Source organism: Rhodopila sp., from assembly GCF_035548095.1.
Classification (GTDB): domain Bacteria; phylum Pseudomonadota; class Alphaproteobacteria; order Acetobacterales; family Acetobacteraceae; genus Rhodopila.
This window is the reverse complement of sequence record NZ_DASZUV010000009.1, coordinates 1-42463: the sequence shown is the minus strand read 5'-3', so window position 1 is coordinate 42463 and position 42463 is coordinate 1. Positions and strand designations below refer to the sequence as shown.

Genomic DNA, 42463 nt, shown 5'->3' with positions numbered 1-42463 from the left:
CTCGTAATCGGCGATCATGGCCAGCGCCTCGTCGCGCGCGGCGGTGGCATCGCCGCCGGCGGCGTCGAGCAGCAGGACGATCAGCGGGGTGACGACGGCGTTGAGGATGACGAGGGAGAAGGCGGCCAGACAGGGGGGCATGGTGATGGGCCTTTGCGTGTGTCCGCTGCCATTAGGATGGAATTCTTCCCGAGTGTCAAGGAATTTTGTCCCACATACCGGCTTTATCCCGCCAAAACAGGCAAATGGTCCTTGACAAAGGGCCTTTGACAGCAGATCGCTCCCGCCACGCGTGATGTTGCGCGAGCGCAAGGCGTCGGCGAACAACTCCATCATGCTCGCGCTTGGCACGGCCTTGGGTCCGGCACGGCGGCACACCGCCGGCCACGGCGCGCATGGGTCGTTCGTCCGGTGTATGAATTGTCCACGAACAAGAACGGGGCAGCCGCATCACCTCGTTACGGCGAGCGCCCCCGAAACGGGAGGAGTTCGAGATGGAGAGCGACGCACAGCCACAGCCCGTCCAATCGGCGCTGCCTTTTGCGGAGCGGGTGCGGGTGGTGACCACGGACCAGCCGTTTCGCTGGCTGGCCGCGGGGTGGCGGGATTTCAGGGCGGCGATGGCCGCCAGCATCGCTTATGGCATGATCGTCGTGGTCGCCGGCTTCGCGCTGAGTTTCCTGCTGGCCGGCGCGGGCCTGCTGTACCTGGTCCTGCCGTTGATCGTCGGCTTTCTGCTGGTCGGCCCGGCGCTGACGGTCGGCTATTACGGAATGAGCCAGGACCTGGAAGCCGGCCGGCGGCCGAGCTTCGGCACGGCGATCATGGCGTGGCGGGCCAATCCGGGGCCTTTGCTGGCGTTCGGGCTGGTACTGGTCTGCTTCCTGGTACTGTGGATGCGGTTCGCCGCCCTGGTGTTTGCCATCTGCTTCCCGAATACGATGCTGAGCGTGCAGGCACTGCTGAATGCCGCGCTGTTCACCGAGGATGGGCTGATTTTCCTGGCGGTGGGAACGGTCGTGGGCGGTGTCATGGCCTCGATCGCCTTCGCCGCGGGGGCGTTCTCGCTGCCTTTGTTACTGGACAGGAAGGTCGGCGTGATGGAGGCGCTGGTAACCAGCGTGACGGCGGTGGTGTTGAATGCGCCGGCGATGGTGGTGTGGGCGGCGCTGGTGGTGCTGTTCGCGATGGCGGGGCTGGCGCTGGGCTATGTCGGGCTGGCGGTGACGCTGCCGCTGCTCGGGCATGCGACGTGGCATGCGTATCGGGCGGTGATCCGGTTCTAGGCCCTCCAGGTCACCTAAACTGATCACCTGGACAAGTCCCGGACTGGTCACCTGGAGCGGATCACATCTGGACCGGATCACATCTGGAGCGGATCACATCGCGGCAGCGTTGCCCCGGCGGCCCTGCCCTACCGCGCGTACTCCGGTTCCTCCCGATCCAGAACCCGCCGCCAGGCATCCAGGTGCAGGCGGGCATCGATCTTCTCGCCCCAGGGGCCGGTCCAATGGCGACGGCCGGCCTCCGGCAATGACCGCAATGGCCGGCCGGTCGACATCGCCGTGACCTGGTACATCGCCGTCCGCTCGGCGATGAAGCATTCGTCAAAAGCGTCATGCACGGTCGGACCGACCACGGTGACGCCGTGCCCGCCCATCAGCAGGATCGACCTGTCACCCAGCGCGGCGGCCAGCCGGTCGCCCTCCTGATGGCTGTCGGCCGGCGCGTCGCCATGCTGGTCCACCGCCAGGCGGTCGTTCAGCAGCAGGTTGTTGTGGTGCGACAGTGCCAGTTCCGGCTCCGCCAGCAACGACAGCGCGGTCAGGTATCGCGGGTGGACATGGATGATGCAGGTCGCCGCCGGCTTCCGCAGGTGGATGCGGCAATGGATGTGGAAGGCGACCTTCCGCAGTTCGCCCTGCCCGCGCAGCACCCTCCCGTCCAGGTCGCAGACGATCAGGCTGCTGGCGGTCAGTTCCTGGAACAGATAGCCGCGCGGGTTGATCAGGAAGGTCGGCGTCTCATCCGGCGTCCGCCGCGGCAGCATCAGGGAATTGTGGTTGCCGATCTGCTCGTTCCAACCCAGCCGCGCGCCGACCCGGAAGACGGCGGCCATGTCGCAGCGCAGCCGCCATTCCTGTTCCTCGGCGTCGGTGGAAGAGAGCGACTGGACGATGGCGGCCATGGACGGAACTCCCGCTGCGGACGGCCGGGATCGTGCGCTGTCACGCCGATGCTGCCAAGCCGGGACATGCGCGGCCGGATGGCATCGGCGCCGCCGGTGATCCGCGCGGCATGGAAACACCGGCAGCCGGACGAACGCCGGTCCAGCTAGGGAGCCCGTCAGGGAAGCCCCGCCTCTGTCCCGCCCAGGCCCCTGTCCCGCCCAGCCCCTATCCCGTCCAGGCCTCTGTCCCACCCAGGCCTCTATCCCACCCAGGCAGGCGGGCCAGCGCCCAAAGGACCGGATGGAACCGCCCAGGCCAGACGCGTGCCCTCGATTTCCACCGGCGGCTTGATCCGACGCGCCGGCCCCCAGCCAGTCGCCTCGACCGCCTCCGACAGATCGTCCGGCGTTTCCGGCGCCAGCGGGGTTTCCTCGGCCGCGTCCAGCCCGGTCAGCAGCGCCGCGATGCGGGCCAATGACAGGCGCGACGCCGATCCCTGCCCCGTCCGCAGCCGGCCGGTGATGCCGCGCAGCGCCGCGGTGGCCATGGCGTAGCCGCAGGCGTGGTCCAGCGCCTGCACCGGCAGCGGGAACGGCTTGTCCTTGCCCAGACGCCGCATGCCGGCGTCGGCGATGCCGCTGCTCATCTGCACCAGGCTGTCGAAGCCGCGCCGCGCCCGCCAGGGTCCGGTCCACCCGTAGGCGTCGAGGCACACATCCACCAGCCCTGGCCGGACCGCCCGGCGGCGATCGGCCCCCAGCCCCATCCGCTCCAGCGCGTCCGGCCGATAGCCGTGCACCATCACGTCCGCCCCGGCCAGCAGGGTCTCCAGAGTGGCGCGCGCCGCCGGGTCGCGCAGGTCGAGCCGCGCGGTGCGCTTGCCCAGCACGACCTCCGGCACCACACCGGGTTCTTCCCAGCCCGGCGGGTCGATCCGCAGCACCTCGGCACCCAGGCCGGCGAGAAACCGGGTGGCGACCGGGCCGGCCAGCACGCGGGTCAGGTCGAGGACGCGCAGTCCGGCCAGCGGCCGGTCGCGCGGGATCGTCCAAGCCGGTTCGGCGGCGGTATCGGTGACATCATGATGCACCAGCGGTTCGGCCGCGACCGCGCGGCCTTGCGGATGCCCGGCCCATTCATCCAGTGTGAGCATCGCCGCCGCGCAGCCGCTCCTGGCGACGACGGCGGCCTCCAGGCCGGACTTGCTCCAGCGCGCGACGGCCTGGGCCACCGCCGCCCGCTCTTCCGGCACGCCCAGCACCGCCAGGGCGGCGGCTCGGTGGTGCGGGGCGTTGGTGTGCAGGCGGATCCAGCCATCCGAGGCGGCGTAGTCCCCGGCGATCGGGTCCCAGGCGGGCGGCAGGCGCCAACCCTCGGGCCGCAGGGTCATGCCGAACCAGACGGAGGCGAGGCGCCGGTCCACTGTCACCGCCGGCCAGGCATCCCGGCGCGCCGCCACCAGCTCCGCCGCCGCCAGCCCCGCCGCGGCCACCGATCCCGCGGCCAGGTCGCTGACCGCGAACACCGACGGCAGGCCGCCGCTGCCGCGCTGCGCCGCATGTGCCAGCGCCTCGGGCGCGCCGCCGGCAGCGGTCCAGATCGCGCGCAGCACAGTCGAAAACCCGGCATCGCTCATCCGCTCACCTCCCCTTCGGCGGCGGAATCATGGCACCGGCACCGGATGATTGACATCACCACCGGCGATCATCCCAGAATACCAGCCATGAACGCGCCGATTCCGCGCTGTCGCGCTTGACCCAGGCGACCGGCCTGCCCATTCCTCCCGCTTCCCGCACCGGAACGGTCCGGCCGGGCAGAGCGGAGCGTGCCTCTTGACCCCCTCTCCTGATCGCAAGCGGCTCCACGTCATCACCTGGGGTTGCCAGATGAACGTGTACGACAGCGGCCGGATGGCGGACGTGCTGGCGCCGCTGGGCTATGCGCCCGCCGAAACGGCGGACGGGGCGGACATGGTGATCCTGAACACCTGCCATATCCGCGACAAGGCGGCCGAGAAGGTGTTCTCAGAGCTCGGCCGCCTGCGCCGGCTGAAGGAGGCGACGGGCAACCGCATGATCCTGGCCGTCGCCGGCTGCGTGGCGCAGGCCGAGGGGGCGGAGATCCTGGCCCGCGCGCCCTATGTCGATATCGTGCTGGGTCCGCAGACTTATCACCGCCTGCCCGAGATGGTCGCCAGGGCAAGCCGCGCGGGGGCAAGCCGCGCGGGGGCAAGCCGCGCGGGCGGCGTGGTGATCGAGACGGACTTCCCGGTCGAGGACAAGTTCGACCACCTGCCCGACAGCGCGCGGCCGCAGGGCGTGACGGCGTTTCTGACCATCCAGGAAGGCTGCGACAAATTCTGCAGCTTCTGCGTCGTGCCCTATACGCGGGGTGCCGAGCAGTCGCGCCCGGCTGCCGCCATTCTGCGCGAGGCCCGCCACCTGGTGGCCCAGGGCGCGCGGGAGATCACGCTGCTGGGCCAGAACGTCAATGCCTGGCACGGCGAGGCGCCGGATGGCTCGAGCTGGGGGCTGGGCCGGCTGCTGCGCGAACTGGCCGACATTCCGGACCTGCCGCGGCTGCGCTACGCGACCTCCCACCCGCGCGACATGGATGACGACCTGATCGCCGCGCACCGTGACGTTCCGGCCCTGATGCCGTTCCTGCACCTGCCGGTGCAGTCCGGGTCGGACCGCATCCTGGAGGCGATGAACCGCAAGCACAGTGCCGCCGACTATCGCCGCATCGTCGACCGGCTGCGCGACGCGCGGCCGGACCTGGCGCTGTCATCGGACTTCATCGTCGGCCACCCCGGTGAGACCGAAGCCGATTTCGAGGCAACCATGACGCTGGTGCGGCAGGTGGATTTCGCCCTTGCGTACAGCTTCAAGTATTCGCCGCGCCCGGGCACGCCGGCGGCCGGCGCGCCGCTGCAGGTGCGGGAAGCCGACAAGGACCGGCGGCTGCAGGCGCTGCAGGCGCTGTTGCGGGAGCAGCAGGCGCGCTTCGCCCAGGCCTGCGTCGGCCTGACCTTGCCGGTCCTGTTCACCGGTCCTGGCCGGCACTCTGGTCAGATCGTCGGTCGGTCACCATTTCTTCATCCTGTCCACCTGTCCGGTCATGCTGACCTGATCGGTAACGAATCAATGGTCCGAATCGTCACGGCTCATCCAAACTCACTCGCGGGAACCCTGGTCCAGGAGAGACTGATCGCTTGACGCACCTCGCTCCCCCCTTGGCAACGGGCTCCACCGCCGTTTCAGGCGGCAGGGCCATCACCTTGCAGTTCAACGACAACACCCTGCTGCCGCTGCTTCTGGGGGATCACGACCGGCACCTGGTGCGGATCGAGCAGGCGCTGGGGGTCCGGTTGTCGTGCCGGGGCAACCGCATCGCGATCGCCGGTCCGGCCGATCGGGTGAACCTGGCGCAGGACCTGCTGCAAGGGCTGTGGCGCAAGCTGGAGCGCGGTGAAAGCGTCGGCAAGCCGGAGATCGAGGCGGCGATCCGCATGGCCGATGCGGAGAACGATCCGCGGCTGCCGCTGTCGGACATCCCGGCCATCCGCACCCGCCGCGGCGCCGTCGGTCCGCGCAGCAACGGACAGATCGCCTATATGGACGCGTTGGCGTCGCATGAGATGGTGTTCGGTGTCGGTCCGGCCGGCACCGGCAAGACCTATCTGGCCGTCGCCCAGGCGGTGGCCATGCTGCAGGCCGGCAAGGTCGACCGCATCGTGCTGTCCCGCCCGGCCGTGGAGGCGGGCGAGCGCCTGGGCTTCCTGCCCGGCGACCTGAAGGAGAAGATCGACCCCTATCTGCGCCCCTTGTATGACGCGCTGCATGACATGATGCCGGCCGACCAGGTGATCCGCCGCATGACCAATGGCGAGATCGAGGTGGCGCCGCTGGCCTTCATGCGCGGCCGCACCCTGGCGCACTGCTATGCCATCCTGGATGAGGCGCAGAACACCACGCCGATGCAGATGAAGATGTTCCTCACACGCATGGGTGAAGGCACGCGGATGGTGGTCACCGGCGATCTCAGCCAGGTGGATCTACCGCCCGGCATCCGCTCCGGCCTGCGCGACGCGCTGGATACGCTGGAGGGCATCCAGGGCATCGGCGTCATCCGCTTCGATCAGCGCGATGTCGTGCGACATCCCCTGGTCGCGCGGATCGTTGGCGCGTATGATGCGCGGGAGGCCGCCCAGCGCGAGGCTGCCCAATGGGACGCCACCCGGCGGGACATGCCCCGAGGGGAGCCGGCGCGCAAGGCGTCTCGCACCGAGCGGGAGCGTCCGGCGGTGGATGAGCGCCCGGTGGTGGATGAACGCCCGGTGGTGGATGAACGCCCGGCGGCGGATGAACGAATGACCGGTGATGGAACCTCCCAGTAGTCGGCCCGATCCTGACGACTTCGACCTGATCATCGCCGAACCGGCCTGGCGCCGGCTGGTCCCACGGGTCGAGACGATCGTCAGGCGGGCCGCCCATGCCGCGGGAATGCAGGGAACCGTCGTGCTGGCCGGCGACCGGATGGTGCGCCGGCTGAACGCGCTGCATCGCGGCAAGAACAAGCCCACCAATGTCCTCACCTATGAGGAGCCGGCGCCGGAGGCGATCCTGGCGCTGGGCGTGGTGCGGTCCGAGGCAGCCGCGCAGCGGCGGCGCGTCGCCCACCACCTGGCCCATCTTGTCGTGCACGCCGCCCTGCACCTGCGGGGCGAGGACCATGCGCACCCCGGCGACGCCCGCCGGATGGAGATGATGGAATCCCGTATCCTGCGCGGCATCGGCGTGCCCAATCCCTGGAAGCGCGCATGAGCGCGCGACGCCCATGAGCGGCAGCCGCGGCGGCCTGCTGGCGCGTTTCCGCCAGTTGCTGGGCCACAAGCTGCCGGAACCCTCGGTCCGTGATTCGATCGCGGAACTGGTGCAGGAAGCCGCCGATGCGCGTCCCGAACCCGGCGAGCCGCCGGAGCTGGACCGCCATGAGCGGCTGCTGATCGCCAACGTCCTGCGGCTGCGTGAAACCACCGCCGACGACGTGATGGTGCCGCGCGCCGACATCGTCGCCATCCGCTCCGACGTGACGCTGCAGCAGGCGATCGAGCTGATCCGCGTCGATGGTCATTCCCGGCTGCCGGTTTACCGCGACCAGCTCGATGACGTGATCGGCATGGTCCATGTGAAGGACGTGTTCGCCTATGTCGGCCGGCCGGACGCGTTCTCGATCGAGGCGATCATGCGCAAGCCGCTTCTGGTAGCGCCGCAGATCCCGGTGCTGGACCTGTTGCTGCAGATGCGCCAGCAGCGCATGCACATGGCCCTGGTGATCGACGAATACGGCGGCATCGACGGGCTGGTGACAATCGAGGACCTGGTGGAGACGATCACCGGCGACATCTCGGACGAGCACGACGATCCGGAATCGCCGATGATGACAGAGCGCCAGGATGGGACGCTGGACGTCAACGCCCGGACCTCGATCGAGGATTTCGAACGGGTGGTCGGGCCGATCCTGACCGAGGATGAGCGCGACGCCGATATCGACACGGTGGGCGGGCTGGTGTTCACCCTGGCCGGCCGGGTGCCATCGCGGGGCGAGGTGATCAGCCACCCCTCCGGCATGGAGTTCCGCATCCTCGACGCCGACCCCCGCCGCATCCGCCGCCTGCGCGCCCGGCGGGTGGAGGCCCAGGCGGCGTAAGCCCAGCACGGTGGCAGGAGCCCCGCCGCCGAGCGGGAGGCGCGGCGGACGCATCTCCGCCCCCTCGACAGGGCGTGATCCGCGAGGGCGTGATCCGCGAGGGCGGCGATCTCCTCAGCGTTGACGGCCAGGTGGGACGATGCACAGGCCAGCGAGTCCCGAGATTTCACACGGCTGGGGGAGGACAAGCGCCGCCTGCCATGGCAGGATGGTCGCCTGATGCGACAGCTTCTGCTCCTGCGGCACGCCAAATCGTCCTGGGACGACAAAAGTTGTCCCGACCGCGACCGCCCGCTGAACAACCGCGGCCGACGCAACGTCGCGCGCATGGCGCGGGAAATGCACGCTCTCGGGCTCGAGCCGGACGTGATCCTGGTCTCCCCGGCCCGGCGCACCATGGAGACGATGGAGGCGTTGGAGCCCTGGGCCGATTCCCCGCTGATCGAACCGACCGAGAGCCTTTACCTCGCCGACGTGCCGGACCTGTTGGGCGCGCTGCACGGTGTCGCGGAAACCGTGCGCAGCGTGCTGCTGATCGGCCATAATCCGGGCCTGCACGACCTGGCGATCAGCCTGGCCGGCCTGACCGACCGGCCGCTGCCGGCCTCGGTGTCAAAGGCGGGACGCGCCCTGGTCGAAGCCTTTCCCACCTGCAGCCTGGCCGAGTTCACCATCGCCGGCTCCTGGTGGGAACTGCGGGAGGGCGGCGGCAAGCTGGTGCGCTACCTGACGCCGAGGTTGCTGGAGCAGGTGGACTAGGCCCGATGCGACTTGAACTTCAGGCCGAGCCTGAAGACATTGCCCGGCTGGGCAGCTTCAAGCCGTTGGCGGCGGTGCGGGAGGGACGTGCCCGGACGCAGCCGGTCAAGCGCGTCTGGCATGACAGCGCCACGCGGAGCCTGCTGGAAACCGGCCTCACCCTGACCGAGAGCCGCGGCACCTGGTCGCTGGAGCGCGTGCTGCCCGGCGGCGAGACCTGGCTGCCCGGGCAACCGCCGCCGGTGGAGGCGAGCGGCGACAGCCCCCGCGCGCTGCGGGACGCCTTGCCGGAATCCGACGACGCGCCGGGCGCGTCCCCCTGGATTCCGCTGGCGGCGTTCGAGGGCCGCCGCAGCATCAGCCTGCACCGCGTCGACGGCATGCTGCTGACGATGTCGGTCGAACGGGGCGTGCTGCGTTCGGTCGCGGCGGAGCGGCAAGCCGCGCGCCTGCTGCTGGAGGGGGAGGACACCGCCGTCCATGCGACCGCGCTGCAGATTGCCGGCGCCTTCGCGGTGCGGATACCGACCGCGAGCCTCGCCGCCGAGGGGATCGCCCTGGCGACCGGCCGGAAACCGCCGCCCCGCCACCTGGGCGCGCCGCGGCTGCCCGATCCGGACATGCCGATCACCGACGGGCTGGCGCATATCCTGGGCCACCTGACCGATGTCATCCTGTTCCACGCCCCCGCCGCCTGCCAGCCGGACGGACCCGAGGATGCCGAGACGCGGCGGATCGAGGCGGTGCACCAGATGCGGGTCGCCACCCGCCGCGCCCTGTCCGCGGTATCGATCTTTCGCCACGTGCTGCCGCCAGGGGCGCTGGACCCGGTTCACGCGGCGCTGCGGGTGCTGGGCAAGGCGCTGTCGCATTCCCGCGACTGGGACGTGTTCGTGACCCAGACGGCGCCGATGGTCCGCGCGCAGCTGCCCGACGACGCGCGTCTGGGCAAGCTGATCGCGGCGGCGGAGCGGCAGCGGCGGGACTACCGCTCGGCGCTGGCCGACTACCTGCTGGGCGCCGATTTCCGCCGCCTTGGCATCGAGCTCGCCTGGTTCGCCGCCGCCCGGTCCTGGCAGGCCGCGGCGGTCGCCGGCGCGGGGGCCGCTGGATCGGCGCCGCCGGCGGATGACACCGGACCGGGCGGCATGGGGTCGGGTGCCGGACCGCATGATGCCAGACCGCATGATGCGGGGCCGCGTGACGCGGGGCCGCATGACGCGGGAGCGGGCGACACGCGGTCGGACGGGGCGGCGGCGGACACCGTAGAAGCGGACGACCAGCCGCCGATGTCGGTCGGTCATTTCGGTCCCGGCGTCGTGCGGCATCGCTGGAAGAAGATGGTCCGCGCCGGCAAGGGGATCGAGGACCTCGACATCCCGGCCCTGCACGCGCTGCGGCTGCGCGCCAAGCGGGCCCGCTACGCGGCGGAAATGTTCTCCTCGCTGGACGAGGGCAAGGCCACGCAGCGGACGATCCGCCGCATCGCCGAGCTGCAGGACGCACTGGGCGTGCTGAATGACGGCGCCGTGGCGGCGCACCTGATGGAGGAGCTGGGCGGCCCCGGCGGCCGGCATGGCTACGCCGTCGGGCTGGTGATCGGCTTCACCGCCGCCCGCTCGGCACGCATCCGGCCTGATATCGAGCGGGCGTTCCACAAGATGCGCAAGCGGGACGGATAGGAGCATGACAGGGCCGGGCCGGCCCTGTCATGCTTTATCCCGGCCGGACCCGCGCCCGGCTATGATTTCGTGACGTTCCAGAACACGGGCGCCGGGCCTTTCAGCAGGCCGGCCACGTTGTCCCGCCAGGCCGACGGCAGGACGAACCGGCCCAGTGGCAGATGCGTGACGATCTCGAAGCAGCGTTGTTGCCATTCCCGCTCGATCCGGGTCAGGGTGGCCGGATCGTCGCTGTCGATCCAATCCACATAGAGCTGCTCGATCCGCGGATCGGAGGGCCAGCCATAAAATCCCTTCCGTCCGTCGCCCCGGATAAAGGCGGCCACCAGGGGATCGCGATACTCCGCGGCCGGCGACGCGGTGACAAAGAGCGACCACCCGCCTTTCTCCAACGGTTCCATGGTGGTCCGGCGCCGCATCACCGTCCCCCAGTCCATGACCTGGTCGTCGATGACGAACCCGGCCGCGCGCAGCTGGTCCGCGACGACCAGGCTTCCCGGATTGTAGACATTGTGATCGCCGGCATGCAGCATCACCAGCTTCTCGCCCCGATATCCTGCGCGATCCAGCATCGCCTTGACCGCGTCCCGGCCCGGCCGGTGTCGCGTGGCGTCCATGCCGGCCTCATCGACCTCGGGCTTGCCGGTGAACAGGAACCCCACCGGCGCGACCCAGTTCGGCGCGACCCAATTCGAGGAATCACCGAAGATCGCCGTCATGACCTCGCGCTGATCGATCGCCGCCAGCATGGCGCGGCGGATGTCCACATTCGCGGTCGGCGCGACCAGGTGATTGATCCGGACTTCCGGCAATTGCCCGAACTCGTCCAGCACGCCGGTCCTCACATGCGGGGTCCGGGTCAGCATGGGCGTCAGGTCCGCCTGCGGGATCTCCACCCAGTCGACCTCACCGGTGACCAGGGCGTTGGCCGCCGTCGAGGCATCGGGGATCATCTGCCATTCCACCCGATCCAGCAGGACACGGCGTCCTCCGGCGGCGAAGCTGGGCGGCTCGTCCCTCGGCACATATGCCTCGAACCGGGCGAACACCGCCCGGCTGCCGGGTACATATTCGTCGGCCAGGAAGCGAAACGGTCCGCAGCCGATGGCCTCGGGGATGGATTTATAGGGGTCGGTGCCGGCGATCCGTTCCGGCATCATCACAGCCGGGCTGTTGAAGCGGCCAAGCAACGAACGCAGATGCGGAAAGCGGCGGTTGAGGCGAAACACGATGGTGCGGTCATCCGCCGCCTCCACCGCGTCGAGGCGCGTCGCCAGCACTTGCCCGCCCTGATCGCGTACCATCCAGCGTTTCAGCGACGCAACGCAGTCCCGGGCGAGCACGGGCGTGCCATCATGCCAGGTGAGCGGCCGACGCAGGCGCATCGTCCAGCGCCGCCCGTCCTGCTCCACCTGATCGGCCTCGACCATCTGCGGATGCGCGGCCATCGACGCGTCGCGCGTATAGAGTGATTCGTAGACCATCAGCCCGAGATTGCGGGTGACCATGCTGGCGTTCGATACGGGATCGATACTGGTGAGCGTGGCCTGCGGAACGAAGATCAGGGACCGGGTCCCGGCACCGATGCCGGGCGCGGCCAGGACCTGGGAGAGACCGAGCGAGGAGGTGGCCAGAAACGAACGACGGCGCATGACGGAGTCGGTCCTGGTTTCGGTAGCGGATCAGGCGGCGGGCTTCGCGTTCGCCGTTGCCGCCGCCAGATGCCGCATCGCTACGGAAACGTCACGGCCGAGCGCGAGGCCTTGCTCGAACGACAATTCGGTCATGCGGTAGAACATGTTCTTGGTCGCCGCCATCTGTACCGGATCAAGCTCCGCCCAGGCATTGGCGATCGTCAGGGCGGCTTCCAATACGGCGTCGGCGGCCACCACGCGGTTGACCAGGCCGATGCGCAGCGCTTCCTCGGCGCCGAGGGTGGCGCCGAGGCTGATCAGCTCGAAGGCGGTCTTGGGGCCGACCTGCTTGATCAGGCTGGTCATCACACCGGTGGGCGTCAGGTGGTGCATCAATTCCGGATAGCCGAGCTTCACGTTGTCGGCCGCAACCACCATGTCACAGCATGCGGCGAATGCCGCGCCGCCACCGATGGCGGCGCCGTGCACGGCCGCCACGACGGGCTTCGACATGGTGCGCAGCATGACCTGGATGGAACCCATCAGTTCCGAGCGCAACATGTTGCGCTTGACCGATTCCGGCGTCCGCTCGCCGCGGAACTCGGCCAGGTCGGCGCCCGCGGAGAACCCCCGCCCCTCGCCGGTCAGCACCAGGGCCCGGACCGCGTCGTCCCGCTCCGCCTCCTGCAGCGCGGCCTGGAGCGCCACCAGCATATCGGTATTGAGCGCGTTCAGCTTCTCGGGGCGGTGCATGCGCAGGATGCGCACCGCGCCCCGGGTTTCGACGCGCACCATCCCGGTCGAAGTCGTCGCCAGATCCGTCATCGCTTCATCTCCCGGTTTCGCGCTGCGCGCCTGTCGTGCCCACCGATAGCCCAAAGCGCCGGCGGCCACCATCCGCGGGCGGCTTCAGTGGCCGTGCCCCGTCGCCTCCGCCGAGGCCACCGCATCGGCGAGGCTGAGCCGGTCGGTCACGCCTTCGATCCTCGGCTCCAGCCCCTGGGCCCGCAGCAGGGCCCGGACCGGCGACAGCGCGTCCGCGACCAGCAGCCGGACGCCACGGGCCTGGAGGCGCTGCTGCAGCTCGGTCAGCATGCGCGCGCCCGCCAGGTCCATGCGCGGCGAGGCCGACAGGTCGCAGACCACCGCCTTCACCGTCCCCGCCTGCTGCCGGTCCAGCCGGCCCAGAACGCTCGCCAGCACGTGGTCGGCGTTCAGGTACAGCAGCGACGCCTCCGGCCGGACGGCCAGAATGTCCGGCAGGCGTTCATTCTCGGGATGGTCGCGGAGATCGGAAAATTGTTGCGTGCCCCGAATCCGTCCGAGAAAGGCGACATGCGGCGTCGAATAGCGGAACAGCACCTGCGCCATGGAGACGACCACCGCCAGCAGGATGCCGGGCAGGATGCCCAGCAGCAGCACGCCGCCGAACGCGGCCGCCGCGTGCAGCAGGTCCACCCGGCTGACCGCCTCCATGTGCCGGATGGCGCGCAGGTCGAACAGGCCCAGCACGGTCACCAGCACCACCGCGGCGAGCACGGAGCGCGGCAGGCTGGCCAGCAGGCCGGTCAGGAACAGCAGCGCGAGGCTCAGGGTCACCGAGGCGAACACCAGCGACAGGCGTGACCGGGCGCCAGCCTGCTCGTTTACCGCGGTTTGCGACAGGCCGCCGGCGACGGGATAGCCGCCGACCAGCCCGGTGGCCAGGTTGGCCGCGCCCAGGCCCAGCAGTTCCCGCCGCGGATCCACGTACTCATCGTGCTTCAGGGCAAAGGCCCTGGCCGCCGCGACACCCTCGATATAGGCCAGCAGCAGGCAGCCGGTCGCCAGCGGCAGCACCTGCCGATAGGCCTGCCAGTCGGTCGCGGGCCATGTGGGCCCAGGCAGGCCGCCGGGGATCGGGCCGGTGACGGCGATGCCGTAGCGCGACAGGCCAAACAGGGCCGACGCCGCCGTCGCCGCGGCCACCACCGCCAGCGCCACCGGCCGGCCTGGCCAGCAGCGATGGCCAAGCGCCAACAGCAGGAACGCCAGCGCGCCGAAGACGCAGGTCGCCGGGTTTGCCTGGCCCGCGCGCGACAGCACCCGCACCAGCAGCTCGGGCGCGCTGTGACCGCCGGCCGCCAGCATGCCGCCGACGGCCTGCGCCGGCAGGTCCGGAATCCCCAGCAAGGCCGGGATCTGCGTGATCGCGATGGTCAGCCCGGCACCCGCCTTGAAGCCGATCAGCGCGCTGTCGCTGATCAGCTTGACCAGCACGCTCAGGCGCAGCAGCCAGCCGATCAGGCACAGCACCGCCACGACGATCGCGGTGGTGACGGCGATCCGCAGGTAGCGGTCCGGGTCACCATTGGCCATGCCCGCCGCGGTAACGCCGATCATCAGGGAGATCGCCGAGGTGGGACCGACCGCGATGTAGCGGGAGGAGCCGACGAGCGCATAGCCGAGGCCGCCCGCCATATAGCCGTACAGCCCGACCTGCGGCGGCAGCCCGGCCAGCGTGGCATAGGCGAGAGAATCCGGGACCGCGTAGGCCGCGAGGGTCATCCCGGCCACCAGGTCATGCCGGAGCAGGGTCGGGATCGACCGCATCGACCATGCCTGCCGTGACGCCATCATCCCGTTCCCCGCCCGACCAGGGCCGCCGCCCTGGATCGGCCGCCGCGCCCGGTTTCCTTGCCGGCCACCCGCACATGTCCTTCACACGCGTGATCCGCGCGCTTCACCGGCATGGGTGGACCCCACATAGGCGGCGGGGACGCGTTGCATCAAGCAGCAACGGCGTGTGCCGCCACCGCGCGGTTTCTCGCAGAAGTTGCTTTCGATCGGGCATTGACGACGTCCGATGTCAGGCCCACAAGCGTTTCGCCGAGACATGAGAATGGCCGCCATGGCCGGGGTTTCCCGAATCCGGCACCCCTACGTCCAGCGACCGCGTGTCCGGCAACCGCGCGCCCCGCGGCCGCGTATTCACCGCCCGCGGCCTGCCCGCCGCGCCCGTTTGCTGGGAGTTTGCATGAACCGCCGATCCTTTCTGATTGCCTCCGGGCTGCTGCCCGTGCTCGCCGCCTGCGCATCGGTCGACACGCAGCAGACAACGACAATTCATGCCGTCGTCGAAAGCGTCGATCCGGTCGCACGGCAGATCCTGCTGCGCGGTGACGGCGGGTCCCAGGCGGGCGCGCTGGTGACGATGGACGTGAGCCCGGTGGTGACGCGGCTGAGCGCGATCCGAGCCGGTGACCACGTGACCGCGGTCTATTACCAGGCGATCGCGGCGCAGATGGTCAATGTGCTGTCGCCGACCAGCCCGCCCTTTGCCGGCATGGCGGTCAGCACCGATACGACATCCAAGCGTCCGAACGGCCTGATCACCCGGGTCCGGCAGGGCCGGGTGACGATCACCGCGATCGACCCCGCGCTGGGCATGGTCAGCTTCGTCGGGCCCGACGGGATGACCCGTACCGTCGCGCCGAAGAACCCCGAGGTGCAGGCATTCATGCGCCGGCTGCGGGTCGGCGACCAGGTCGACATCGTCTATGAGGAAGCGCTGGCGATTTCGATCGAGCCGGGTTAGCCCGCCACCGGCCGTTTCACCCTGCCATTCCCCTGATCATTCCCTTGGCCATTCCGGGGTGAGAACACGGTCGCCGCCCGCGCCGGTGCCGCAATCGACGCGACCCGGGCCGGGCTTACCCTTGCCATTCCCGTATATTGCCACCCGGCCCGCTGCCACGGCACGATGGGGTGGTCACGGGAGAGAAACAGGATGACAGCCGACCTGCTGCAGGGCATTCGCGTTCTGGACTTCACCACCACGATCGCCGGCCCGTATTGCACGCGCATGCTGGCGGATCTGGGCGCCACGGTGATCAAGGTGGAAGCGCCGGAAGGCGACATGATGCGCAGCCGGCCACCGTTGCGCAACGGAGCCAGCACATCCTTCGGCCAGCTCAATGCCGGCAAGATGAGCATGGTGCTGGACCTGAAGCAGCCGGCGGCCCAGGCGGCGGTCAAGGCGCTGCTGCCCGGCATCGACGTGGTGGTGGAAAATTACCGTCCCGGGGTGATGCGCCGTTTCGGCCTGGACCACGACGCGATGAAGGCGATCCGGCCGGACCTCGTGTACTGCGCCATCTCCGGCTTCGGGCAGTCCGGCCCCTCGGCCGGGCTTGCCGCCTATGCGCCGGCGATCCATGCCGCCTCGGGATTCGACCTGGCGAACATGTCGTATCAGCCGGGGCGGGAGCGGCCGGACAATTGCGGCGTCTACGTGGCCGACGTGATCAGTGGGACCTATGCCTTCGGCGCCATCGTCGCCGCGCTGCTGCACCGGACCCGCACCGGCGAGGGACAGATGATCGATGTGTCCATGCTGGAGGCGACCATGAGCCTGCTGCTGTCGGAATTGCAGGCGGCGCAGTTCCCGACCCCACCGGCCGGGCGGCCGATGTTCGGGCCGGTGCGCACCAGGGACGGCTTCATCATGCCGGCGGTGGCGAGCGAGCGCACCTTCGTGAACCTGGCCAGGGCCGCGGGCCGGGATGACTGGGTCGAGGATCCGCGGTTCAAGCTGTACCCCGACCGCCGCGCCAACTGGGGCGACCTGATCGATGAGCTGGAAGCCTGGTCGACGACCTTGACCACGGAGGAATGCCAGGCGGCGTTCGAGCGTACCGGCGTGCCCTGCTCGCCCTATCGGACGGTGCGGGAGCTGATGGCCGATCCGCAGTTGCGCCATCGCGGCGCCTTTGCCGACGTGACCGACGCCGGCGGAACGTTCAAGGCGCTGAACCCGCCGTTCCGGCTGTCGGGCGTGCCTGTGCAGGTGCGGGGGTTTGCCGCCGCGCTGGGGGAGCACACCAAGGCGGTCCTGCGCGAGGCTGGGCTGGACGAGGCAACGATCGCCGCCGTCGCCGATTGAGGAAACCCGCCCGAGCGATAGCGGGAATCGAACATTCCGCGTTGATTTCTGGTGGCGCGAATCGCGGTTGGCGGCGATGATTCGGGTTGACCCTGTGGGAGCCCTGCGGCATCCGTTGCTCCCTGTTCCAGCGTGACGCCGCTGGCGTGGCGCTGTGTGCGCACGGCCTTGGGGCGTGGCGCGATCAGGCGAATGGGGTCTGCTGGTGTCGTTGAACCGTAAGCGGCGTATCTTTCGCTCCGGCCTCGGCGGCAGGCGGCCGTCATTGGGCCGGCGCCTCGCGACCGTTCTTTTGCCGTCTCCCGGTGTGGCGGTCGCGGTCTGCGGCGGGCTGGCCATGGCGGGCGGCGTCACCTGGCTGTTCGTCAGCCCCTCGGGCGCGCCGGCGCGCGCGCCGGCATCGCAGCACCTGGCGGCGCCCGCCAGCAAGCTGGCGGTGATCGACGGGGAGACGCTGCGCATCGGCGACGACGTCGTGCGGTTGGCCGGCATTGCCGCGCCGCGCCGTGACACGCGCTGCGAGGTCCGGGGCGGCGTTTCGCAGGATTGCGGGGTGGCGGCGGCGAACGCGCTGGCGGCGCTGGTCCGGCGCGGACCGATCGAGTGCACCATCCATGGGCGCGACTCGCGCGGCCGGCCGCTGGGCGACTGCCAGACCGCGGGCGTGTCGCTCAGCCAGGCGCAGGTCCGCGACGGCTGGGCGGTCGCGCGGGAAGTCAGCCTGAAGGACATGGAAGCCGAGGCGCGATCCGCCGGGCGCGGCGTCTGGCGGAACGGCGGGGATTCCTGATCCGGCATTGCCATCGCGCAAGCCCCGGAATCGCCTTTGCCGGCGGTCCCGTCTATAGCCGGCGCGATAGCCCGGGAGACCCGTCATGAACCTGTTTCGCCTGCTGCAGAAGCGCGCCGCCGCCGGCCGGCCGGTGCGCGTGGGCCTGATCGGCGCCGGCAAGTTCGGCTCCATGTTCCTGTCGCAGGTGCCGACGACGCCGGGGCTGGAGGTTGCCGCCATCGCCGACCTGTCACCGGACCGGGCGCGCGCGGCCTGCCGGGGTGTGGGCTGGGATGAGGCGCGGATCGCGTCGGTCCGCATCACCGATGACGCGATGGGCATGATCGCATCGGCGGATGTCGAGGTGGTGGTGGAGGCGACCGGCCACGCCCCAGCCGGCATCGCGCATGCCAGGAAGGCGATCCGCGAGGGCAGGCACATCGTCATGGTGAATGTCGAGGCCGATGTGCTGGCCGGCCCGCTGCTGGCTCGGGAAGCCGAGGCGGCGGGGGTGGTCTACTCCCTGGCCTATGGCGACCAGCCGGCCTTGATCTGCGAGATGATCGACTGGGCCCGGTCGTGCGGTTTCCCGGTGATCGCCGCCGGCAAGGGCACGAAATACATGCCGGAATATCATGCCTCCACCCCCGACACAGTGTGGGCCCATTACGGCCTCACACCGGAACAGGCGAGGCTCGGCGGCATGAACCCGCAGATGTTCAACTCGTTTCTGGACGGCACCAAGTCCGGTATCGAGATGGCGGCGGTGGCGAATGCCTCCGGCCTGACGCCGCCGCCGGACGGCCTGGCCTTCCCGCCAGTGGGCACGCATGAGATGGCGTCGATGCTGCGGCCTGGCAACGCCGGCGTGCTGCACCATGCCGGCCAGGTCGAGGTCATTTCGTCGGTGCACCGGGATGGCAGCCAGGTGACGAACGATCTGCGCTGGGGCGTATACGTGGTGTTCGAGGCGCCCAACGAGTACGCCGCGCGCTGCTTCCAGGAATACGGCGTGGTGACCGACCCGACCGGCCGGGTGACGGCGCTGTACCGGCCGTTCCACCTGATCGGGCTGGAGCTGAACGTGTCGGTGCTGTCGGCCGCGCTGCGCGGCGAACCGACCGGTGCGCCGACCGGGTTCCGCGGCGACGTGGTGTCCACCGCGAAGCGCGACCTGCGCGCCGGCGAGATGCTGGACGGTGAAGGCGGCGCCTGCGTCTGGGGCAAGCTGATGGCCGCCGCCGACAGCCTGCGCGTCGGCGGCCTGCCGATCGGGCTCGCCAATCGTGTGACGCTGATCCGCGACGTCACGAAAGGCCAGCCGGTGACGTGGGACGACGTGCGGATCGATCCTTCCGATGAGGCCTACACCTATCGCCGCGCGATGGAGGCGGCGTTTCCGGCGGCGTGAGTGGCGGCTGCGGCGATCAACCCGCTTCGCCTCCGTCATGGCCGGCGAAGGCCGGCCATCCGCGACGGGCGATGGGAACGTCGGCGTTTGTCTTCGAGGCGGCGGCAAGGCCGTGGATGGTCGGTCGTCGCCGGCATCACAAGGGTCGGTTGCCGCGCGCCGAACCCTTGCGCCGCCGCACCGATTCCCGCTTGCATGCCGGCGGCGGTGACGCGATGGCGGCGACGCGATGGCGGCGACTGGGGACAACCTTCGGCTGACCACGCTCGGGGGCGTCAGCGGAACGCCTTGATGATGCGGCCCCAGTCCTCCACCGCATCCTCGTGCCCCGGCACGATCGGCAGCACGAGCTGTGACAGCCCGCCGGCGCGCAGGGCCTCGATCCGCTGCTTGATGTCCTGTTCGGTCCCGGTGAACGTGGTCTGGCGGATGAGTTCAGCGGTAATGAAACGGTCTTCCTCGGGTTTCACCGCGATGCAGTGACCGGTGTGGTTGAGCAGATAGCGCGCATCTTCCGGCTGGAACTTTCGGGCGGCCTCGACATAGCCCTGCAACGTGTCCTTCACGCTGTCCGGCACCGGCGAGGTGTTGATCCAGCCTTCCATGTCCAGATCGGCATAGCGGTGCAGCAACACCGCCGCGCGTGGCCCCGCCTCCGCCCTGACACGCGGACTGTCCAGCGTCTCGCCGTCGCGCAGCAGGCAACCCCAGACCCAGCCCGAGGCGTACAGATCGGATGCCGGACGGCCGCTGTCGGTCCAGGTCTTGCGCATCGCGTTCACCGCGGCCAGCCCGTCCTCGACGCCCGACATCACCATCTTCCAGGCGGCGCCATGGCGGGCGGTCATCTGCCGGCCCTTCGGGCCCAGAGCCGAGATGTGCAGCCGCACCGGGTCCTTGATGTTGATCAGGCCCAGCTCCGGATTGAGGAACTTGATCTTCTTGCGCACCCCGGGATCGACCTCGGCTTCCGTCATCTCCCCGTTCAGCAGGGCATAGACGATGCGGATGTACTCCTCCATGTCGGCCAGCCTCATCGCGCCCAGGCCCATCGCGCGGCGGGCCGAAAAGCCGGTGCCGACGCCGAAATCGATGCGGCCCGGCGCCATGCCGTTCAGCGTGGCGAAGGCCGAGGCGGTGACGGCGGGGATGCGGTTCGTCGGCACCAGCACGCCGGTGCCCAGGCGGATGCGGCTGGTATGGGCGGCGGCGGCGCCCATCGCAACGAACGGATCGCCGACGAGCATTTGCGTGTCATAGAACCAGGCGTGGGTGAAGCCGAGTTCCTCGGCCCGCCGCGCGACTTTCCAGGAGTCGTGCGCGGACGGGATGCCGATGCCGAATTCCATGCTGGTGGTCCCTCCCTTGGATTGACGGGAAGGGTAACGCGGGGAGACGGCGCGTCAACCGGACGGAGGGCACCGGACGGGGGGCATCAGGCTGGACCGGTCTGCCGCGACCTGCCGCGACCGCCATGGCCGAAGGGGCGGCTGCTCCGCGGACCACCCCAAGGTCACGGCCGGCCGGGCCGGGCAGCTTTCGATCGGCTGATCGGCCCGGCGGGAGCGCCGCGGACCGGCGATCAGCCTCGGTCCGCGCGCGAAAAAAGGCCCGACAGCGATACCCGGCGGGGGAGGCAGCCTACCGCGACGCGAGGTCCGGAAAGTCTTCCTCCCGGAACTCGCCTTCCGCGCGTTCGCCGGCCTTGGCCAGGGCGACCTCCGCCTGGCGCAGCTCCACCCGGCGGATTTTACCCGAAATGGTTTTCGGCAGCTCCCCAAAGGCAATCCGCCGCACCCGCTTGTACGGCGCCAATGTCGCGCGCAGATGCGCAAAGATCGCCTTTGCCGTCGCGGCATCCGGTTCGTGCCCGGCGGCGAGCGTAATGAACGCCTTCGGAATGTTCATCCGCACCGCGTCGGGCGCCGGCACCACCGCCGCCTCGGCCACCGCGGGATGCTCGATCAGCGCGCTTTCCAGCTCGAACGGGCTGATCCGGTAGTCGGAGGCTTTGAACACATCGTCCGCCCGCCCGACATAAGTGTAATAGCCGCGCGCATCCCGGCTGGCCACGTCCCCGGTGCGATAGGCGAGATGGTTGCCGGTCTTCACGCCCAGCGGCGTGAAGGAGCCGTCATCGGCCTGGTAGCCGCGCATCAGACCGGTCGGCTTCGGATCGAGCTCGACGCAGACCTCCGCCTCATCCGCCGCGGCGCCGTCGGCGTCCAGCAGCGCGATCCGATAGCCCGGCGCTTCCTGGCCCATCGAGCCGGGATAGACCGTTTCCCCGGGGAAACAGCCGATCACCACGGTCGTTTCGGTCTGGCCGTAGCCCTCGCGGATCGTCTGACCCCAGACCTTCTGGACATGCTCGATCACCTCGGGATTGCACGGCTCGCCGGCGGAGCACAGCTCGCGCAGCGAGGTCCGCCATTTCGCCAGGTCCTCCTGCACGAACATCCGCCATACCGTGGGTGGCGCGCAGATCGTGGTCACCTTGTTTTCCACCATCGCGTCCAGCATGGCCGGCGCGTTGAAGCGCGGCTGATTGGCGATGAACACCGTGGCCGCGGCATTCCAGGGCGCGAAGAAACAGCTATAGGCGTGCTTCGCCCAGCCGGGCGAGGAGATGTTCAGGTGCATGTCCCCTGGCCGCAGCCCGAGCCAGTACATCGTGATCAGGTGACCGGCCGGATAGCTCTGATGGCTGTGCTCGACCAGCTTGGGGCGGGAAGTCGTGCCGGAGGTGAAATACAGCAGCAGCGGGTCGGTCGCCCTGGTCTGCCCGTCCGGCGTGAAGGCGGCATCACCCCGCAACAGGGTGTCATAGCCGTGCCAGCCGGCCGGCGCGTCGCCCACGGCGATGCGGGTCACGGTCGGGTCCAACCCGTCGAACTTCGCGGCATCGGCGGCACCGGCAACCAGGTGGCGGACGCGGCCCCGGTCGAACCGGTCCTTGAGGTCCGCCTGCGTCAGCAGCGTGGTGGCGGGAATGACGACGGCACCCAGCTTCATCGCCGCCAGCATCACCTCCCACAGCGGCACGACATTGCCCAGCATCAGCAGGATACGCTCGCCCCGCTTGACGCCCAGGGCCCGCAACCCGTTGGCAACCCGATCGGATGCCTCCGCCAATTCCCGGAAACTCCGCTCGGCCGCGCCGGCGCCGACGATCTTCAAGGCCAGCGAGTCGCCATGGTTACGCGCCAGTTCGGCATCGAACCAGTCCAGCGCGTAATTGAAATGGTCGAGTTCGGGCCAGCGGAAATCGCGATGGGTGACCGCGTAACCGGTGCGATTGGCGAACAGGAAGTCTCGCGCCGCCTTGAATGCTTCCGTGGACATGCTGGCCTCCGCCCTGGATGGGCCGCGTCGTCGCGCGGCCGGATTACCTTATGGGCGAAGTCATAAAGCGCTTCGGGGCCGAGTTGAACCGGGTTCTGTCGCCGCGGCCCCGGATGATGGCCCGGTTAGCGCCCCTGCCCCGCCAGCCAGCGGAACACGACCGAGAAATCCTTGGCGCCGTCACCCGCATCGCACACCGCCTGGTAGAACGACATGGCCTGCGCCGCCAGCGGCGTGGGGGACCCGGCGGCCTCGGCCGCGGCCTGCGACAGCTTCACGTCCTTCAGCATCAGCTGCGCCATGAAGCCGGGCGCGTAGTCGCGCGACGACGGCGCGGTGGGCACGGTGCCGGGCGCCGGGCAGTAGCTGGACAGCGCCCAGGAGTTGGACGTCGCGGTCGCGCAGATCGCGTGCAGCTTCTGCCAGTCCAGGCCCAGCTTCTCGGCCAGGATGAAGCCTTCCGCGACACCCACCATGTTGATCGCCAGCATCATGTTGTTGCAGATCTTCACCGCCTGCCCGGCGCCCGGGCCGCCGGCGTGGAAGATGTTCCTGCCCATTGCCTCCAGGATCGGCTTGCCGCGGGCGAAGGCCTGGTCACTGCCGCCGACCATGAAGGTCAGCGTGGCGTTCTGCGCCCCGGCGGTGCCGCCGGAGACCGGGGCGTCCAGCATCGACAGGCCGGCCCTGGATGCCTCCGCTTCCACGGTGCGGGCGCTGTCGACATCGATGGTGGAGCAGTCGATCAGCAGCGGCTTCCGGCCCTTGGTGACGTCGATCAGCCCACCCTGGTTCAGGTAGACCTGGCGCACATGCTCACCCGCCGGCAGCATGGTGATGACCACCTCGGCGCCCTCGACTGCCTCGGCGGCGCTGCCGGCCGCCTGGCCACCGGCCTGGGCCAGCGCGGTCAGCGCATTGGTGTTGAGGTCGAAGCCGGTGACACTGTGCCCCGCCTTCACCAGGTTGGCGGCCATCGGCAAGCCCATGTTGCCCAGGCCGATGAAACCGATCCTTGCCATGGTCACAGCACCTCGAACACGTCGTAGACGGGACCTTCGGGCGGGCGGCTGCCGGTGCCCAGGGCGATCGCCTTGTTCAGCCACGCGTATTGCGGAGCCGCGGTCTCGAAGGCGATGACGGTGCGGAAGTAATACAGCGCCGGATCGACCCATTCGCCGCCATTGACCTTCGCCATCACGTCGGCGGGACCATGGCGCAGGCCGCGATAGGTCATGCCGATCGTTGCCTTGTCATGGGTTTCCAGCACCAGGCGGACATCCAGCGTGGTGACGCCGTCGGGCCGGCCGATGATCCAGTCGGCGCCGCCCGGCAGGACGGTGCCACGCAGCCTCGGTCCCTCGAACGTGCCGCCGGCGACCAGGCCGACGCGGCGGTTGCCGCCGGGGGTCTCGCCGATCGGCTGCATGCCGTTGACCACGAGCTTCAGCGTGAACAGGTGGGACGTCCGGATTTCGGCCATGGCGGCTCCTCCATATCGGTTTCGCGGGTTAGAGCCGATCCGCGGTGGGGAGACAAGGTGGCGCCAGCGGTCAGTGCTCGCGGTCAGTGCTCGATCCACAGATCCTCGAAGCGGTAGCCGTTGTAGGAACTGTTCACCATCTGCGTGAACCCGTGCACCTGCGGCCACCAGCACGTGCCGCCCTCCATGTGCAGGATGATCGGTCGCGCCACGTCATTCTGCAGTTGCTGGTCGATGGCCCAGACCAGCTTCTTCCGCTTCTCGACATCCATCTCCTGCGACTGGGCGTCGAACTGCTTCTCCAGCTCCGGGTTGCAGTATTGCGAGTAGTTCCGCTCCGACTTGCAGGCGAAATTCTCGTAGAATGTCTGGTCCGGGTCGTCGATCGAGTTGCCGGTCAGGTTCATGCCCACCGCATAATCCTTGCGCGCCAGCTTGGCGAACCAGACCGGCGTATCCAGCGGCTCCAGCTCCCCGTCGATCCAGATTTCGCGCAGCTGGTCGATCAGGATCACCGCCGGATCGCGATAGGCCGGAATGTTGCGGGTGGAGATCTTCACCTTCAGCGGATGGTCCGGTCCGTAGCCCAGCTTCTTCATGATCTCCCGAGCCTGCTCGCGGTTCTTGGCGACGTCGGGGTCGTAGCCCAGCATGGTCTTCTTCATGTCGTCCGGCATGCCCCAGACGCCGTTGGGCGCCGGCAGCAAGGCGCCGCCGATCTCGGCCTTGCCCTCGAACAGGATGTCCACGAAGGCCTTGCGGTCGATCGCCAGCGCCATCGCCTTGCGGATCTCGGGGTTGTCGAACGGCGGCTTGTCGCGGTTGACGATCAGGTTGCTGTTCACGTTCATCGACCCGAAGGCGCAGACCGCGGCCGGCACTTCCTTCCTGATGTCGCGCAGGATCGGCGGCGTGACCTCCAGCGGGAAGGTCATGTCCAGCTTATGGGCCTGGAATGCCAGCATCGCCGTGGCGCGGCTGGTCATGATCGGCATCTCGATCGAATCCAGGTACGGCCGGTCCTTCTTCCAGTAGTGCTCGTTCCTCACCAGCCGGATCATTTCGTTCTGCTTGAACTCGGCCAGCTTGAACGGGCCGGTGCCGATCGGCCTGGTGCGCTGCTGCGCCGGGGTCACGTGGCACGGATAGACCGCGCTGTAGCCGGAGGCGAACATCGCCAACAGCGAGGGCTGCGGCCGGCCCAGCTTGAACGTCACCTCATGGTCGCCGTTCGGGACCACGTCCTGGACGTTGCTCCACAGCAGCTTCCGCGGGTTCTTGCGCAGCTTCTCCGGGCCCTTGTCCTGGATCAGGTCCCAGGTGCACTTCACGTCCCTGGCGGTGAACGGCTTGCCGTCATGCCAGGTGACACCCTCGCGCAGCTTGAACGTGATCGACGTGCCGCCCGGCCCCCAGGCCCAGGACGTCGCCAGCTCCGGCTCGATCGAGGCATCGCTGTTCTGCGGCACGTCCTGCTTGTAGCGGATCAGGTTGTTGAACACCGACATGAACGGCACGTTGGTGGAATAGGTCGCTTCCTCCAGGATGGAGGCCGAGGCGGGGTTGTCGCGCTGATAGATCCGCACGGTGCCGCCGGGCTGCGGCGTCGGATCGGCGGCGCGGGCCGGGGTCAGCGCGACGGACGCGGCCAGGGCCGCCGGAAACAGGCAGGTCAGCAAGCGCATCTTGGACGTTCTCTTTGGTTCGACGTGGCGTATTGCTTAACGTGTTATAGGTCTTTCCGGCGGATGGGAACCGTGTTTCGCCCCGCGCGGCGACAAACCAGCCGGCTTATGGAATTGATCAATTGAACGGAATGACGGGAACGGAGGCAGTCTCGTGTGATCCACATCAAGGACGGGTCCGCGGCCGGCACCGATCCTGCCCAGCCTGGTCCCGCCGGACCTGATCCCGCCCAGCCCGGTCCGGCGGCTGCATGCGACCGAAGGGGACATGACATGCGAATCCTGGTACCGATCGACGGAACGGCGGCTTCGCGGCGAGCCGTCCGATTTGCCACCTCCCTGGCCTCCGCCGGCGCCGATGTGCATGTCATCCTGCTGAACGTGCAGAACCGCGGGACGCTGGGCCTGTCGGAGCTCGGCGCCGAGGAACCGCCGGACGAAGCGCGCCAGGCGCAGCGTGCCTCGGACAAGGTGCTGGGCGCCGCCGCCGCCCTGTGCCGGGAGGCGGCGGTGTCCTATGAGACGATGGCGGAAACCGGCCCGGCCGCCGACACCATCGCCCGCGTCGCGCGGGACCAGGGCGTCGACCAGATCGTCATGGGCACGCGCGGGCTGAATTCCCTGACCGGCCTGTTGCTGGGATCGGTCACCACGCGCACCGTGCATCTGGCCGATGTGCCGGTGACGCTGATCAAGTAGGCGGCAGTTTCGTTTCTTGAAGGAAACGGACACCCGCAGCCGGGTCGAAGCCGTTTGGCAGGCGCGTCCGACCCGCCTAACCTTCGCGCGACATCAGAATGCCCGGAGAGAATCGCCATGTCGGACGCCTTCCCGCTCGCCGAGTCCAATCCCGCCGCCCTCGGCTTCGCACAGAAGCCGCTGGACCACCTGGACACGCTGATCCGCGGCCACATCGCCGAGGGCCGGTACGCGGGGGCGCAGATCGCGCTGGCCCGCCACGGCAAGCTGGCCCTGTTCCAGACCTACGGCAATGCCCGCACCGAAGGCGGCACCGTCGCCGCCAGCAGCGACACGCTGTTCCTGCTGTTCAGCCAGACCAAGGTGCTGACCTCGGCCGCCGTCTGGACGCTGGTCGAGGAAGGCAGGCTATCCTTCATGGACCGCATCGCCGACCACCTGCCGGAATTCGCCGCGCGTGGCAAGGCCGAGATCACCCTGGAACAGGTGATGACCCATCAGGGCGGCTTTCCCTCTGCCGATGTGACGCAGGAGACCTGGACGGATCACGCGCTGATGCGCCGGCAGGTCTGCGACTTCTCCCTGGAATGGACGCCGGGGACACGCCTGCAATATCACGGCCGCGCCGCCCATCTGGTGCAGGCGATGGTGATCGAGGCCGCGACCGGCCAGGACTATCGCGACGTGATCCGGCAACGGGTGATCGAGCCGCTGGGCCTGGGCAATGACATCTTTGTCGGCGTCCCCGACTCCCAGCAATCCCGCTGCGCCGACACCTATGCGCCGGAACCGCGCGACAACTCGGCGGCGTTCCGGTCCGCGGGCCTGCCCAGCGGCGGCGGCTATGCGACGGCGCGCGGCATGGCGGCCTTCTACCAGGCGCTGGGCCATGGCGGAAAACTCGGCTCGGTGCGCCTGTTCTCCCCGCGCCTGATGGCCTATGTCGCGCGCAACCACACCGGGGAAACCCCCGACCACGCGATGACAATGATCCCGATGCATCGCGGCCTGGGGCCGCATGTGCGCGGCGGCAGCGACCGCATCCGTGGCCTGGGCACGATCGGCGCGCCGGAGACCTTCGGCCATGGCGGCGTCGGCTCCTCCTACTCCTGGGCCGACCCGACCTCCGGCGTGTCGTTCACCTACCTGACCAACTTCGTCTCCCCCGATCCCTGGCATTCCGCCCGGCTGGACCGGGTGGCCAATCTCGTGCACGCGGCGATCGACTGATCCCGCGGCACCGGCGCGACCGCCAGCCGCCCCTCCCGGGGGGTGGGCCCGACAGCATGACAGGGTCGGGTTGACCCTGTCATGCTGTCGCGACTCTTTGATTCACGGGCGGGATTCGCGCCTTCCAACCGCCGGCTTCAGGCGATCGCGCGCTAATCCGGCAGCAGGCTGCCGCGGGTCTCGGGGGCGAACGGGATCAGCAGCAGGCCGATCGCGAAGGCGATCGCCGTGGCCGCCACCGGCAAGCCCAGCGTCCCCATGGAGGCGACGGCCGCAGCGAGCACGAAGTTCACGCCGGCGCCGATGAACCGCCCGACCGAGGTGCAGAAGGCGAAGGCGCTGCCACGCACCTCCGTGCGGAACAGTTCCGGCAGCCAAAGGCTGAAGATCGCAAAGTTGCCGCCGAACAGGCCAAGGAAGAACAGCACGGCCAGGAATGCCGGAAGTGCCGTGCCGGTCGGCAGGTAGAAGGCCCAGCCGAATGACAGGGCGATGGTGACCATCATGCCGACGAAATAGATCGCCAGAGTCGGCCGGCGGCCGATCCGTTCGGCCAGCCACGGCGCGAGGATGCAGCCCAGGATGGTGCCGATCGATAGCAGCCCGGTGCCGAAAGACGCCATCCGCACCGCGTCCGGCACGACCATGCCGGCCTGCCGGGCCAGAAAGACGATCGCCGTGGGCTCATAGACCGCCCCGGCCCACAGGCCGATGATGGCGATCGTCAGCAACCCCGACATCACGACGGTCCGGCGCCGGTATTCGCGCTGGAAAAGGACGGACAGCGGATTCTGCCGCGGCGCATGCGCTTCCTGCTGATGTTCCCATCGTTCCGGCTCCTTGACGCCGAGGAGCGTCGCAATGGAAACGACGACCGGGACCAGCCCGCACAGGAACATCGCCCGCCAGCCCAGATGCGCGCCGACCGTGTAGTTCAAGGCGGCGGCGACGAAAAAGCCGAAATAATAGCCGGTCTGCAGGTATCCCGCGCCCATCTTGCGCCGGTCCTCCGGCCATGCCTCGGCGACATAGGTCCCCGCCATCGCCCATTCCCCGCCGACGCCGATGCCGGCCAGGAAGCGAAACAGCCCCAGCATCCAGATATTCGTCGCAAATGCCGCCGCGCCGGTGAACAGCGCGTAGACCAGCACCGTGGCCGCCAGCGCCTTGGTGCGGCCATAACGGTCGGACACCGGCCCCCAGATGAAGGACAGGCCCCAGCCGATGAGGAAGAAGCCGAACATCAGGGAGCCGACGAAGCCGATCGTGGCCGGCGTCGCCTCCATCCCGGATCGGGGCAGCAGCTCGGCCAGCGCCGGACCCAGCACCAGCGCGTAGATCACCGAGTCCATGCCGTCCAGCATCCAGCCGAACCAGGCGGCCCAGAAGCCCGCGATCTGCTGCCGGTTGAGCGGGGTGCGGCCGACCGCCGCCATTCGAGTGACCGCCGATCCCGTCATGGTGCCTCCCCCAATCCAGCCCTGGCCAATCCAGCCCTGGCCAATCCAGCCCTGGCCGGTCCAGCCCTGGTCAACTCTTTCGGATACGCCGCCTGCCGCTGCTTTCCTTGGCCGGCGGCGGCGGAGGGAGCACCATCATCGCGTCGACCGCAGCCGAACGCACGATCGCGCCGCGCACGAACGCTTCGTGGTTCGCCTCGATACGCTCGGGGTCATAGAGGTAGTTGACCATGATCCCAAAGGACTCGTCGATGCCGCGTCCGGCGGTGTTGCCCAGCCAGTTGATCCGTTCGAGCTGGGCGCCGTTGCCAAGATGGAAGCGCGCCACCGGATCGACGGGCCCGCCGCGCGGTCCCTTCGTGGCGAGGTACGTGGCGCATAGCCGCGTCAACGGGCCGCGCAGGGCGGCCGAGACCGTTTCGTCGGTCCACCAATTGTCCTGCCGCGTCAGCGTGGCGACGTCCTCGGACCCGGTTGCCGCCTGCAATGCCTGCCGCTCCGGCTTCGACAGCACATCCTCGGTCTGGCGCGACAGCCATCGGCGAAAGCCGGGGACCGGCGACAAGGTCGAGAACTGCCGGACGAGCGGGAGCTCCGCCTTCAATTCCTCGACCACCTGCTTGATCAGGAAGTTGCCGAACGACACGCCCCGCAGCCCGTCCTGGCAGTTGGAAATGGAATAGAAGATCGCGGTATCCGCGGCATTTTCCTGGGCCTTCGCGGTGGCCTCGTCCGATACCGCCTGCAGCAGCGGCTGGATCGAGGATGCCAGGCCGGTGGTCAGCGCCACTTCCACGAAGATCAGCGGCTCACCCGGCAGCGCGGGGTGGAAGAACCCGAAACAGCGGCGATCCGAGGCAAGCCGGCGCCGCAGATCGTCCCAGCCGGCGATTTCATGCACCGCCTCATAGGCGATCAGCTTCTCCAGCACCGCCGCCGGCGTCTGCCAGTCGATGCGGCGCAATTCCAGGAAGCCGCGATTGAACCAGGAGGCAAACAGGTGCCGCAGATCGGCATCGAGCGGGCCAAGCCCCGGTTCATCGCGCAGATGGCCGAGGACCTCCTTGCGCATGGCCACCAGCGCGCTGGTCCCGCCGGGCGCCATGTTCATGCGCCGCAGCAGCTCCTGACGAGCCGGTTCGGCGGCATCGCCGAGCGCCGCGGCGGTCAGCGCGGTCGGATCGGCAAGCCAGGCCTCCGCGGCCTGCCGCAGCGCCGCCTCATCGGGCAGGAAGTTGGCTGCCAGGTACTGGAAGAAACGCAGCTTCTCGGCGGCCGAAAGGGCCTGCAGGCTCTGCAGCAATTCCCGCGCGACGGCGGCGCCGGCGGCCTCGCCGCGCTGCGACAACAGCGCTTGCGCCAGGCCCTGGGTGCGGTCGAGGCGGGATTCGGTAGCCTTGGGCGGCATGATGCCGGTGTAGGACCGGCCGCGATCGGCCACCGTGGACCAGACGCGGTCGATCCACGATCTCGCCCTCGCGCCGGGCTCGCTTCCGGGTGAACCGGCAGACTCCATGAACGACCTCTCCCGCAATGGTTCTTCTGGACGCCGTCGCCGCAAGCCTGCGCCACCACCCGCCTGGAAGTGAGCCCGCTTGGAGGTGAGCCCGCTTGGGTCGAGTCCCATTGGGTCGCGGACCCCATTGGATCGTGAGTTGATCCGTGATCGGCCGCATCATCAAGCCATAAAGTCGACACATGGCGTACCGCTTTCGCCACACCCGGCCGGCAGAATCGATTAAACGCAAGTTGTTCCAATGCACTCCGGTGCACTGTTGTGATAGTGCGTGACCCTGGACAGTGTTGGGTACGGCGGCATGCGTCGTGTGAGGAAGGCGTTTGATCAGACGGCCCGCCGGGCAAGGCGGCAGGCGTCAATCGCGGCCGGCGCGGCCGTGCTTGGCCTGCTCGCCGCCTGCAGCAGCCAGACCGGCCGCCAGGCCCGGTACAGCCCCCACCAGTATTATCCCCCGCCCGGTCCGCCCTCGGATCCGTGGGGGCCCTACATCAAGGAGGCGTCGGCCCGCTTCAACTTCCCAGAGCTGTGGATCCGCAAAGTGATGCGCCAGGAATCCGGCGGCCAGCAGGACGTCATTTCCTGGGCCGGCGCGATGGGTCTGATGCAGGTGATGCCGGACACGTACAACGAGCTGCGGGCGCGGTACGACCTGGGCGCGGATCCATTCGACCCGCACAACAATATCCTGGCCGGCACCGCCTACCTGAAGGAGATGTACGACCAGTATGGCGCCCCCGCCTTCCTGGCCGCGTATAACGCGGGTCCCCGGCGCGTGGACCGCTACCTGAACAACGGCACGCCGCTGCCCGAGGAAACGGTGCAATACGTGGCCGCCATCGCACCGCAACTCGGATCGCCGGAGCTGATGACGGGCCCGCTCGCCGCCTATGCCGGCAGCGGCGGCTATGCGACGCGCTATGCCTATGCGGCACCACGATCGACACCAGGCGTCTGCGACCCGGATGCGGCCTATGATCCATCGCGTCCATGCAAGGCGCCGGTGATGCAGGTCGCCGCCGTCACCGCTCCGGCCCCGGCGCGGTTCAAGCCTGGACCGCCGGCCTCGGTCACCGGCTGCGACCCCGATGCCGCCTACGACCCCACCACCAAGTGCCAGCCCGCGCGCGTGCAACTCGCGTCCCTGGTCGCCACGCCATATGTGCCCGGACCGCCCGCCGCCGCCACCGGATGCGACCCGGACGCCGCCTATGACCCGACGCGCAAATGCCAGCCGGCGCCGGTGGCCGTCGCGCAGGCCGCGGTCGACACCACAGAGCCGGCGGACGTCACCCGGGCGCCGGTCATCGCCGCGGGCCTTGCCGCCCCGCCGCCGGTCATGGCGGCACAGCCGGTGGCCCCGTCACAACGCTACGCGCCTCCGCCATCCGGTTTCCTGCGGGCATCCGCTCCGTCAGGCGCCGGCATGCGCCGTCCGATTCAGGAAATGATGACGCAGCACGCGTCGTACAACCCGGCCGTTGCGGTGAAGGCCGGCACCGCCGGGAACTGGGGCATCCAGGTCGGCGCCTTCTCCACCCTGTCCTCCGCCGAGGCCGCCGCCCAATCCGCTCGGGCCGCCGCCCCCGACCTGCTGAACCACGCGAATGTCGAACTGCCGGCAACCTCGCCGCTGGGCACGCAGGTTGCGTTCCGGGCGCGGCTGACCGGGCTGAGCCAGAGCGGCGCCGCCGATGCCTGTAGCCGCCTGTCCGCCCGCGGCATGGCGTGCATGACCGTGCCACCCTCGCATTCCTGAAAGCTGCCCCCTGACCGGTAACGGCCTGCCGGGAACTGCCGTAACGGGAAAGCTCCCGGCAGGGGTCGACCCCAATGGGAACCGGCGTTGGCGGGAACCGGCCTCGGCGGGAACCGGTGTCGATGGAGAACATCCTGGGCGATGGCGGACTTTACCCGGCCGGAAAGGTTAGCGGTGAAATCATCTCGGCGGAGCGATGTGCCCAGTCCAGCCCCGGCACCGCGGCCTTGGTCCGAGCCTGGGCCTCATGCAGGGACGCAGCGGCGGCCGGGTAGTCGATGGTGAGGACCTTGCCGTCCTCGACGACCGCCTGTCCGTCGACGAGCACGGTGCGGATGGCGCGGTCGCCGGCGGCATAGATCAGGCTGCGCAGCGGATCGTGGGTCGGCCGCATCATCGGGTGCGTCATGTCCACCAGCACGATGTCGGCCCGGCATCCCGGCGCCAGGCGGCCGATATCCTCGCGCCCCAGCGCCTTGGCGCCGCCGATCGTGGCGGCGTTGAACAGGTCGGTGCTGTTCATCGTGCGCGGATCGTTGGCCTGGGTGCGCGCCAGGTAGGAGACCAGCCGCAGCTCATCCAGCATGTTGTGCGGATACGTGTCTGTCCCGACGCCCATATTGACGCCGGCCCGCTGGTAGCGGCCGAAATCCTTCAAGGTGATGCCGCGGCGGGCAAACACGGTGGGGCAATGCGCGACCGTGGTGCCGGTATCCGCCAGCACGGCCAGGTCACGCCTGGTATGCCAGGGGGTCGAGGGATGGTCATCCAGGAAGATGCCGTGGCCAATGATCGAGCGGTCCGACAACAGGCCCAGATGCTCCAGCCAGCCGATCGGTGTGCAACCGTGGCGGCGGGTGATCTCGTGGAATTCGCTGACGGATTGCGCGGCATGGATTTGCCAGGACAGGCCACGCGCCCTCGCCTCGGTTCGGCTGTCGCGCAGCAGCCCCTCGGAGCAGGTGTCGATCTGCGCGGGGACCACCATGCCGAACAACCGGCCGCTGGGATGCTGCTCCGCCCGGTCGATCAGCGACAGGGCCTCGGCCATCGCCTTCTCGCCGGCGGCCTCGTTCCATTCATATTCAACCAGGTGCCCGTTCCTCGTATACCACCTTGCGGAACGAAACATCGGCGCCACACAGACTCGCATGCCGGCCTCGGCCAGCAGGTCGAGCCAGCCTGGATGCGCCATCGACAGGTCGGCCAGCGTGGTGACGCCGGACAACAGCAGTTCCGACAGCGCGACGCGGACGCAGTGCGGCACTGCCTCGGCATCCGCGCGGAAGATCGGCAGGTACTCGTAGAGGGAGGAATTGTAGAAGCCGGGACTGCCGATTTCGTCGATCAGCCCCTTGTTCATCGGCTCGCTGGACGGGTGGGCGTGGATGTTGACCAGGCCCGGCATCGCCATCATGCCGGCACCGTCGATGACGGTATCGGCGGGGCCGGCGTAGTCGCGGCCGACGAATGTCAGCACGCCGCCGTCGAAGACCACATCCGCGTCAACGATGTAACGATGGGTGCCCGCCGAGACGTCCCAGCCGACGACCATCGCGGCGTTGCGGATGACGGTGGTGGGCAAGGGCACTGTCTCCTGCTTCAGAACCGGCCGAGGCGTCAGGCGCGGCTCGGCAGCACCGCGGTGCTGCCGGCTTTGCCCCGCTCCCGGCCCTCGCTCCTGGCCTCAACTCCCGGCCTCAGCTCCGGAAATCCGGCTTCCCGTCCTCGATCAGCCGCAGTGCCGCGTCCCAGACCATGGCATAGTGCTCATCATTCTCGCCTTGCCGGAACTGTTCGGCCGCGTGGGCGCAGACCTCGTGCGGCGGCAGGATGACCTCCCGCCCGCCGGACAGCGCCGCCACCTGGGCGGCACAGGCGCGCTCCAGCATGTAGATCATGTGGAACGCCTCGGCGATCGAGGTGCCGCCGACCAGCAGCCCGTGATTGCGCAGGATCATCGCCTTGTGCCGGCCCAGATCGGCGACCAGCCGTTCCCGCTCCTCCAGATCGAGCGCGATGCCTTCGTAGCCATGATAGGCGATGCGGCCGTAGAACTTGCAGGCATGCTGCGACAGCGGCAGCAACCCGTCCTTCTGCGCCGACACCGCAATGCCGGCGGCGGTGTGGGTGTGCACCACGCAAACCAGGTCCGGCCGCGCCATGTGGATGGCGGAATGGATGGTGAAGCCGGCGGCGTTGACGCGGCGGGTGGAGATGTCCCCGGCCTCGACGACGTTGCCGTGCAGGTCGATCTTCACCAGGTCCGAAGCGCGCATTTCATGGAAATTCACGCCGTACTTGTTGATCAGGAAGTGATGGTCGGGGCCCGGCAGGCGGGCGCTGATATGGGTGTAGATGAAGTCGGTCCAGCGATGGTGCGCGACCAGGCGGTACAACGCCGCCAGATCGCACCGAATCCGCCATTCCTCGGGCGATATCCCCGCCAGCGCGGCGGGAAAGGTTGCGACATTCATGCTTGGTCCTTCCGAAAGGCAGGTGACGGTTCGCCGCAGCGTCCGGCCGCGGCGCCCGTCCGTCAACCCGGTGCCCGTCAACCCGATGTCCGCCAGCCTGGTGCCCGTCTGCCTGGTGCCCGTCTGCCTGGTGCCCGTCAGCCCAGTTCGCGCAGGATCGGCACCAGGTACTCCGCGAACAATGTCGGGTTCTCGGCGAACGGGAAATGGCCGATCCCCGGCATCGGCTTGAAGACCGCGCCGGGAATTTTTGCTGCCGTCGCGCGGGACGCCTCCACCGTGCAGGAATAATCATATTCCCCGGTCAGCATGAACAGCCGGCACCGGTTGGTGTCGATCCTGCCGACCCGGTCCCGCGCGTCCCAGTCCCCCGAGTAGAAGGCGATATCGCCGAAGAACACTGCCGGCCCTCCCTGGCCATAGTGCCAGGCGATCGCTTCCTGATACTCGGCCGGACTCTGCGGCGCGCTCAGTGCCCGGATCCATTCCGGCACGAAGAAGGACTGGTTCACCTGCGGATGCGCCGCCCAGGCGGTCTGCCGGCGCTCGATCTTCTCGCAGGCCTCGCAGGCGATGATGCCGCTGAACGCCTCCGGATGACGGTAGGCGAGTTCCAGGCAGATTTCGCCGGACATGGAGGCCCCCAGCGCGATCGGCTTGTCCAGGCCGGCGGCGGCGGCGAACCCCATGATCAGGTCGACATACAGGTCGGTATTGAGCCGCCAGGAGCCCGGAATGGCGCCTTCCGGCGGCGGCGACTTGCCGTGCCAGGGCAGGTCGAAGGCGACGAGGCGGTTGCGGCTGGTGACCTCGGGATCGGCCATCAGCCCGTGGAACTGCCGAGCGTCGGCGCCGGCGGTGTGCATGCACAGCACGTCGCGCCCCTGCCCGGCGGTCTCGTAATAGACCTGATAGGTGGTGTGGCCGATCGTCACCGGGACATAGCCGCCGGTCACCTTGGGGATCGGCCGCATGCCTTCGCGCGGGGCCAGGCTGGCCGGGGCCGGTCCCTTGTAGCCCAGCGCCAGCCACTTGCCGATCTCCAGGACCCGCCGCACGACATGGGCGTGCTGCATGAACGCCAACTGGTCGCCCTGGATGGCAAAATCCGGCACGCGATAGTGCATCGCGAAGATGCCGTGATGGTGCCGCGGCGGGGTCGGCTCCAGGAATTTCGCCCAGACCTCGGCCGGCGCGGCCAGGGTAAAGGCGGGGACCGTCCCAGCATCGGGACGCACCTTGCCGTCGGCCACATGGAAAACGGTGCTGTCCGCCCCGGCGGTGATCGCGAAGCAGACGGACCAGGCGCCTTCCCAGGCGTGCAATGTCGCATCCTGGGCACAGGCCTGCCGCCACGCGGCGGCGTCGGGGAACCGGTTCATTGTGGATCGATGACTTTCAGCATCACCGGGTGGTAGTTCTCGCCGTAGCCGGCCGCCTCGGCCTGCTTCAGCCGCTCCATCGTCAGTTTCGCCCCCGGCATGTCCAGGCCGGAATCCGCCGCCATCTCCAGCGCATAGGACAAGTCCTTCATCGCGTAGCGTGTGGAGAAGGCGCGCTCCGGGAACACGCCAGGCAGCATCGCCTTCATCCCGTGGTTGCGCAGCACGAAGCTGTCCCCCGATCCCAGCGCCATGATCGGCAGCAGCATGTCGGGCGGCACGCCGTTGCGGCGGCCGATCGCCATCGCCTCGGCCAGCGCGGCGGTGTGCTGGAACACCAGCATGTTGTTCAGGATCTTCACCACCTGGCCACAGCCCACCGGTCCGCAATGCGACACGTCGGAGCCCATGGTCTCCAGGATCGGCTTGATGCGCGCGAAGGTCTCATCCGTCGCGCCGACCATGATGCTGAGTTCACCCTTTGCCGCCGCTTCCCGCGTGCGGGCGACCGGCGCGTCGGCGTACATCACGCCCTTCGCCGCCAGCCGTTCGCCGATCCGCCGGGTCAGCGCCACCGAGGAGGTGGAGGTATCGACCACGCACTGGCCGGCGCGCAGGTGCGGCTCCAGCGCCGAGACGACGGCATCGACCGCCTTGCCGTCCGGCAGCGACATGATGATCACATCCGCCTGCGCCGCGATCTGCTCGATCGTGGCCGCCCTGACGCCGGACGCCGCCAGGCGCTCCAGCGGGTCGGGCCGTAGGTCATGGGCCAGGACCGGCACGCCCGACCGGCGTGCGAGGTGGCCACACATCGGCTCTCCCATCACACCCAGGCCGATGAATCCGATGGTCCTGATGGCAGAGTCCGCGGCGGACATGGCGTTTCCCTTTCCGATTGGTCCGGTCCGGTAGGCACCATGTTCGGCGCGCGAAGGCAAGGGCGGGTCAGCGGACGCGCGGGACAAGGGCGTGTCAGCGGGCGCGCGGGACGCGGCGCCTAGCTCCGTTCCGGCGCCACCCGGTCCGCCCAGGCCGCCAGCGACTTCGCCTGCAGCCGCAGCGCCGACACGCCCTGGCTGAGCGAGGCAAGGTTGGCCTGGTAATGCACCAGCGTGTCGCCAAGACCGGCGGCGGAGGCTTTCAGTTCCGCCAGCGCGGACCGCCACTGCGCCATCGCCAGCCGCTGATCGACCAGCGCGGCGTTCAGCGTCGCCAGCGCCCTGGCCAGCCGGTCCCGCGTGGGATCGCTGGCTTGGGCGGACCCGGCCTGGACAAACCCGGCCTGGGCGGACCCAACCCGGGCGGACCCGGCCCGCCGCGATGGCGAGGCGGCTGGCCGGGCCCGGAATGGAATGATCGTGGCCGACCCGCCAGGCGTCGGCGAACGGGACAGCGGCGCGGACGGTTCAGACATCGTTAATCTCCGGCTAGTAACGAGGCGAAGGTTAATAAAGCCTAAACGGCGCCACGGCGCCACGAAAATGATTATAATACAATGGTCTGTAGGCCGGTATCCGGTCCTGGTACGGGTTCCGCGGTCGTGGCCTTTCCCGCTGGCTGATCACCGCCTCGACTTGTGGTAGGGACACCGGTGGCAGGGGATACCGGGTATTCATCGCTGCCATCCACCCGCCTGTTGGGAGACCCATGGAACTCGGTCTGGAAGCCGCCATCATCCTGTTGCTGATCGTCTTGAACGGCTTGTTCTCGCTCAGTGAACTCGCACTGGTGTCGGCGCGGCGCGCGCGCCTGGCCGTGCTGGCGCGGAAGCGCGTGCGCGGCGCGGCGGCGGCGCAGACCCTGTCGGAGGACCCGCAGCGCTTCCTGCCCACCGTGCAGGTCGGCATCACCCTGATCAGCGTGCTGACCGGCGTCTTTGGCGGCGCCCGCATCGCCGCGCATATCCAGCGCTGGCTGGAGACCGAGCCGGCCATCGGCGCCTATGCGGAAAGCCTGGCGCTGGGCATCGTCGTGGTGGTCACCACCTTCCTGACCCTGGTGCTGGGGGAGCTGGTGCCGAAGCAGCTCGCGCTGCGCAACCCCGAGGGAATGGCCACCTGGGCGGCGCATCCGATCATCTGGTTTTCCCGCGTCAGCGCCCCGGTGGTCTGGCTGCTGGGCAAGTCCTCGGATCTCGTGCTGCGGCTGTTCCGGCTGCAGGGCGCCAGCCGTCAGACGATCACCGAGGAGGAGCTGAAGGCGCTGCTGGCCGAGGGCGCCCAGACCGGCGTGCTGGAGGTGGAGGAGCGCGACATCATCGAGCGGGTGCTGCGCCTGGCCGACAAGCCGATCCGGGCGATCATGACGCCGCGGACGGAGCTGGCCTGGGTCGACCGCACGCTGCCGCCGAAAATGATCGCCGCGACCTTGAAGACCATGCCGTATTCACGCCTGGTGGTGTGCGACAGGTCGATCGACAACGTGGTCGGGGTGGTGCAGGCCAAGGACCTGCTGGACCGCATCCTGAGCGGCGCGGAGCTGTCGCTGGGCGCGAGCCTGAAGCAGCCGATGATCGTACCCGACACCGTCACCGCGCTGGATGCGCTGGAACGGCTGAAATCCGATACGCTGGGCCTGGCCCTGGTGATGGACGAGTACGGCAGTTTCGAGGGCGTGGTGACCGCCGCCGACGTGCTGGAGGCGATCGTCGGCGATGCCTCGGGGCCGGAGCACCAGGAAGGCGTGCCGGGCCCCGAGGGCGAGACCACCCTGACCCTGGACGGCATGACGCCGGTGGATGAGCTGAAGGCGCGGCTCGACCTGCCCGACCTGCCGGCCGAGGGCAGCTATCACACGCTGGCCGGCCTGCTGCTCGCGCTGCTGCGCCGCGTGCCGCGGGCGGGGGATCGCATCGTCTTCGGCGGCTGGCGGTTCGAGGTGCTGGAGATGGACGGCCGCCGGGTGGAGACGGTACTGGCCGGCCGCGAGCCGGCGGCCGAGACAGCGGACACATAGGCGAGACAGCATGGACGTCACCGTCAGACAATGCGCCGTGCTGGTCGGCGGCCTGGGCACCCGCCTGGGCGCATTGACCGCGGCCACGCCGAAACCGCTGCTGCCTTGCGGCGACCGCCCCTTCCTGGCCTGGCTGCTGCGCGAATTCGTCCGCTTCGGCGTGTCGGAATTCGTGCTGCTGACCGGCCACCTGTCCGCCGAGGTCGAACGCGCCGCCGCTGATATCCAGGCCGCGCTGCCGCGCCGAACCAGGATCGTGCTGTCCGAGGAGCCGGTGCGGGCCGGCACCGGCGGCGCCGTATTCCATGCGCGCGACCGGCTGGATGAGCGGTTTCTGCTGTGCAACGGCGATTCCCTGTTCGATTGCGATCTGGCATCCCTGCTCGCGGCCGCCGCACGAGACGACGACACCGTGGTCGGCCGGCTGATGCTGCGCCGGCTCGACGACGCCGCCCGCTACGGCGTGGTGGAGATGGCGGGTGAGCGCATCACCGCATTCCGCGAGCGGCCGGCCCCCGGCGCAGCCGGTCCCGGCCGGCCAACCGGCACCGCCGGCACGATCAACGCCGGCGTCTACCTGTTTCGCCGGTCGCTGCTGGACCATCTGCGGCCGGTCGGCTCGCTGGAGGCGGACATCCTGCCGACCCTGGCCGCCGCGGGTGCCCTGCGCGGCCTGGTCGGCACCGGCTATTTTCGGGATATCGGCGTACCGGACGATTTCGCCCGCGCACAGTCCGAGATTCCGTCACGCCTGCACCGCAAGGCGCTGTTCCTGGACCGCGACGGCGTGCTGAACCTCGACCACGGCTATGTCGGCTCGCGCGACCGGTTCGACTGGGTGGACGGCGCCCTGGACACGGTCCGCCACGCCACCCGGGCCGGCTGGCATGTCTTCATCGTCACCAACCAGTCGGGCGTGGCGCGCGGCCGATACGATGAGGCGGCGGTGCAATCGCTGCTGGCCTGGGTATCCGACGAGGCGCGCCGTCACGGCGGCACGATCGACGACTGGCGCTACTGCCCGTATCACCCGGAGGCGGCGCTCGATGAATACCGCCAGGCGCATCCCTGGCGGAAGCCGGAACCCGGCATGCTGCTGGACCTGATGCGCGCCTGGGAGATCGAGCCGGACCGCTGCGTGATGATCGGCGACCAGGCCACCGATCTTCAGGCCGCCGAAGCCGCCGGTATCCAGGGCCATCTGTTTCCCGGCGGGAATCTTCTTTCATTCGCCGGGCCGATCCTGGATAAGCGCGCCGGCAACCGCACTCCGGAGTGACGCGTGACGGCCGGTCAGGACATCACCAGGGCTCGTGTTCCCCTTCGGCTGGGACTGGCCGGCGGCGGCACCGATCTCAGCCCCTATTGCGACGAATTCGGCGGCGCGGTGCTGAACACCACGATCGACCGCTACGCCTACGCATTCATCGAGCCCTGCGACGACGGCAAGGTGCATTTCATCGCCCCCGACATGGAGCTGGAGGAAAGCTTCCCCCCCAGCCTCGACGCGCTCGACCACGCTCGGCTTGTCCTACACGCCGGCGTCGTGAAGCGCATGGTCGGGCAATACGGCCAGGGCCGGCTGACGCCGATGCGCGTGACCTCCTATGTCGACGCGCCGCCCGGCTCCGGCCTGGGGTCGTCCTCGGCGCTCGTGGTCGCGCTGGTGGAAGCCTTCACCGCCCGCCTCGGCGCGCCGCTGGGCCCGTATGATGTCGCCCATCTGGCCTATGAGATCGAGCGGGTGGACCTCAACCTGGCCGGCGGCAAGCAGGACCAGTACGCCGCCACCTTCGGCGGCACCAACTTCATCGAGTTCCACGGCGCCGACCGCGTCATCGTCAACCCGCTGCGCGTCTCCCCCGCGGTCCTGAATGAGCTGGAGACCTCGCTGGTGATCTGCTTCACCGGCGTCTCCCGCCGGTCCGAGGCGATCATCGTCGAGCAGCAGCGCGGCATGGCCGCCAGCGGCAGCCAGGCGCCCGATCCCGACGTGCTGAACAGCCTGCACCAGTTGAAGCGCGACGCGCTGGAGATGAAGCAGGCCCTGCTGCGCGGTGAGATCGCGCATATGGCCGAGGTGCTGAACCGGTCCTGGGTGGCCAAGAAGCGCACCGCGTCCGGCATCAGCACCGGCCGGATCGAGGCGATGTACGATACGGCCTTCGCCCATGGCGCGATCGGCGGAAAAGTATCCGGCGCCGGCGGCGGCGGGTTCATGATGTTCCTGGTGCCGCCCAACCGGCGCATCCCGGTGGTGCGGGCGCTGAACGATGCCGGCGGCACCGCCAGCGGCGTGCACCTGACCTCGCAAGGGGCGGAATCCTGGTCCTGGTGACCGGCTGGACTGGCTTTCGGTAACGCTTCGTTAAGTGATGACTGTCACCATCGCCGGCGCTACCTGCAAGGTTCCCCATGCGCGCGTCTCGCGGCTGGCGATGTTCTCGCCTGATCCTACCCCGCCTGATCCTGGCCCGCCCGATCCTGGCCCCCCTGATCCTGGCCCGCATCGATCTGCTTCGCATCGCCCTGGCTCGCACCGAGCCGGTTCGCGCCGGGCTCGTCCGGTCCGCACTGGCACTCCTGCTGACCACAGGCTCATGGGGCGGCACCGCCTTGGCCCAGGCCGGGTCCGGCGATGACCAGGCCGCGGCCTGGACCAGCCGCGCATGGCGCCGGCATGGCTATTTTGGCGACAATCCCTTCGACTCTCCGGCACCGGCCACCGCCGAACCGACCTATCGTCCGGCTTCCCGCCCCTATCCACCGGTGCTGCCCACCGGCCCCGCCAGGCCGCCGCCGCATACGCTACCGCAAGGACTTCGCTACCGCTGCGATGATCCGCCTGGATATTATCCGTACATCAATGCTTGCAGAGTCCAGTGGCGGCCAGTATCCAGCCCGGACTTAAGGTAAGGACTGCAACCGATGCGCTATCGATACCTTTCCGCCGCCCTGCTGCTGCCCGCGCTGCTGACCGCCTGTGCCGAAACGCCGATGGGTCCGACGATCGCGGTGATGCCCGCTCCGAACAAGCCGTTCGACGTGTTCATGACCGACCAGGCGGTGTGCAAGCAGTTCGCCGAGGGCCAGGTCGCCGGCGGGGCGCAGTCCGCCAACAACCGCCAGGTCGCCACCGCGCTGATCGGCACCGCCCTGGGCGCCGGCCTGGGCGCGGCCATCGGCGGCGGCCGTGGCGCCGCCATCGGCGCCGCCTCGGGCGCGCTGGGCGGCACCGCGCTGGGTGGCGTCAATGCCAACCAGGCGCAGCTGAGCCTGCAGCAGCGCTACGACCTTGCCTATGCGCAGTGCATGTATTCCCGCGGCAACCAGGTGCCGGGCTTCACCTCGATGCCGGGTTACATGCCCGGCTACATGATGCGCTGATCCGGCGGTGCCCCCCC

36 protein-coding genes are annotated in these 42463 nt (G+C 69.1%); 19 read left to right on the top strand and 17 right to left on the bottom strand.

All coding sequences use genetic code 11. The features are described from left to right. Positions 1-494: 494 nt before the first annotated feature. Complete coding sequence (locus VHC04_RS09290; RefSeq protein ID WP_325680354.1) at positions 495-1286, top strand: DUF2189 domain-containing protein; 792 nt, start codon at positions 495-497, stop codon at positions 1284-1286. Positions 1287-1414: 128 nt separating this feature from the next. Here the strand turns inward: VHC04_RS09290 and VHC04_RS09285 are convergent, their stop codons facing one another. Further along, positions 1415-2188, bottom strand: coding sequence for a class II aldolase/adducin family protein (locus VHC04_RS09285; protein WP_325680352.1), 774 nt, complete (start codon positions 2186-2188; stop codon positions 1415-1417). A gap of 242 nt (positions 2189-2430) precedes the next feature. Further along, the gene (locus VHC04_RS09280) at positions 2431-3807 is read right to left on the bottom strand and encodes a CoA transferase (protein ID WP_325680350.1); all 1377 of its coding nucleotides are present in this window, start codon (positions 3805-3807) and stop codon (positions 2431-2433) included. 196 nt (positions 3808-4003) lie between these two features. On the opposite strand from VHC04_RS09280, the gene miaB reads away from it, so the two are divergent. The 6 genes from miaB to VHC04_RS09250 all read left to right on the top strand — a co-directional run bounded on the left by miaB (position 4004) and on the right by VHC04_RS09250 (position 10324). Then, on the top strand, positions 4004-5389 hold the full coding sequence (miaB, locus tag VHC04_RS09275; protein WP_325680348.1) for a tRNA (N6-isopentenyl adenosine(37)-C2)-methylthiotransferase MiaB: 1386 nt from the start codon (positions 4004-4006) through the stop codon (positions 5387-5389). Continuing rightward, positions 5386-6570, top strand: a complete 1185-nt coding sequence (locus tag VHC04_RS09270) for a PhoH family protein (protein ID WP_325680346.1) — start codon at positions 5386-5388, stop codon at positions 6568-6570. Before miaB ends, VHC04_RS09270 begins: the two co-directional genes overlap by 4 nt. Further along, a complete protein-coding gene (gene ybeY, locus VHC04_RS09265) occupies positions 6554-6997 on the top strand; it encodes an rRNA maturation RNase YbeY (protein WP_325680345.1) in 444 nt (147 codons plus the stop codon). The genes VHC04_RS09270 and ybeY overlap by 17 nt, the downstream gene beginning before the upstream one ends. Before the next feature lie 13 nt (positions 6998-7010). Continuing rightward, positions 7011-7883 carry a hemolysin family protein gene (locus VHC04_RS09260; protein ID WP_325680344.1) on the top strand — a complete coding sequence of 291 codons (873 nt, stop codon included), beginning with the start codon at positions 7011-7013 and terminating at the stop codon, positions 7881-7883. Between the two features lie 219 nt (positions 7884-8102). Then, positions 8103-8642, top strand: coding sequence for a SixA phosphatase family protein (locus VHC04_RS09255; protein WP_325680342.1), 540 nt, complete (start codon positions 8103-8105; stop codon positions 8640-8642). Positions 8643-8647: 5 nt separating this feature from the next. After that, the gene (locus VHC04_RS09250) at positions 8648-10324 is read left to right on the top strand and encodes a CHAD domain-containing protein (RefSeq protein WP_325680340.1); all 1677 of its coding nucleotides are present in this window, start codon (positions 8648-8650) and stop codon (positions 10322-10324) included. A 59-nt stretch (positions 10325-10383) separates the two neighbouring features. Here the strand turns inward: VHC04_RS09250 and VHC04_RS09245 are convergent, their stop codons facing one another. The 3 genes from VHC04_RS09245 to VHC04_RS09235 are packed head-to-tail and all read right to left on the bottom strand — an operon-like array spanning position 10384 to position 14574. Further along, positions 10384-11976: an ABC transporter substrate-binding protein gene (locus VHC04_RS09245; RefSeq protein WP_325680337.1), complete on the bottom strand. Its 1593-nt coding sequence runs from the start codon at positions 11974-11976 to the stop codon at positions 10384-10386. Positions 11977-12006: 30 nt separating this feature from the next. Then, complete coding sequence (locus VHC04_RS09240; protein WP_325680335.1) at positions 12007-12855, bottom strand: enoyl-CoA hydratase/isomerase family protein; 849 nt, start codon at positions 12853-12855, stop codon at positions 12007-12009. Positions 12856-12867: 12 nt separating this feature from the next. Next, positions 12868-14574 (bottom strand): SulP family inorganic anion transporter, encoded by a 1707-nt coding sequence (locus tag VHC04_RS09235; protein WP_325680333.1) that lies wholly within the window; start codon positions 14572-14574, stop codon positions 12868-12870. A gap of 400 nt (positions 14575-14974) precedes the next feature. Here VHC04_RS09235 and VHC04_RS09230 point away from each other — a divergent pair, with 400 nt between their 5' ends. The 4 genes from VHC04_RS09230 (at position 14975) to VHC04_RS09215 (ending at position 19065) form a co-directional block, all read left to right on the top strand. Next, entirely contained in the window at positions 14975-15535 is a 561-nt protein-coding gene (locus tag VHC04_RS09230; protein WP_325680331.1) for a hypothetical protein, read from the top strand. Positions 15536-15727: 192 nt separating this feature from the next. Then, a complete protein-coding gene (locus VHC04_RS09225; protein ID WP_325680329.1) occupies positions 15728-16882 on the top strand; it encodes a CaiB/BaiF CoA transferase family protein in 1155 nt (384 codons plus the stop codon). Between the two features lie 292 nt (positions 16883-17174). After that, positions 17175-17672, top strand: a complete 498-nt coding sequence (locus VHC04_RS09220) for a thermonuclease family protein (RefSeq protein WP_325680327.1) — start codon at positions 17175-17177, stop codon at positions 17670-17672. Positions 17673-17757: 85 nt separating this feature from the next. Then, positions 17758-19065, top strand: coding sequence for an NAD(P)H-dependent oxidoreductase (locus VHC04_RS09215; RefSeq protein WP_325680325.1), 1308 nt, complete (start codon positions 17758-17760; stop codon positions 19063-19065). Positions 19066-19340: 275 nt separating this feature from the next. Here the strand turns inward: VHC04_RS09215 and VHC04_RS09210 are convergent, their stop codons facing one another. The 5 genes from VHC04_RS09210 to VHC04_RS09190 all read right to left on the bottom strand — a co-directional run bounded on the left by VHC04_RS09210 (position 19341) and on the right by VHC04_RS09190 (position 25578). Then, the gene (locus VHC04_RS09210; protein WP_325680323.1) at positions 19341-20414 is read right to left on the bottom strand and encodes an LLM class flavin-dependent oxidoreductase; all 1074 of its coding nucleotides are present in this window, start codon (positions 20412-20414) and stop codon (positions 19341-19343) included. Positions 20415-20706: 292 nt separating this feature from the next. After that, positions 20707-22410 (bottom strand): AMP-binding protein, encoded by a 1704-nt coding sequence (locus VHC04_RS09205; protein WP_325680321.1) that lies wholly within the window; start codon positions 22408-22410, stop codon positions 20707-20709. A 125-nt stretch (positions 22411-22535) separates the two neighbouring features. Continuing rightward, positions 22536-23432: a 3-hydroxyisobutyrate dehydrogenase gene (gene mmsB / locus VHC04_RS09200; RefSeq protein ID WP_325680319.1), complete on the bottom strand. Its 897-nt coding sequence runs from the start codon at positions 23430-23432 to the stop codon at positions 22536-22538. 2 nt (positions 23433-23434) lie between these two features. Next, positions 23435-23893 (bottom strand): DUF3237 domain-containing protein, encoded by a 459-nt coding sequence (locus VHC04_RS09195; RefSeq protein WP_325680317.1) that lies wholly within the window; start codon positions 23891-23893, stop codon positions 23435-23437. An 83-nt stretch (positions 23894-23976) separates the two neighbouring features. After that, positions 23977-25578, bottom strand: coding sequence for an ABC transporter substrate-binding protein (locus VHC04_RS09190; protein ID WP_325680315.1), 1602 nt, complete (start codon positions 25576-25578; stop codon positions 23977-23979). Positions 25579-25851: 273 nt separating this feature from the next. On the opposite strand from VHC04_RS09190, the gene VHC04_RS09185 reads away from it, so the two are divergent. Together VHC04_RS09185 and VHC04_RS09180 are read left to right on the top strand one after the other, a co-directional pair. Further along, a complete protein-coding gene (locus VHC04_RS09185) occupies positions 25852-26277 on the top strand; it encodes a universal stress protein (RefSeq protein WP_325680311.1) in 426 nt (141 codons plus the stop codon). Positions 26278-26394: 117 nt separating this feature from the next. Beyond that, entirely contained in the window at positions 26395-27507 is a 1113-nt protein-coding gene (locus VHC04_RS09180; RefSeq protein ID WP_325680309.1) for a serine hydrolase domain-containing protein, read from the top strand. A 152-nt stretch (positions 27508-27659) separates the two neighbouring features. Here the strand turns inward: VHC04_RS09180 and VHC04_RS09175 are convergent, their stop codons facing one another. Then, positions 27660-28967, bottom strand: coding sequence for an MFS transporter (locus VHC04_RS09175; RefSeq protein ID WP_325680307.1), 1308 nt, complete (start codon positions 28965-28967; stop codon positions 27660-27662). 70 nt (positions 28968-29037) lie between these two features. Beyond that, complete coding sequence (locus tag VHC04_RS09170; RefSeq protein ID WP_325680305.1) at positions 29038-30483, bottom strand: malonyl-CoA decarboxylase; 1446 nt, start codon at positions 30481-30483, stop codon at positions 29038-29040. 301 nt (positions 30484-30784) lie between these two features. Here VHC04_RS09170 and VHC04_RS09165 point away from each other — a divergent pair, with 301 nt between their 5' ends. Continuing rightward, the gene (locus VHC04_RS09165) at positions 30785-32242 is read left to right on the top strand and encodes a lytic transglycosylase domain-containing protein (RefSeq protein ID WP_325680303.1); all 1458 of its coding nucleotides are present in this window, start codon (positions 30785-30787) and stop codon (positions 32240-32242) included. A gap of 151 nt (positions 32243-32393) precedes the next feature. Here VHC04_RS09165 and VHC04_RS09160 read toward each other — a convergent pair whose 3' ends face one another. The 5 genes from VHC04_RS09160 to VHC04_RS09140 all read right to left on the bottom strand — a co-directional run bounded on the left by VHC04_RS09160 (position 32394) and on the right by VHC04_RS09140 (position 37518). Further along, positions 32394-33827 carry an amidohydrolase family protein gene (locus tag VHC04_RS09160; RefSeq protein ID WP_325680301.1) on the bottom strand — a complete coding sequence of 478 codons (1434 nt, stop codon included), beginning with the start codon at positions 33825-33827 and terminating at the stop codon, positions 32394-32396. 115 nt (positions 33828-33942) lie between these two features. After that, on the bottom strand, positions 33943-34719 hold the full coding sequence (locus tag VHC04_RS09155) for a class II aldolase/adducin family protein (protein ID WP_325680299.1): 777 nt from the start codon (positions 34717-34719) through the stop codon (positions 33943-33945). A 137-nt stretch (positions 34720-34856) separates the two neighbouring features. Beyond that, entirely contained in the window at positions 34857-36101 is a 1245-nt protein-coding gene (locus tag VHC04_RS09150; RefSeq protein ID WP_325680297.1) for an alpha/beta fold hydrolase, read from the bottom strand. After that, positions 36098-37042 carry an NAD(P)-dependent oxidoreductase gene (locus VHC04_RS09145; protein WP_325680295.1) on the bottom strand — a complete coding sequence of 315 codons (945 nt, stop codon included), beginning with the start codon at positions 37040-37042 and terminating at the stop codon, positions 36098-36100. The genes VHC04_RS09150 and VHC04_RS09145 overlap by 4 nt, the downstream gene beginning before the upstream one ends. A 59-nt stretch (positions 37043-37101) precedes the next feature. Continuing rightward, positions 37102-37518, bottom strand: coding sequence for a hypothetical protein (locus VHC04_RS09140; RefSeq protein ID WP_325680293.1), 417 nt, complete (start codon positions 37516-37518; stop codon positions 37102-37104). 233 nt (positions 37519-37751) lie between these two features. Here VHC04_RS09140 and VHC04_RS09135 point away from each other — a divergent pair, with 233 nt between their 5' ends. The 5 genes from VHC04_RS09135 (at position 37752) to VHC04_RS09115 (ending at position 42446) form a co-directional block, all read left to right on the top strand. Next, positions 37752-39059: a hemolysin family protein gene (locus VHC04_RS09135; protein ID WP_325680291.1), complete on the top strand. Its 1308-nt coding sequence runs from the start codon at positions 37752-37754 to the stop codon at positions 39057-39059. Positions 39060-39069: 10 nt separating this feature from the next. Then, complete coding sequence (locus VHC04_RS09130) at positions 39070-40338, top strand: HAD-IIIA family hydrolase (RefSeq protein ID WP_325680289.1); 1269 nt, start codon at positions 39070-39072, stop codon at positions 40336-40338. A gap of 3 nt (positions 40339-40341) precedes the next feature. Further along, positions 40342-41397, top strand: a complete 1056-nt coding sequence (locus VHC04_RS09125; RefSeq protein ID WP_325680287.1) for a hypothetical protein — start codon at positions 40342-40344, stop codon at positions 41395-41397. 77 nt (positions 41398-41474) lie between these two features. Then, on the top strand, positions 41475-41975 hold the full coding sequence (locus tag VHC04_RS09120) for a hypothetical protein (RefSeq protein WP_325680285.1): 501 nt from the start codon (positions 41475-41477) through the stop codon (positions 41973-41975). Between the two features lie 12 nt (positions 41976-41987). Further along, on the top strand, positions 41988-42446 hold the full coding sequence (locus tag VHC04_RS09115; protein WP_325680283.1) for a YMGG-like glycine zipper-containing protein: 459 nt from the start codon (positions 41988-41990) through the stop codon (positions 42444-42446). The last annotated feature ends 17 nt before the right edge of the window (positions 42447-42463 follow it).

Bases quoted from the DNA above. Each gene is read 5' to 3' on its own strand.
- VHC04_RS09190 (WP_325680315.1), bottom strand. From the start codon at position 25,578: ATGCGCTTGCTGACCTGCCTGTTTCCGGCGGCCCTGGCCGCGTCCGTC.
- mmsB (WP_325680319.1), bottom strand. From the start codon at position 23,432: ATGGCAAGGATCGGTTTCATCGGCCTGGGCAACATGGGCTTGCCGATG.
- VHC04_RS09135 (WP_325680291.1), top strand. From the start codon at position 37,752: ATGGAACTCGGTCTGGAAGCCGCCATCATCCTGTTGCTGATCGTCTTG.
- VHC04_RS09255 (WP_325680342.1), top strand. From the start codon at position 8,103: ATGCGACAGCTTCTGCTCCTGCGGCACGCCAAATCGTCCTGGGACGAC.
- VHC04_RS09235 (WP_325680333.1), bottom strand. From the start codon at position 14,574: ATGGCGTCACGGCAGGCATGGTCGATGCGGTCGATCCCGACCCTGCTC.
- VHC04_RS09250 (WP_325680340.1), top strand. From the start codon at position 8,648: ATGCGACTTGAACTTCAGGCCGAGCCTGAAGACATTGCCCGGCTGGGC.
- VHC04_RS09290 (WP_325680354.1), top strand. From the start codon at position 495: ATGGAGAGCGACGCACAGCCACAGCCCGTCCAATCGGCGCTGCCTTTT.
- VHC04_RS09285 (WP_325680352.1), bottom strand. From the start codon at position 2,188: ATGGCCGCCATCGTCCAGTCGCTCTCTTCCACCGACGCCGAGGAACAG.
- VHC04_RS09120 (WP_325680285.1), top strand. From the start codon at position 41,475: ATGCGCGCGTCTCGCGGCTGGCGATGTTCTCGCCTGATCCTACCCCGC.
- VHC04_RS09210 (WP_325680323.1), bottom strand. From the start codon at position 20,414: ATGGAATTCGGCATCGGCATCCCGTCCGCGCACGACTCCTGGAAAGTC.
- VHC04_RS09225 (WP_325680329.1), top strand. From the start codon at position 15,728: ATGACAGCCGACCTGCTGCAGGGCATTCGCGTTCTGGACTTCACCACC.
- VHC04_RS09230 (WP_325680331.1), top strand. From the start codon at position 14,975: ATGAACCGCCGATCCTTTCTGATTGCCTCCGGGCTGCTGCCCGTGCTC.
- VHC04_RS09130 (WP_325680289.1), top strand. From the start codon at position 39,070: ATGGACGTCACCGTCAGACAATGCGCCGTGCTGGTCGGCGGCCTGGGC.
- ybeY (WP_325680345.1), top strand. From the start codon at position 6,554: ATGGAACCTCCCAGTAGTCGGCCCGATCCTGACGACTTCGACCTGATC.
- VHC04_RS09245 (WP_325680337.1), bottom strand. From the start codon at position 11,976: ATGCGCCGTCGTTCGTTTCTGGCCACCTCCTCGCTCGGTCTCTCCCAG.
- VHC04_RS09180 (WP_325680309.1), top strand. From the start codon at position 26,395: ATGTCGGACGCCTTCCCGCTCGCCGAGTCCAATCCCGCCGCCCTCGGC.
- VHC04_RS09150 (WP_325680297.1), bottom strand. From the start codon at position 36,101: ATGAACCGGTTCCCCGACGCCGCCGCGTGGCGGCAGGCCTGTGCCCAG.
- VHC04_RS09240 (WP_325680335.1), bottom strand. From the start codon at position 12,855: ATGGTGGCCGCCGGCGCTTTGGGCTATCGGTGGGCACGACAGGCGCGC.
- VHC04_RS09185 (WP_325680311.1), top strand. From the start codon at position 25,852: ATGCGAATCCTGGTACCGATCGACGGAACGGCGGCTTCGCGGCGAGCC.
- VHC04_RS09140 (WP_325680293.1), bottom strand. From the start codon at position 37,518: ATGTCTGAACCGTCCGCGCCGCTGTCCCGTTCGCCGACGCCTGGCGGG.
- VHC04_RS09170 (WP_325680305.1), bottom strand. From the start codon at position 30,483: ATGGAGTCTGCCGGTTCACCCGGAAGCGAGCCCGGCGCGAGGGCGAGA.
- VHC04_RS09115 (WP_325680283.1), top strand. From the start codon at position 41,988: ATGCGCTATCGATACCTTTCCGCCGCCCTGCTGCTGCCCGCGCTGCTG.
- VHC04_RS09280 (WP_325680350.1), bottom strand. From the start codon at position 3,807: ATGAGCGATGCCGGGTTTTCGACTGTGCTGCGCGCGATCTGGACCGCT.
- VHC04_RS09195 (WP_325680317.1), bottom strand. From the start codon at position 23,893: ATGGCCGAAATCCGGACGTCCCACCTGTTCACGCTGAAGCTCGTGGTC.
- VHC04_RS09260 (WP_325680344.1), top strand. From the start codon at position 7,011: ATGAGCGGCAGCCGCGGCGGCCTGCTGGCGCGTTTCCGCCAGTTGCTG.
- VHC04_RS09205 (WP_325680321.1), bottom strand. From the start codon at position 22,410: ATGTCCACGGAAGCATTCAAGGCGGCGCGAGACTTCCTGTTCGCCAAT.
- VHC04_RS09175 (WP_325680307.1), bottom strand. From the start codon at position 28,967: ATGACGGGATCGGCGGTCACTCGAATGGCGGCGGTCGGCCGCACCCCG.
- VHC04_RS09155 (WP_325680299.1), bottom strand. From the start codon at position 34,719: ATGAATGTCGCAACCTTTCCCGCCGCGCTGGCGGGGATATCGCCCGAG.
- VHC04_RS09215 (WP_325680325.1), top strand. From the start codon at position 17,758: ATGAACCTGTTTCGCCTGCTGCAGAAGCGCGCCGCCGCCGGCCGGCCG.
- VHC04_RS09165 (WP_325680303.1), top strand. From the start codon at position 30,785: ATGCGTCGTGTGAGGAAGGCGTTTGATCAGACGGCCCGCCGGGCAAGG.